This is a genomic window from Frateuria sp. GZRR35 (assembly GCF_051900415.1).
Classification (GTDB): Bacteria; Pseudomonadota; Gammaproteobacteria; order Xanthomonadales; family Rhodanobacteraceae; genus Frateuria_A.
Genome location: NZ_JBHZGL010000012.1, coordinates 70001 through 124439 on the forward strand (window position 1 = coordinate 70001; position 54439 = coordinate 124439).

A 54439-nucleotide genomic window follows, 5' to 3' on the forward strand; every position below is an offset into this window, starting at 1 on the left:
TGACGACGATGCGATCGTCACCCGCGACACGCTGCTGGACGAGGCGCTGGTCGAGAAGCTGGACAAGGCCGGCGTGCAGTCGATCAAGGTCCGCTCGCCGATCACCTGCGAGGCCAGTCACGGCGTGTGTGCGCTGTGCTACGGCCGCGACCTGGCCCGTGGCCACCTGGTCAACATGGGCGAGGCCGTGGGCGTGGTCGCCGCGCAGTCGATCGGCGAGCCCGGCACGCAGCTGACCATGCGTACGTTCCACATCGGTGGCGCGGCTTCCCGTGCTGCCGCCGTGGACAACGTCTCGGTCAAGACCACCGGCACGCTGAAGTTCAACAACCTCAAGACCGTGCAGCACGCTCAGGGCCACCTGGTGGCCGTGTCGCGTTCGGGCGAAGTGTCGGTCATCGACGCCAACGGCCGCGAGCGCGAGCGCTACAAGGTGCCTTACGGCGCCACCATCTCGGTCAAGGACGGCGCGGCGGTCAAGGCCGGCCAGACCGTGGCCAACTGGGATCCGCACACCCATCCGATCGTCTCGGAAGTGGCCGGTACCGTGCGCTTCATCGACTTCATCGATGGCGTCACCGTGCAGAGCCAGACCGACGAGCTGACCGGCCTGGAGTCGGCGGTGGTGACCGATCCGAAGCGTCGCGGTACGGCCGCGAAGGACCTGCGCCCGATCGTGCGCCTGGAAGACGCCAAGGGCCGCGAGCTGAAGCTGCCGGGCACCGACGTACCGGCCCAGTACATGCTCCCGGCCGGCGCGATTGTTTCGATTCAGAACGGCGTGGAAGTGGGCGTGGGCGACGTGGTTGCCCGTATCCCGCAGGAAACCTCCAAGACCCGTGACATCACCGGTGGTCTGCCCCGCGTGGCCGACCTGTTCGAGGCGCGCAAGCCGAAGGAGCCGGCGATCCTGGCCGAGCGCTCGGGCGTGGTCAGCTTCGGCAAGGACACCAAGGGCAAGCAGCGTCTGATCATCAAGGACGCCGACGGAAACGAGCACGAGGAGCTGATCCCGAAGTGGCGTCAGGTCATCGTGTTCGAAGGTGAGCACGTGGAGAAGGGCGAGACCGTCGTCGACGGCGAGCCCAATCCGCATGACATCCTGCGCCTGCTGGGCGTGGAGCCGCTGGCCGCGTACCTGGTCAAGGAAATCCAGGACGTCTATCGCCTGCAGGGCGTGAAGATCAACGACAAGCACATTGAAGCGATCATTCGCCAGATGCTGCGCAAGGTCGAGATCACCGAGCCGGGCGAGAGCCACTACCTGCGCGGCGAGCAGGTCGAGCGCGTGCGCATCAACGAAGAGAACGAGCGCGCCGAGGGCAAGGGCGAGCGTCCGGCCGAGTACCAGTCGGTGCTGCTGGGCATCACCAAGGCGTCGCTGGCCACCGAGTCGTTCATCTCGGCGGCTTCCTTCCAGGAGACCACCCGCGTCCTTACCGAGGCGGCGGTCCGTGGCACCCGCGATACCTTGCGGGGCCTCAAGGAAAATGTTATTGTCGGCCGTCTGATTCCGGCAGGTACGGGTCTGGCGTACCACGCGCAGCGTCGTCGCCAGGGCGGGTTGACCGCCTCGGAACTGGAAACCCTTTCCGGTTCCTCCTCCGCGGTGAGTTTCGCGGAAGCCACTGCCGGTAGCGATGATGGTGCCGAGTAAGCCTTGAGAGGCTTTGCTCGCTGACATACGAAATGAGGTGCACGGATGCACCTCGTGTTCGGGTCATGGAGGACAGGGCGTTTCCTTGCCTGGTGCAAGGCGCCCATGTTAAATTCCCGCTTCTTGGCAGACCGAGTTTCGGTCTGCCTTTATGTTTCTCAGGAAAAGCTTCGCATGACGACAGTCAACCAGCTGGTGCGCAAGAACCGCAGCCCGAAGACCTACAAGAGCGCTTCGCCGGCCCTGCAGAGCAGCCCGCAGCGCCGCGGCGTCTGCACTCGCGTGTACACGACTACCCCGAAGAAGCCGAACTCGGCGTTGCGCAAGGTCGCCAAGGTGCGCCTGACCAACGGCTACGAGGTCATCAGCTACATCGGCGGTGAAGGCCACAACCTGCAGGAGCACTCGGTCGTGCTGATCCGCGGCGGTCGTGTGAAGGACCTGCCGGGCGTGCGCTACCACACCGTGCGCGGCAGCCTCGACTGCGCCGGCGTGACCAAGCGTCGCCAGGCCCGCTCGAAGTACGGCGCCAAGCGCCCGAAGAAGTAATCGCCAGCCGGTCTGGCCGGCGGCTCACATCGAAAGTGCGGCCATGGACGGTTGCTTTGAAGCAGGCCGGACGCCGCAAAGGTAACGAACACATGCGGCCACGATGGCCGCTTTCGCGCGGACAGGATTGCCCGCAAATAAACAACGGACTCCAAACATGTCGCGTAAAGGTTCCCATCCCGCCCGCCTGGTCCTGCCGGACCCCAAGCACGGCAGCCAGCTGATCGCTCGCTTCATCAACATGGTGATGAAGAGTGGCAAGAAGTCGGTCGCCGAAAGCATCGTCTACGGCGCGCTGGACCATCTGGGTGAAAAGAACGCCGAGCCGGTGGCTCTGGTCGAGAAGGCGCTGGGCAACGTCGCTCCGGCCGTCGAGGTGAAGTCTCGCCGCGTCGGTGGCGCCACCTACCAGGTGCCGGTCGAAGTGCGCCCGGGTCGCCGCATGGCGCTGGCGATGCGCTGGGTCATCGATGCCGCCCGCAAGCGTGGCGAGACCTCGATGCCGCGCAAACTGGCCGCCGAACTGCTGGAAGCCTCGGAGAACCGTGGCGGCGCGATCAAGAAGCGCGAAGAAACGCACCGCATGGCGGAAGCCAACAAGGCCTTCTCGCACTACCGCTGGTAAGCGGTTTGCCTTGCCGCCGCTCGCGGCGGCAAGGAACCACTCCGCCGTCTGCGGCGGATTTCTCATAGAAACTGTGGCCCGGACGGCTGCAACGAATCGAGGGCAGGGTTGCCCTGTACAGGTAAACATCCATGGCACGCACCACTCCCATCGAGCGCTACCGCAACTTCGGCATCATGGCTCACATCGATGCCGGCAAGACCACGACCACGGAGCGCATCCTGTTCTACACCGGTGTCAGTCACAAGATTGGCGAGGTGCATGACGGTGCGGCCACCATGGACTGGATGGAGCAGGAGCAGGAGCGCGGCATCACCATCACTTCCGCGGCCACCACGGCCTTCTGGAAGGGCATGGACCGTTCGCTGCCCGAGCACCGCTTCAACATCATCGACACCCCTGGGCACGTCGACTTCACCATCGAAGTCGAGCGTTCGCTGCGCGTGCTCGACGGCGCCGTGTTCGTGCTTTGCGCGGTCGGCGGCGTGCAGCCGCAGTCCGAGACCGTGTGGCGCCAGGCCAACAAGTACAAGGTGCCGCGCCTCGCGTTCGTCAACAAGATGGACCGCACGGGCGCGAACTTCTACAAGGTCGTCGACCAGCTGAAGGCGCGCCTGGGTGCCAACCCGGTGCCGATGCAGGTGCCGATCGGTGCCGAAGACAACTTCGATGGCGTGGTCGACCTGCTCAAGATGAAGGCGATCATCTGGGACATGGAATCCCAGGGCATGAAGTTCGAGTACCAGGACATTCCTGCCAACCTCGCCGACAAGGCCGCCGAGGCGCGAAGCTACATGGTCGAGTCGGCCGCCGAGGCGTCCGAGGAACTGATGAACAAGTACCTCGAGGGCGGTGAGCTCTCCGAGGCCGAGATCATCGAGGGCCTGCGCCAGCGCACCCTGTCCAGCGAAATCATTCCGGTCTACTGCGGTACGGCGTTCAAGAACAAGGGCGTCCAGGCGATGCTCGACGCGGTGGTGAACCTGCTGCCGTCGCCCGCCGATCGCCCGCCCGTGTCCGGCGTGGACGACGACGACAATGACGCGACCCGCACGGCGGACGACAACGCGCCGTTCTCCGCGCTTGCCTTCAAGATCATGACCGACCCCTTTGTCGGCTCGCTGACCTTCTTCCGTGTCTATTCGGGCACGCTGAATGCCGGCGACCAGGTGTACAACCCGGTCAAGTCGAAGAAGGAGCGCATCGGCCGCATCCTGCAGATGCACGCGAACGAGCGTCACGAGCTGAAGGAAGTCCGCGCGGGCGACATCGCTGCCGCGGTCGGCCTGAAGGACGTGACGACCGGCGACACGCTGTGCGCGCAGGATCAGATCATCACCCTGGAGCGTATGACGTTCCCGGAGCCGGTGATCTCGATGGCGGTCGAACCGAAGACCAAGTCTGACCAGGAAAAGATGGGCATCGCCCTCGGCCGCCTGGCTGCGGAGGATCCGTCCTTCCGTGTGCGCACGGACGAGGAGTCGGGCCAGACGATCATCTCGGGCATGGGCGAGCTTCACCTGGACATCCTGGTGGACCGCATGAAGCGCGAGTTCAACGTCGAGGCCAACGTCGGCAAGCCGCAGGTGGCGTACCGTGAGACGATCCGCGCGTCGGATGTCAAGTCGGACTACAAGCACGCCAAGCAGTCGGGCGGCAAGGGCCAGTACGGTCACGTGGTGATCGAGCTGTCGCCGATGACCGAGGAAGAGCGCAAGAGCCCGGACGTCAAGGACGATTTCCTGTTCGTCAACGAGATCACCGGTGGCGTGATTCCGAAGGAATTCATCCCGTCGGTCGAGAAGGGCCTGCGCGAGACCATCACCAGCGGTCCGCTGGCCGGGTTCCCGGTGGTGGGCGTCAAGACCAAGCTGGTCTTTGGTTCCTACCATGATGTCGACTCGTCGGAAATGGCGTTCAAGCTGGCCGCCTCGATGGCGTTCAAGCAAGGCTTCGCCAAGGCGAACCCGGTCCTGCTCGAGCCGATGATGAAGGTCGAGGTAGTCACTCCCGAGGAGTACGTCGGTGACGTGATGGGCGACCTGAGCCGTCGTCGCGGCCTGCTGCAGGGCCAGGACGACACGCCCTCGGGCAAGACCATCAACGCGATGGTGCCGCTGGGCGAGATGTTCGGTTACGCGACCACCATCCGCTCGCTGACCCAGGGCCGCGCGACGTTCACGATGGAGTTCGATCACTACGCGGAAGCGCCGAACAACATCGCCGAACAGGTCATCAAGAAGGCCTGAGGTTTTCGCTTCACTTAATTAGTGCGATCGATCCATGGTCGCGAAGAACGGAAAGCGGCCTCGCGGCCGCACTAATTAACCAGCTCTTTTCAGAGGTTTGAAGTCATGGCAAAGGGTAAATTCGAACGCACCAAGCCGCACGTGAACGTCGGCACGATCGGCCACGTGGACCACGGCAAGACGACGCTGACGGCAGCGCTGACCAAGGTCGGTGCCGAGCGCTTCGGTGGTGAATTCAAGGCCTACGACGCGATCGACGCGGCGCCGGAAGAGAAGGCGCGCGGCATCACGATCTCGACCGCGCACGTGGAATACGAGTCGCCGACCCGTCACTACGCGCACGTCGACTGCCCGGGCCACGCCGACTACGTCAAGAACATGATCACCGGTGCGGCGCAGATGGACGGCGCGATCCTGGTGTGCTCGGCCGCCGACGGCCCGATGCCGCAGACCCGCGAGCACATCCTGCTCTCGCGTCAGGTGGGCGTGCCCTACATCGTCGTGTTCCTGAACAAGGCCGACATGGTTGACGATGCCGAGCTGCTCGAGCTGGTCGAGATGGAAGTGCGCGAGCTGCTGTCCAAGTACGACTTCCCGGGCGACGACACCCCGATCATCAAGGGTTCGGCCCTGAAAGCGCTCGAGGGCGACCAGAGCGAAATCGGCGTGCCGGCGATCATCCAGCTCGTTGACGCGCTGGACAGCTACATCCCCGAGCCGGTGCGTGCGATCGACAAGCCGTTCCTGATGCCGGTCGAAGACGTGTTCTCGATCTCCGGCCGCGGCACCGTGGTGACCGGTCGTATCGAGCGCGGCATCATCAAGGTCGGCGACGAAGTGGAAGTGGTGGGCATCCGTGACACCCAGAAGACCACCGTCACCGGCGTGGAAATGTTCCGCAAGCTGCTCGACCAGGGTCAGGCGGGCGACAACGCCGGTCTGCTGCTGCGCGGCCTGAAGCGTGACGACGTCGAGCGCGGCCAGGTGCTGGCCAAGCCGGGCACGATCACCCCGCACACCGACTTCGAGGCCGAGGTCTACGTGCTCTCCAAGGACGAGGGTGGCCGTCATACCCCGTTCTTCAAGGGCTACCGTCCGCAGTTCTACTTCCGCACCACCGACGTGACCGGTGCGGTCACGCTGCCGGAAGGCGTGGAGATGGTCATGCCGGGCGACAACATCAAGATGGTGGTGAGCCTGATCCATCCGATCGCGATGGACGAGGGCCTGCGCTTCGCCATCCGCGAAGGCGGCCGCACCGTCGGCGCCGGCGTGGTGGCCAAGGTCATCAAGTAAGACACTGGCGGCGATCCTTAGGGGTCGCCGCTTTCGCGTGGGTGCCGGCAAGGCTGGCACACCGCGCGAAATGGCTGCTATACTTGTCAGCTTGACGGCTCCGGTGTTGCCTGGAGCCGCTACCGCGAAATGAGGTACAGGACGTACTTCGAGTTCGCAGGCCGGGATGGCCCTCGCAACGTAATCATCGGTCGCAGACGACGTTCTGTTGACCTTTGTGCGTTGTGCGATTTATAATTTTCTGTCTAGGCGGGCCGTTTGTGCTCGCCTAGCTTTTTAGCCCGGTGCGTCTCAGACGTGCAGGGATGCTCAGAAGGGTTGTGCGAGGCGGTGAGAAGCCACCTCGAGACAAGCATTTGTTCTTTCGATAACAGGACACGGTTTTATGGCGAACCAGAAGATTCGCATCCGCCTCAAGGCGTTCGATCATCGTCTGATCGACCGCTCGGCCAGCGAGATCGTCGAGACGGCCAAGCGCACCGGCGCTACGGTGCTCGGCCCCATCCCGCTCCCGACCAAGATCGAGCGGTACACGATCCTCACCTCGCCGCACGTCGACAAGGACGCGCGCGACCAGTACGAGACCCGCACCCACAAGCGCGTACTCGACATCGTGGACCCCAACGACAAGACCGTGGACGCGCTCATGAAGCTTGACCTCGCCGCTGGCGTGGACGTCCAGATCAAGCTCGGCTGAGCGATAGACAGGATACGAAGATGAGTATCGGACTGGTTGGCCGCAAGTGCGGCATGAGCCGGCTCTTCACTGAAGACGGACGTTCGATTCCGGTGACGCTGATTGAAGCGACCCCGAACCGCGTCACCCAGCTGAAGACCGAAGACAACGATGGTTACACCGCGATCCAGGTCACCGCAGGCGTCAAGCGCGCCTCGCTGTTGACCCAGCCGGTGAAGGGCCACTACGCCAAGGCGAAGGTCGAGCCGGGCCGTGGCCTGTGGGAGTTCCGCGTTGCCGCCGAGGATCTCGGCAAGTACAGCGTCGGCGCCGAGATCAAGGCGGACGAGATCTTCTCGGCCGGCCAGATCGTCGACGTCGCCGGCGTCTCGAAGGGCAAGGGCTTCCAGGGCACGATCAAGCGCCACAACTTCTCGATGGGCGATGCGACGCACGGTAACTCGCTGTCGCACCGCGCGCCGGGTTCGATCGGCCAGCGCCAGACGCCGGGTCGCGTGTTCCCGGGCAAGAAGATGGCCGGCCACATGGGTGCGGTGAACCGCACGCAGCAGGGTCTGGAAGTGGTCAAGGTCGACGCCGAGCGTCATCTGATCGCGGTCAAGGGCGCGGTGCCGGGTGCGACCGGCGGCGACGTCGTGATCCGCCCGACCACCAAGGGTTGAGGAGAGACGCCATGGAACTGAATGTCATTGGCGCCAAGCCGCTCAGCGTGTCCGACGAAGTGTTCGGCGCCGAGCTCAAGCAGGCCCTGATCCACCAGGTGGTGGTTGCGTACCAGGCCGGCGGTCGCGCCGGTACCAAGGCGCAGCTGTCGCGCGGTGAGATGTCGGGTACCACCAAGAAGTTCAAGAAGCAGAAGGGCGGCGGCGCCCGTCACGGCGACTACCGCGCTCCGATCTTTGTCGGCGGCGGTGTCACCTTTGCGGCCAAGCCCCGCAGCTTCGAGCAGAAGGTCAACCGCAAGGCTTACCGCGTGGCGATCCGCTCGATCCTTTCCGAGCTGAACCGCCAGGATCGCCTGAAGGTCGTCGACGGTTTCGGCATCGAGGAAGCCAAGACCAAGGCGATGGTCGCCAAGCTGGTTGAGCTCGAGGTCGGCGGCCGCGTGCTGCTGGTGTCCGAGGATGCCAACGAGGCGCTGTTCCTGGCCGCACGCAACATCCCGTACCTGCACGTGGTCGACGTGATGGCGCTGAACCCGGTCAGCCTGGTCGGCTCCGACTATGTCGTGCTGACCGCCGAGGCCGTGAAGAAGATCGAGGAATGGCTGGCATGAGCAACGAACGCATTCTCAACACGCTGCGTGCGCCGCACATCTCCGAGAAGTCTGCGCGCCTGGCCGAGAACAACCAGTACGTATTCGTGGTCGCCCCCGAGGCGACCAAGGCCGACGTCCGCGCGGCGGTGGAACAGATGTTCGACGTCAAGGTCGAGCAGGTGAACCTCGTCAACGCCAAGGGCAAGGTCAAGTCCTTCCGTTTTCGCACTGGCAACCGCCAGGGCAAGCGCAAGGCCTATGTCCGCCTCGCCGATGGCCAGACCATCGACGTGTCGGCCAAGGCCTGAGCTCAAGGAGTTGAATTGAGATGGCACTGATCACTCACAAGCCGACCTCGCCGGGCCGCCGCGACTCCGTCAGCGTCCGCACCGAGGGCCTGCACAAGGGCGCGCCGTACGCGCCGTTGACCGAATCGCAGTCCAAGACGGGTGGCCGCAACCACTACGGTCGCATCACCACGCGTCACCGCGGTGGTGGCCACAAGCAGGCCTACCGCATCATCGACTTCAAGCGCGACAAGGAAGGCATCGCCGCCAAGGTCGAGCGCATCGAATACGATCCCAACCGCACCGCGCACATCGCGTTGCTGTGTTACGCCGACGGCGAGCGCCGCTACATCATCGCGCCGAAGGGCGTGGCGGTGGGTGACCGCCTGGTGTCCGGTTCCGACGCGCCGATCAAGGCCGGCAACAGCCTGCCGCTGCGCGCCATCCCGGTCGGTTCGACGATCCACTGCATCGAGATGAAGGCAGGCAAGGGTGCGCAGATCGCCCGCAGCGCCGGTGCCTCCGTGCAGCTGGTCGCCCGCGAGTCCGGTTACGCCACCCTGCGTCTTCGCTCCGGTGAAATGCGCCGCGTGCCGGTCGACTGCCGCGCCACCATCGGTGAAGTCGGCAACTCCGAGCACAGCCTGAAGAAGCTGGGCAAGGCCGGCGCCAAGCGCTGGAAGGGCATCCGCCCGACCGTGCGCGGCGTGGTGATGAACCCGGTCGACCATCCGCATGGCGGTGGTGAAGGCCGTACCTCGGGCGGCCGTCATCCGGTCAGCCCGTGGGGTACGCCGACCAAGGGCTACAAGACCCGCAACAACAAGCGCACGCAGCAGTTCATCGTGCGTCGTCGCAAGTAACAGGAAACGATCATGCCGCGCTCCCTAAAGAAAGGTCCGTTCATCGACCTGCACCTCGCAAAGAAGGTGGAAGCCGCCGTTTCCGCCAACAACAAGCGTCCGATCAAGACCTGGTCGCGCCGCTCGATGATCCTGCCCGAAATGGTGGGCCTGACCATCGCCATCCACAACGGTCGCCAGCACGTGCCGGTACTGATCAACGAGAACATGGTCGGGCACAAGCTCGGCGAGTTCGCGGTGACCCGTACTTTCAAGGGCCACGGCGGCGACAAGAAGGGCAAGTAACATGAGCACCGAAGCCAAAGCGATCCTGCGCAGCGCCCGCATCTCGGCGCAGAAGGCACGCCTGGTGGCTGACCTGGTCCGCGGCATGCCCGTGGGCCGCGCCAGCGACGTGCTCCAGTTCACCAACAAGAAGGCCGCCCACCTTGTCCGCAAGGTGCTGCTCTCGGCCGTCGCCAACGCCGAGAACAACCTGGGCGCCGACGTCGACGAGCTGAAGGTCTCGCGCATCTTCGTGGACGAAGGTCCGTCGATGAAGCGCATGTTTGCCCGCGCCAAGGGTCGCGGCTCGCGCATCCTGAAGCGCACCAGCCACATCACCGTGGTCGTCGGCGAGTAAAGAGGAAATAGACGATGGGTCATAAAGTTCATCCCACCGGTATCCGCCTCGGCATCGCCAAGGACTGGAATTCGAAGTGGTACGCCAACAAGGGCGATTACGCGAAGTACCTCGCCGCTGACCTGAAGGTCCGCGAGATGCTGCGCAAGAAGCTGGCGCAGGCCGGTATCTCCAAGATCCAGATCGAGCGTCCGGCCAAGACCGCCCGCGTGACGATCCACACCGCCCGCCCGGGCGTGGTGATCGGGAAGAAGGGCGAGGACATCGAGAAGCTGCGCAAGGAAGTCAGCGACATGATGGGCGTCCCGGCGCACATCAACGTCAACGAAGTGCGCAAGCCCGAGCTCGACGCGCAGCTGGTGGCCGAGTCGATCGCGCAGCAGCTGGAGCGCCGCATCATGTTCCGCCGCGCCATGAAGCGTGCGGTCGGTAACGCGATGCGCCTGGGTGCCCTGGGCATCAAGATCAACGTGTCCGGCCGTCTGAACGGCGCCGAGATCGCCCGCTCCGAGTGGAGCCGCGAGGGCCGCGTGCCGCTGCACACCCTGCGTGCCGACATCGACTACGGTTTTGCCGAGGCGAAGACCACCTACGGCATCATCGGCATCAAGGTGTGGGTCTACAAGGGCGAGATCTTCGACCTGGCGGCAGCGTCGCAGGAGTCGAAGGACGAGCAGTCGCAGCCGCGCCGCGAAGGTGGCGAGGGTCGTCGTGAATCGCGTCGCGAGGGCGGTGAAGGCCGCCGCGAGCGGACGGCGAAGTAAGGAGAGTTGCCATGTTGCAACCTAAGCGAACCAAATACCGCAAGCAGTTCAAGGGCCGCAACGATGGCCTGGCCCAGTGCTCGAACCTCGTCAGCTTTGGCGAGTACGGCCTGAAGGCGACCACCCACGGCGCGCTGACCGCGCGCCAGATCGAGGCGGCCCGTCGTTGCATCACCCGTTTCGTCAAGCGTGGCGGCAAGCTGTGGATCCGCGTGTTCCCGGACAAGCCGATCACCAAGAAGCCCATCGAAGTGCGTATGGGCGCCGGCAAGGGCGGCGTCGAGTTCTGGGTCGCCCCGATCCAGCCGGGCCGCATGCTCTATGAAATCGAGGGTATCGACGAGGCAACGGCACGCGAGGCGTTCCGCCTGGCCGCCGCCAAGCTCTCGGTGCAGACCCAATTCGTGACCCGGGCGGTGATGTGATGGCCACCAACGATCTGAACACCAAGTCGGCCGACGAGCTGAAGCAGCACCTGCTGGACCTGCGCAAGGAGCAGTTCAACCTGCGCATGCAGAAGGGCACCGGCCAGCTCAGCCAGCCGCACCAGCTGCGCCGCGTCCGGCGCGACATCGCCCGCACGAAGTTCGTGCTCGGCACGAAGAAGTAAGGGACCGCCGACATGAGCGACAACCAGAAGCAGGCGCGCACCCTCGAGGGTCGCGTCATCAGCAACAAGATGAACAAGACGGTCACCGTCCTGATCGAGCGCCAGGTGCAGCACGGCCTGCTGGGCAAGATCATCCGCCGGTCGACCAAGCTGCACGCGCAGGACGACCTGGGTGCCAACGAGGGTGACCTCGTGCGCATCACCGAGTGCCGTCCGCTGTCCAAGACCAAGCATCACCGCGTGGTCGAAATCGTCACACGCGCGGCCGTCTGAGGAGGGTGCAGACATGATCCAGATGCAGAGCACGCTTTCCGCGGCCGACAACAGCGGTGCGAAGGAACTGATGTGCATCAAGGTACTCGGCGGCTCGCACCGCCGTTATGCCGCGATCGGTGACGTGATCAAGGTCACCGTCAAGGATGCGATTCCGCGCGGCAAGGTGAAGAAGGGCGAGGTCTACAACGCCGTGGTGGTGCGTACCGCCAAGGGCGTGCGCCGCCCCGATGGCTCGCTGATCCGTTTCGACGGCAATGCAGCGGTGCTCCTCAATAACAAGCTCGAGCCGATCGGCACCCGTATCTTCGGGCCGGTCACGCGTGAGCTGCGCGGCGAGAAGTTCATGAAGATCGTCTCCCTCGCGCCCGAAGTGCTTTGAGCGGAGATAAGAACCATGAACCGTATCCGCAAGGGTGATCAGGTCCTCGTGATCGCCGGCAAGAACAAGGGCCAGCGCGGCGACGTGCTGCGCGTGGACGGCGACCGCGTGTTCGTCTCCAACGTGAACGTCGTCAAGCGCCACACCAAGCCGAATCCGCAGGCTAACCAGGCCGGCGGCATCGTCGAGCGCGAGGCCTCGATCCACATCTCCAATGTGCAGCCGTTCAACCCCGCCACCGGCAAGGGTGAGCGCGTCGGTACCAAGTCGCTCGAAGATGGGCGCAAGGTCCGCGTGTTCCGCTCCAATGGCGAACAGCTGGACGTGTAAGGAACAAATGTCATGACGCGCCTTGAAAGCTTTTACAAAGAACAGGTCGTGCCGAAGCTCACCGAGCGCTTCGGCTACGAGAACGTGATGCAGGTTCCGCGCATCACCAAGATCACCCTGAACATGGGTGTGGGTGAGGCCGCCGGCAACAAGAAGATCCTCGAGAACGCCGTGGCGGACATGACCAAGATCGCCGGTCAGAAGCCGATCACGACCAAGGCGCGCGTGTCCGTGGCCTCGTTCAAGATCCGCGACGGCTGGCCGATCGGCTGCAAGGTCACCCTGCGCCGCGCGAACATGTGGGAATTCCTGGATCGCCTGATCAACATCTCGCTGCCGCGTACCCGCGATTTCCGCGGCGTGTCCGGTCGCGCCTTCGATGGCCGTGGCAACTACAACTTCGGCATCAAGGAACAGATCATCTTCCCGGAAATCGACTTCGACGCGATCGACGCGATGCGTGGCATGGATATCTCCATCACCACCACCGCCAAGACCGACGAAGAAGCCAAGGCGCTGCTGGAAGCCTTCAGCTTCCCGTTCCGCAACTGATTAGCGAGAGAAACGCAATGGCAAAGACCTCGATGGTCAACCGCGACATCAAGCGGACCAAGCTCGTCAAGAAGTACGCCGCCAAGCGCGCCGAACTGAAGGCGATCGTGGTCAACCCGAACGCTTCGTACGACGAGAAGATGGACGCGCAGTCCAAGCTGCAGAAGCTGCCGCGCGACGCGAGCCCGGTGCGCCAGCGCAACCGCTGCGAGCTGTCCGGCCGTCCGCGTGGCGTGTACCGCAAGTTCGGCCTGGGCCGCAACAAGCTGCGCGAAGCGACCATGCGCGGCGACGTTCCGGGCCTGCGCAAGGCCAGCTGGTAAGTCTCCAAGCGGCGGGCGCCAGCGCGTCCGCCGCTTCGCAGGCGACCCAACGGTCGCCCGGTGCATAAATCGCGCCGGCGTTCGCTAAAAGCGGAAATAGCTGCTATAGTCGTCGGTCTGCGCAACGCAGGCTGGCTTCGTTTTGCCAGCTCACAATCTGATTGATTTCCGGTTTTATCGGATATCGGTGCACTCTGAAGGATGTTTTCATGAGCATGACTGATCCCATCGCCGATCTGTTTACGCGCATCCGCAATGCCCAGCTCACGGGCAAGCAGGCCGTAAGCATGCCGTCGTCGAAGCTGAAGTTGGCGATCGCCAACCTCCTCAAGAACGAGGGCTACATCCTCGACGCCAAGTCTTCCGACCAGGAAGGCAAGCCGGTGCTCGAGATCAAGCTCAAGTATTTCGAAGGCCGCCCGGCCATCGAGGCCATTTCCCGTGTTTCCCGCTCCGGTCTGCGCGTCTACCGCGGCAAGGACGAGCTGCCGAAGGTGCTCGGCGGCATGGGTATCTCGATCATCTCGACTTCCGCCGGTCTGATGACCGATGCGCAGGCCCGTGCCAAGGGTCTGGGCGGCGAAGTCATCGGCCAAGTGGCGTAAGGAGTTTCCATGTCCCGCGTTGCCAAACAACCGATCAATCTGCCCAAGGGCGTGGAACTGAAGTCCGACGCCAACGGCATCTCCGTCAAGGGCCCGAAGGGCACGCTGTCGGTGCATGCTCTGCCGGGCGTTTCCGTGGCCGTGAATGAAGGCGTCGCCAGCATTGCGTTGGCCGATGGTGCCGACGACAAGTTCGGCGGCACGGCGCGTGCGCTGCTGGCCAACATGGTCAAGGGTGTGTCCGAAGGTTATGAGCGCAAGCTGGAACTTGTCGGCGTGGGTTACCGCGCGTCGATGGCCGGCAAGGCGCTGAACCTGAGCCTCGGCTTCTCGCACCCGGTCGTGTTCAACGCGCCGGAAGGCATCACGCTCGAAACTCCGACGCAGACCGAGATCCTGATCAAGGGCTCGGACAAGCAGCGCGTTGGCGAAGTTGCCGCGAAGATCCGCGCGTTCCGTCCGCCGGAGCCCTACAAGGGCAAGGGCGTGCGCTATGCCGGCGAGAAGATCACCCTGAAGGAAGCCAAGAAGGCCTGAGTGCGCTTTCCCTGCGTGTGGAAGCGGCCATCCATGGCCGCACTACTCACAAGAGCACTGCGTAACTACCGCCGATCCGCTTTCGAGGAACAGACAGATGAACAAGAACGAATCCCGCCTGCGCCGCGCCAAATCTACGCGCGCCCACATCCGCAAGCTTGCGGTGGCCCGCCTGTCGGTGCACCGCACCGGCCAGCATCTCTACGCCCAGGTGTTCGATGCCTCCGGCGAGAAGGTGGTGGCTGCGGCCTCCACCGTGCAGAAGTCGGTGGCCGAGGGTCTGAAGGGCACCAAGAACCTGACGGCCGCCGCGGCGGTTGGCAAGGCGGTTGCGGAGCGTGCGCTCGCTGCGGGCGTCGAGTCGGTCGCTTTCGACCGTTCGGGCTTCCGCTACCACGGTCGCATCAAGGCTCTGGCCGACGCGGCGCGTGAGGCTGGCCTGAAGTTCTAAGGAACCGGAGGCGCCTGCCTCCGGTCCTCGCAAGACACACAACAACAAGCGGCCAAGCCGCAAGCAAAAGTCCCGGATGGTCCGGGCACACGGAATAGAGAAATGTCCTCCAACGATCGCGAAAATTCGGACGGCCTGCTCGAGAAGCTGATTGCCGTCAACCGCGTGGCCAAGACCGTCAAGGGTGGCCGCCAGATGAGCTTTACCGCGCTGACCGTGGTCGGCGACGGTGAGGGCAAGGTCGGCTTCGGCTATGGCAAGGCGCGCGAAGTGCCGGTCGCCATCTCCAAGGCCATGGACCGCGCCCGCCGCAACATGGTGAGCATCGACCTGAACAACGGCACCCTGTGGTACGCCATCAAGGCCAACCACGGTGCGGCGCGCGTGTTCATGCAGCCGGCCGCCGAGGGTACCGGCGTGATCGCCGGCGGCGCCATGCGTGCGGTGCTGGAAGTGGTCGGCGTCAAGAACGTGCTGGCCAAGGCGGTCGGTTCGCGTAACCCGATCAACCTGGTGCGCGCAACCATCAAGGGTCTGCAGGCGATCGCCTCGCCGAAGCGCATCGCCGCCAAGCGTGGCAAGACCGTGGAAGAGGTGATGGGCAATGGCTAAGAACAACGACACCGCGGCCACCGTGCGCGTGCGCCTGGTCAAGGGCCTGCGCGGTGTGCAGGGCCGCCACCGTCTCAGCGTCAAGGCGCTGGGTCTGAACAAGCTCAACGATGTCCGTGAACTGAAGGACAGCCCGCAGGTGCGTGGCCTGATCAACACGGTCTACTACCTGGTCCGGGTCGAGGAGTAATCATCATGCGTCTCAACGACATCAAGCCGGCTGCCGGTGCGCGCAAGACGCGCCTGCGCGTCGGTCGTGGCATCGGTTCGGGCCTGGGCAAGACTGCCGGCCGCGGCCACAAGGGTCAGCACGCCCGCGCCGGCGGCACCCACAAGTTCGGCTTCGAGGGCGGCCAGATGCCGCTGCAGCGTCGCCTGCCCAAGGTCGGCTTCCGCTCCAAGAAGAAGGCGGAGAGCCAGGAGGTGTTCCTGTACCAGCTTGCCAACCTGAAGGCGGACGTGATCGACCCGATCGCGCTGCATCAGGCCGGCCTGGTCGACAGCAAGGCGAAGAAGATCAAGGTCGTCGCCAAGGGCGAAATCGGCCGCGCGGTCAAGCTCTCCGGCGTGCTCGCCACGGCCGGCGCCAAGGCGGCCATCGAGGCTGCCGGCGGCAGCGTGGAGTAAGACGGTGGCGCAAGCCCAGGGCAACGCGCTCGGCGCGCTCGGCAAGCTGACGGAACTCCGCCAGCGCATCTTCTTCGTGATCGGTGCGCTGGTCGTCTTTCGTCTCGGCTCGTTCATTCCTGTGCCGGGTGTCAACCCGGAGGCGATGACGCGCCTGATCCAGGGTGGTGGCGGCCTGCTGAACATGTTCAACATGTTCAGCGGCGGCTCGCTGGAGCGCTTCTCGGTGTTCGCGCTTGGCGTGGTGCCGTACATCTCTGCCTCGATCGTGGTGCAGATGATGGGCTCGGTGATCCCGAGCCTGCAGGCGCTGCGCAAGGAGGGTGAGGCCGGTCGTCGCACGATGACCATGTACACCCGCTTCGGTACGGTGGGCCTATCCGCGTTCCAGGCGTTCGGCATCGCCGCTGCGCTGCAGACGCAGACGGCTGCCGGCGGTGCGCCGGTGGTTTATACGCCGGGACTTGGCTTCATCCTGTCCTCGGTGGTCGGCCTGACGGCCGGTTCGATGTTCCTGATGTGGCTGGGCGAACAGATCACCGAGCGTGGCATCGGCAACGGCATCTCGCTGCTGATCTTCGCCGGCATCGTGGCGGGCCTGCCTGGCGCAGTGTCCAGCACCCTGGGGATGGCCAGCAACGGCGAACTGTCGGTGCTGCGCCTGATCATGGTGGTGGGCCTGGTGCTCGCGGTGACGGCCTTCGTGGTGTTCATGGAGCGCGCCCAGCGGCGCATTACCGTGAACTACGCACGGCGATCCGGCGGCCAGCGGGCGTACATGAACCAGACGTCGCATCTGCCGCTGAAGATCAATATGTCGGGCGTGATCCCGCCGATCTTCGCCTCGAGCCTGCTGATGTTCCCGGCCACTGCGGTGAGCTGGTTCGGCGCAGGGCACCAGTCGCGCTGGCTGCAGGGCCTGACCCAGGCGATCGCGCCGGGCCAGCCGCTGTACGAGATCATCTATGCGGTGCTGGTGATCGTGTTCGCCTTCTTCTACACGGCGATCGTCTTCAACTCGCAGGAAACGGCCGACAACCTCAAGCGGTCGGGCGCGCTGATCCCGGGCATCCGTCCGGGCCGGGCCACCGGTGAGTACATCGACGGCGTGATGACCAGGCTGACGGGCGTGGGTGCAATCTATCTGGTGCTGGTGTGCCTGGTGCCGACGTTCATGCAGAACTACTGGCACGTGCCGTTCTACTTCGGCGGCACCTCGCTGCTGATCATCGTGGTGGTGGTGATGGACTTTACCGCCCAGGTGCAGGCGCACCTGGTCAGCCACCAGTACGAAAGTCTGCTCAAGAAGGCCAACCTCCGCCGCAACTAGTGGCTGCTGGGGCGAACGGGGTTGGTCACGTTGGAAGGCAGGCGGCACGGTGCCGCGGGGCTTTCCTGTTAGGGTAATTCAGGTTAAAATTGCGCGTTTACCGCGCAAGAAACGCATCGGAGAAAGTACATCATGGCGCGCATCGCGGGTGTCAATTTGCCGGTCCAGAAGCATGTCTGGGTTGGCCTGCAGAGCATCTACGGCATCGGCCGCAGCCGGGCCAAGAAGGTCTGTGCGGATGCCGGGGTGGTTCCGACCACGCCGATCAAGTCCCTCAGTGAGGGCGAGGTGGAGAAGCTCCGCCACGAAATCGGCAAGTACGTCGTCGAAGGCGACCTTCGCCGCGAGGTAGGCATCGCGATCAAGCGCCTGATGGATCTGGGTTGCTACCGCGGCCTGCGCCACCGTCGTGGCCTGCCGGTGCGCGGTCAGCGCACGCGTACCAATGCACGCACCCGCAAGGGTCCGCGTCGCGCGATCAAGAAGTAACGGACACCAATTATGGCCAAGCCTGTCAAGACCAAGAAGAAGATCAAGCGCGTTGTCACGGATGCCGTGGCCCACGTGCAGGCCTCCTTCAACAACACCATCGTCACCATCACCGACCGCCAGGGCAACGCGCTGTCGTGGGCGACTGCCGGCGGCGCGGGTTTCCGCGGTTCGCGCAAGTCCACCCCGTTCGCTGCCCAGGTCGCTGCCGAGAAGGCTGGCCGCGCGGCCGGCGACTACGGCGTGAAGACCGTGGAAGTGCGTATCAAGGGCCCCGGCCCGGGCCGCGAGTCGGCCGTGCGTTCGCTGAACGCGCTGGGCTACAAGGTCCTGAACATTATTGACGTCACGCCGATTCCGCATAACGGCTGCCGTCCCCCCAAGAAGCGTCGAGTCTAAGGAGTAACCCATGGCCCGTTATCGTGGAGCTACCTGCAAGCTCGCCCGCCGCGAGGGTGCGGATCTCAGCCTGAAGAGCCCGGCGCGCGCGCTGGACTCCAAGTGCAAGCTGGAAAACAAGCCCGGCCAGCATGGCGCCAACAAGCGCATGCGCATGTCCGACTACGCTGTCCAGCTGCGTGAAAAGCAGAAGGTCAAGCGCATCTACGGTGTGCTCGAGCGCCAGTTCAGCAACTACTACACCAAGGCGTCGACCCTCAAGGGCAACACCGGCGAGAACCTGCTGCGCCTGCTCGAGAGCCGTCTGGACAACGTCGTCTATCGCATGGGCTTCGCGGTCACCCGCGCCCAGGCCCGCCAGCTGGTCGCCCACAAGGCGGTGCTGGTCAACGGCAAGAAGGTCAATATCCCCTCGTACCAGGTCAAGCCGGGCGACGAGGTCGCGCTGACCGAGCGCGCGCGCAACCAGCTGCGCGTGCAGGAAGCGGCGACCGTGTTCGACACCATGGACCTGCGTCCGATCTGGCTCGAAGTGGACTCCAAGAAGTTCACTGGCACCTTCAAGGCGGTGCCTGACCGCGGCGACCTGCCGTCGGACATCAACGAAGCCCTGATCGTCGAGCTGTATTCGAAGTAATTACCGGAGCCCTGCATGGCAGTTTCGTCAACTAGTGTGCTGCGGCCTCGTGGCCTCAGCGTCGAGCAGCTCGGAGCCAACCGCGCCAAGGTGGTGGTGGAGCCGCTCGAGCGTGGCTTCGGCCACACCCTGGGCAACGCGCTGCGCCGCGTGCTGCTCTCGTCGATCCCGGGCAGCGCCATCATCGAAGTCGAAATCGATGGCGTGCTGCACGAGTACACCACCCTCGAGGGTCTGCAGGAGGACGTGATCGAAGTCCTGCTCAACCTCAAGGACGTGGCCATTCGCCAGCATTCCGGCGACGAAGTCACCCTGACCCTGTCCAAGAAGGGCAAGGGCGTGGTCACGGCCGGCGACATCGTCGTCGACCACTCGGTGGAAATCGTCAACCCCGAGCACGTGATCTGCCACCTGACCAAGGACATCGCGCTCAACATGCGCCTGAAGGTGCGTCGTGGCGTCGGCTACCAGCCGGCCAGCGCGCGCCAGCATCCGGACGATGAAGCGCGTCCGATCGGCCGCCTGCAGCTGGATGCTTCCTTCGCGCCGGTGCTGCGCGTGGCCTACGAGGTCGACGCGGCCCGTGTGGAGCAGCGCACCAACCTCGACAAGCTCGTGCTCGACATCGAGACCAACGGAACCATCGGTGCGGAAGACGCGGTCCGCAAGGCCGCCGAGATCCTCAACGACCAGCTGTCGGTGTTCGGCGATTTCTCGCGTCGCGAGAGCTCGGCCGACAAGGCGGAGAAGGGCGGGTTCGATCCGCTGCTGCTGCGCCCGATCGACGACCTGGAGCTGACGGTGCGTTCGGCCAACTGCCTGAAGGCCGAGAGCATCTACTACATCGGCGACCTGGTGCAGAAGACCGAGGTCGAGTTGCTCAAGACCCCGAACCTGGGCAAGAAGTCGCTCACCGAGATCAAGGACGTCCTTGGCTCGCGCGGCCTGGCCTTGGGCATGAAGCTGGAGAACTGGCCGCCGCCGGGCCTTTCGCACGGCATGCAGCTGGGTTGATGTTTGCGGCGGCGATCGCGAGATCGCCGTCGAAGTTTCAGGCTGGCGGGTAACTAGCGTTCCTGCCGGCCGTCTTCTTGGAGCGGTCGTTTTGGCTGCCCGTCGAAGGGCCGGTTTGGCCCATGCGGTCCTCGTGATCGCCATAGCAATAGACGGCCACCCATGGCCGCACTCCTCACGAGAGCCTGTTCTTAAAAGGCTCGAAACAGCGGGCAACCGCGGAAAACCGGACACAACCGCCGGTTTTTCATAACAACAGACCGAAGAGAGTTCACCATGCGCCACCAGAAATCGGGCCGCAAGCTCAACCGCACCAGCTCGCACCGCGAAGCGATGTTCAAGAACATGGCCGCCTCGCTGATCAAGCACGAGCTGATCCGTACCACCCTGCCCAAGGCCAAGGAGCTGCGCCGCGTCGCCGAGCCGCTCATCACGCTGGCCAAGGCTGATGGCGTCGCCAACCGCCGCCTCGCCTTCTCGCGCCTGCGCGACAAGGAAGCGGTGGGCAAGCTGTTCGTCGAACTGGGCCCGCGCTACCGCGAGCGTCCCGGCGGCTATCTGCGCATCCTGAAGTGCGGTTTCCGCCCGGGTGACAACGCGCCGATGGCCTACGTCGAGCTGGTGGATCGTCCGCAGACGGCTGTTGCCGCCGACGCGGAGTAAGCCTCGAACGTACGGGCGTCCAGACGTCCAAACGACAAACCCCGGCCGGGCGACCTGCCGGGGTTTTTCTTTTTCCGGCCGGCTTGCTGACAGCGGACCAGCAAGCGGGTAATGTCGACTTTCCGCAACGCAACATGCCGCCATGAATCCTCTGCACTGGTCTTATCGCGTCAGCTTCCTCCTGGGTTTCCTGATCTGCGTGGCCCTGCTCGGCTTCGCGCTGTACACAGAGCACGCGTGGGGGTTGATTCCGTGTCCGCTGTGCATCTTCCAGCGCATCGGCTTCCTGGTGATGGCGGTCTTTTTCCTGGTCGGCGCGCTGCATGCGCCCCGGCGTGGGCTGCGCTGGGTCTACACCGGGGGCGTGCTGCTGGGGGCGCTGTGGGGTATGGCCGTGGCGGGGCGCCATCTATGGATCCAGTCGCTGCCGGCCGACCAGGTTCCCTCGTGTGGCCCCCCGCTTGATTACATGTTTGACGCCTTCCCGTTCGCCCAGGTGCTGCGCATGGTCTTCACCGGTTCGGGCGAATGCGCCAAGGTCGAGCCGGTGCTGGGTCTGCCGATGCCGGCCTGGACGCTGCTGTGGTTCGTGCTGCTGGCAGTGCTCGCCCTTGTCGCCACTGTGCGTCGCATTCCCGACCGGACAATGCCGTGAACGATCGACCCAACCGTATGGCCGAGGCGCCTGCCGACTGGGCGCCGGCTTCCTGGCAGCGGTGCGTTGCCCTGCAGCAACCACACTACGAGGATGCGGCGGAGCTGGCGCGTGCCACCACGCAACTGGCGGCCTTGCCGCCGCTGGTGACCTCCTGGGAGGTGTTGGCGCTCAAGCAGGCACTGGCCGAGGCGCAGGAGGGCGAGCGTTTCCTGCTGCAGGGCGGCGACTGCGCCGAGAGTTTCGCCGACTGCACCAGTCCGGTGATCTCCAACCGGTTGAAGGTGCTGCTGCAGATGAGCCTGGTTCTGGTGCACGGGCTCAAGAAGCCGGTATTGCGCGTGGGTCGGTTCGCCGGCCAGTATGCCAAACCGCGTTCGGCCGACACCGAAACCCGGGATGGCTTGACGCTGCCAAGCTTCCGCGGTGACGTGGTCAACGGACCTGCCTTCACTGCCGGGGCGCGCCGTGCCGATCCGCAGCGCCTGATCCAGGCGCATGCGCATTCGGCACTGACCATGAACTTCGTGCGCGCGCTGATCGACGGCGGGTTCGCCGACCTGCATCACCCGGAATACTGGGACCTGGCCTGGGTCGAGCATTCGCCGCTGGCGGCCGAGTATCGCCGCATGGTCGCCGCTATCGGCGATTCGCTGCGCTTCATGGAAACACTGGCCGGCCCCATTGCCAGCTTCTCGCGGGTCGACTTCTTCACCTCGCATGAGGCGCTTTTGCTGCATTACGAGGAAGCGCTGACCCGGCAAGTGCCGCGCAACCCCGGCTGGTTCAACCTGTCTACGCACTTCCCCTGGATCGGCATGCGCACGGCGGCGCTGGAAGGCGCGCACGTGGAGTATTTCCGCGGCATTCGTAACCCTGTCGCGGTGAAGGTAGGACCGTCGGTGACCGCGGAGCAGTTGCTCCCGCTGATCGACGCTCTCAATCCACACGACGAGCCCGGACGGCTGACCCTGATCCACCGCATGGGCAACGCGTCCATCGCCCATGCACTGCCGCCACTGCTGGAGGCGGTCCGGCGCGAGGGACGGCGCGTGTTGTGGGTCGCCGATCCGATGCACGGCAACACCGAAAGCACATCCAACGGCTACAAGACCCGCCGCTTCGACAACATCCGGGGCGAGCTTGACCAGGCGTTCGACATCCACGCGGCTGCGGGGACGCGGCTGGGTGGCGTGCACCTCGAACTGACTGGCGAGGACGTGACCGAATGCATGGGTGGCGCCCGCGATCTGTCCGAGACGGATCTCAAGCGGGCCTACAAGTCCATGGTCGATCCGCGGCTCAATTATGAGCAGTCGCTGGAGCTGGCCATGTTGATCGTGCGCAAGTCCGAGGGTGTTGCGGGGTGAGGTCGGGCGTGCGCCGGAAAGTGCACGGGCGGAAACCGCATTGCTTGGTCAGCGCATAAATGACAGACGTCACCGGCAGTAGCTGGCAGTAAGTACTGGGCTCACCCGGCGTGCCGGGCCACGCTTGAATGCAGGCACATAGGAGAGACGGACCATGGCAAGGCAAGCCCCGCGCGCTGACTCGCGCGTCGACGTTTGGACCGTGGTTGGGCTGGCATTGTTGCTGCTACCGCTGCTGACGATGGCGCACGAGCTGATGGGGCATGCTCTCGCTTGCGTGGCGACCGGGCACCAGCCCAGCCAACTGGGTGCGTACTACGTCGAATGCAGCGGCACTGGCGGCTGGAGCCGGCGCCTGGTGGCGATGGCCGGCACCTCGATGGACGTGCTGCTCGCCTGCGTCGGCTTCCTTTTCTGGCATTTGGCGAACCGTCCGCTGGCGCGGCTGGCGTGGTGGATCGTGTTTACCGTCAAGGGCATGGTGGCTGCCGGATACTGGATGTTTTCCGGCCTGACCAATCTGGGTGACTGGGGGCCGGCCGACGGTGGCGGCATCGGTCCGTTACCCTGGCCTTGGGCATGGCGCCTGCTGCTTTTTGGGGTGGGGCTGGTCGCCTATATCGCGGTAACGCGCAAGGCCATCGCCATGATGGCCGTCATGCTGGGGGGCGGACCGGCTGCGCAGCGTACGCAACGGACGGTGGCGATGACGCTCTACATTGTCGGAGGCATCGCGGCCGTGCTGGTCAGCCTGTTCAACCCGCTGGGGATATTCATCACGCTGGTATCCGCCGTCGCATCTTCCTTCGGCGGAACGGCGGGCCTGTTCAATGTCGCTTATGCCCGGTCACGGGAGCGGCCGCCGACCGATTTTGCGGTAGGGCGCCATCGGTCGCTGGTGGTGGCCGGCATGGCCATGACTATCGCCTTCGCTGCCATCCTGGGGCCGACCATCACGCTGGGTTGAGCGCGCCGCGGTAGCTGACCCCATCCGCCGTTGCACGACAGGCGTTAGTGCAGCGCCAGCCCCCAACGGTTGGCGCGCGGCATGCCATGTCTTGCCGGGTCGAGCGACAGTGCCACGAAACGCGCACGTCCCACGATTTCCTCACGCGGCACGAAACCAAAGAATCGCGAGTCATAGCTGTCGTCGCGGTTGTCGCCCATGGCCAGATAATGACCCGCGGTGATTGTGACGGGGCCATAGTTGCTGGCAGGGCTCGGTAGGTAGCGCGATAGCCGGATGAAATGCTCGGATCCGCCACCCAGCGATTCCATCGCATAACTTGCCGGCAGGGCCCGGTCCGCCGCGATATCCACCACCTGCGCGGGCCGATAATGCGCGGTATGGCCGTTGATGTAGAGCACGTTGCTGCGCAGCGCGACGGTATCGCCCGGCAGCCCGATCACGCGCTTGACCAGCCGCTCGCCCGTCGCGGCCGAGTCGATGATCACGATGTCTCCCCGCCGGGGATCCGCCCGGTGCCACAGCGAGACGTGCGTGAAAGGCAGGCGCAGGTCGTAGGCCATGCGGTCGACCACGATGCGGTCACCGATGTGGATGGTCGGCTGCATGGAGCCGGTCGGAACGGTGTTCCAGTCCGCCAGCGCGCTGCGGAAGACCAGCATGCCGAGCAGAAACAGGAAGAAACCGCGGTTGCGGAGCAGGAAGCGTGCGAAGGCGTGCATGGACAGGTCCTTTGCCGGGAGTGCCTGTCTTAAGACCGCCAAGCCGCTCGCCGGTTCCGCTACCGGCAACATCCTCCTTGCCCTGCACCGGCGGACAAAGCACATCGCCCCAAGGAGCAACACGCGGCAATCGCCAGCTTCGGCTTGAGCAGTGCACCGCAGCCGGGCAGTCGTTGAAGAACAGGCAGGCATCGGTCGGCATGGTTTCCACCGACCGATGCCCGCGGTGCGGGCACGTCAGGGCGCTTTGCAGGCCCGGGCTACGGTGCTCAGCGCGAACCCGCAACCGGCTTGCCGCCGACGGTGTCCAGGAAGCGCGGAGGCTGCCAGGCCTGGGCCTGCTGCTCGAAGCCGTAGGCGATCGAGATCAGCGTGGGCTCGCTCCACTTCGCGCCGAACAGCACGATGCCCACCGGCAGGTCATGCGCGAAGCCGGCCGGCACGGTGATGGACGGATAGCCGGCCACTGCCGCCGGTTGCGATGCGCCGCCAACCGTCGGATCGCCGCTCACGATGTGGTCGCCGAGCACCAGGTCGGTGACGAAGGCCGGACCCCACGACGGCGCCAGCAAGGCGTCCAGGTGATTCTTGGCCAGCGCCGCGTCGATGCCCTCGGGGCCGGCCAGCCGCTTGGCCTTGGCCAGCGCGTCGGTGTAGTTCCTGTCGGTCAGCGGACCTTTGCCCTGCGCCTCCTCGAACAGCTCCTGGCCGAACCAGGGCATTTCCTGTTCCGCGTGCGCCTTGTCGAAGGCGATGAGGTCAGTGAGCGTCCTCATCTTGAGGTTCGGCCGGCTGGCCAGATACGCGTTGATGTCGTGCTTGAACTCATACAGCAACACGGTCATCTCCGGTCCGCCGAGGTCGGCCAGGTGCGGCACGGTCACCGGGTCGACGATGATCGCGCCTTGGGACTTCATCAACGCGATGGCCTGCTCCAGCACGCGGTCGGCGTTGGGTTCGGCGCCGGCGAGCTGGCGCACCACGCCGATGCGCTTGCCCTTGAGTCCATTGGGGTCGAGGAAACGCGTGTAGTCGGTGGCGTGCTTGTCCGCTTCGGCGGTCGCCGGATCGCGCGGATCGCTGCCGGCGATCACGCTGAGCAGGGCCGCGGCATCAGCCACGCTGCGTGCCATCGGGCCGGCGGTGTCCTGGCTGTGTGCGATCGGCACGATGCCGCTCCGGCTGACCAGACCCAGCGTGGGCTTGATGCCGACGATGCCGTTGCTGGCGGCAGGGCAGATGATCGAGCCATCCGTTTCCGTGCCGATCGCCACGGTCACCAGGCCGGCGGCCACCGCCGCGCCGGAACCGGCACTCGAACCACAGGGATTGCGGTCGAGCACATAGGGATTCTTCGTCTGCCCGCCACGACCGCTCCAGCCGCTGCTGGCGTGGCTGGAACGGAAGTTGGCCCACTCACTCAGATTGGTTTTGCCCAGCACCAGCGCGCCGGCCTTGCGCAACCGTTCGACCAGTCCGGCGTCGCGCGGTGCCGGCGCGTCGGCCAGCGCCAGCGAACCGGCGGTGGTGAGCATGCGGTCGCCGGTGTCGATGTTGTCCTTGAGCAGCACCGGCACGCCGTAGAGCGGGCCACGCTTGGCGCTGGCGCGACCGGCGTCGAGCGCGGCGGCGAGCTTCAGCGCGTCGGGGTTGGTTTCGATCACCGAGCGCAGGGTCGGTCCGGCCTGGTCGATCTGCGCGATGCGGTCGAGGAACTGCCGCGCCAGCGTGCGACTGTCCAGCGTGCCGGCGTCCATCTGCTGCTGCAGCTGGTCGATCGAGGCCCAGGCGAGCGGCTGGGGCGGTTGCGCCGCCATCGCTGGACCGGCGAGCAGCAGGGAGATGAGCAGGGCAAGGCGGGCGGGCGAGGGTTTCACGGCGGCCTCCGATGGGTCGGTGTGCAATGGCGCATGACGGTGCGGCATGGTGTCGCGCCGGCGCAGCATATCCCTCCCGCGCGCCTGCCGCGCATCCAGCCGCTACCTATAATCCCACGCATGAGCCTGCTTTCCTCCGTGTGCCTGGCGCCGGCCCTCCTGGTCGTCGCGCTGTCCGCCACCGCCGTCCGGGCCGCAGACGCGCCCAACGTGCCCGATACCCTCAAGCAGCGCATCGCCGCCTGCACGGCCTGTCACGGCGAGCACGGCGAAGGCACGCCCGAGACCGGTTTCTTCCCGCGCCTCGCCGGCAAGCCGGCCGGCTATCTCGCGCGCCAGATCCGCAACTTCCAGGACGGCCTGCGCAAGTACGCGCCGATGGAATACACGGTGCGCGGCCTGACGCCCGAGTACATGCACGAGATCGCCGGTTACTTTGCCGCGCAGCAGGTGCCCTACCAGCGCTCGCCGTTGCCGCGTGTCACGGACGCGGCCCTCAAGCGCGGTGAAGTGCTCGCCACCCAGGGCGATCCCTCGCGCAAGGTTCCCGCCTGCGCGGCCTGTCACGGCGAGCATCTGACCGGCGTGGAACCGGACATCCCCGGCCTGGTCGGCTTGCCCTACGACTACATCAGTGCGCAGCTGGGCGCATGGCGTACGCATACGCGCGCGATGGTCGCTCCCGACTGCATGGCAACCATCGCCGGCCGCCTGAGCGAGGCCGACATCACCGCGGTCTCCGCCTGGCTTGCCGCCCGCGACGTGCCCGCGGACGTTCACGCCCAGCCGGCCGGGTCGGTGACGCCGCCACTGGCCTGTGGCGTCCTGCAGGCGAAGGAGGGCGCGCGATGAAGTGGCTCCTGCGCGGTTTCCTAGCCCTGCTGGTGGTGGCGATCGCCGTCGTCGCCTGGTGGCTGCTCGCCCGGCACCACGCAGCGTTGCCGCCCGCACAGACCACCGCCGCCAAGCTGCAGGACCCGGCCCTGATCGCCCGCGGCGCCTACCTCGCCACGATCGGCGACTGCGCGGCCTGCCATACCGCGCAGGGCGGCAAGCCCTACGCCGGCGGGCGCGCGCTGCCCACGCCGTTCGGCGAGGTGCCCGCGCCCAACCTCACGCCGGACGACGCCACGGGCCTGGGGCAATGGTCGTTCGATGCGTTCTGGCGCGCGTTGCACGAAGGCGTCGGACGCGATGGCCATGCGCTCTACCCGGCCTTCCCGTACACCTCCTACACGAAGGTCAGCCGCGAAGATGCGTTCGCGCTGTTCGCCTACCTCAAGACCCTGCCACCGGTGCGCAACCAGACGGGCGCCCCGTCGTTGCGCTTCCCCTACGACCTGCGGGCCGGCCTGGCCACCTGGCGCACGCTCTACTTCCGCCCCGGCGAATTCGTGCCCGACCCGAAGCAATCGGCGCAGTGGAATCGCGGCGCCTATCTGGTGCAGGGCCTGGGCCACTGCAACGAATGCCACGTCGCGCGCGACAACCTCGGTGGCCTGCCCAGCAACGAAACGCTCACCGGCGGCCAGATTCCCGCGCAGAACTGGTACGCCCCCGACCTCAGCACGCACGCCCACGGCGGCCTGGAAGGCTGGAGCACAGACGACATCGTGACGCTGCTTCGCACCGGCCAGTCGCGCAAGGGCGCCGCGTTCGGGCCGATGGCCGACGTCGTCATGCAGAGCACGCAGCACATGCGCCAGGACGACCTGCGCGCCATCGCCATCTACCTGCAGTCGCTGCCGCCGCGCCCCGCGCCGGCGCAGGGCGGCAGCCGGGTGGACGCCACCGCGCTGCTCGACCGCGGCGCCGACCTGTACGACCGGCAGTGCAGCAGTTGCCACGGCAAGGACGGCCGGGGCGTCGCGGGCGTCTACCCGCCGCTGGCCGGCAACTCGTCAGTGACCGAGCCGACCGGCATCAATGCCATCCGCATCGTCCTGCTCGGCGGTTTCGCACCCACCACCGCCGCCCACCCGCGCCCCTACTCGATGCCGCCGTTCGCGCAGCAGCTGAGCGATGGCGACGTCGCCGCGGTGGTGACCTACATTCGCCACGCCTGGTCGAACAACGCCGCGCCAGTGATGGAGCGCGACGTCGCCGCCTATCGGCACACGCCTGTCGAATAGCCAGCGGACAGGCGCAGCGTTCGCCATGCATCGCGTCGCGCGAGGGGCGAGCGGCTAGTCGAGCCGGGCCTGCCTCGCCAGCACGCGCCAGGGCTCGATGTCCCAGTGGCGGCGGGCCTGGCCCGAGGGCGAGGGCAGGGCGAAGACACGGGTGGTGCCGATGCGCTCGGGCTGCGGTCCGTAGGCCTCGATCGGCCGGCCCAGCGCCGCCCGTGCGGCCGCCTTGCTGGTGAAGGCGAGCAGGCGCGGCTGGAAGCGTTCGATCTTGGCCATCATCGCCGGGACGTTGAAAGCATCGCGCGGCAGGTCGGCGTCGTTGCCGCTGTGTCGCTTGGCGAGGTCGGTCAGGCCGATGCCCAGTTCAAGCAGGTCCGGATACTCGGCCGGCGTGAAGCGGCGCGGCGTGATGCCCGCCTCGTGCAGCGCGCGCCAGAACAGGTTGCCCGGGTGTGCGTAGTAGGCGCCTTCGCGCGCCGAGCGTTCCCCTGCGGCCGTCCCGCAGAACACCAGCGCCAGGCCCGGGCGCAGCAGGTCGGGCAGGATGTGCTCAGCCGGTCGGTTCATCGAGCAGGAAGTCGGTGAACTGGAAGCGCTCGTCGCGCAGCACCGACTCGCCGCGGCGCAGGCGCAGTTCGCGGGCGAACAACGGGCCGCCGCAGCTCAGCGTGTGGAACTCGCCGTGCTCGCCGCACGGGTCGACGCCTGCCGGCAGGCTGTCGAGCAGCGCACCGTCGTAGGGGCGGCCGCAGTAGTCCGCCGCCAGCTGTTGCGTGTCCACGCAACACAGCAGCGCGCGATGCCCCTCGCCCACGAAGCGGCGCGACAGGGCCTGGGTGTCCTCGCCCCAGATGGGAAACACGGCGCGCCATTGCGCGCGGCCGAGCTGGCGCACGCGGTAGTCGCGCACGTCCTGCAGGAACAGGTCACCGAAGGCGCAGTGGCGGATGCCCGGCCAGCGCATCCGTGCCTGGGCCAGCGCACGCTCGTGCGCCGCTTCGTAGGCCTCGTTGCTGCCGGGCCAGTCCATCTCGACTTCCAGCAGCGGCAGGCCCAGCGCATCGGCCTGCGCGAGCAGGATGTCGCGCCGCACGCCATGCATGGCGATCCTTCCATAGGTGCGGTTGACGGTCGTCAGCAGCGCGACCACCTGCCACTGCGGATCGGCGCGCAGCCGCTGCAGGGCCATCAGGCAGTCCTTGCCGCCGCTCCAGGCGAGGAGGATGGGTGTGGCGCTCATCGGCCTACTTTACGGCAAGGCGGATGGCCGTCTGAACATTGCGACCATGACCCGCCCACGCGACGTGGACGCGCGAACCGGCACGGTAGGCCGATGACGGAAAACCTGCTGGAGATCTGGAACGGCCAGCCCTGGATCCGCCTGGGCGTCACGGTGATCGTGGCGTTGCTGGTCGCGATCGTCGTCCACCGGCTGGTGCGCGCGCTGCTTTGGCGTGTCAGCGACGGGCATCCGATGGCGCGCGAGATGCTCAGGCAGGCGCGCTCGCCGATGGGCTGGCTGGTGCCGCTGCTGGTGCTGGTGGTGGCGCTGCATACACGCCCCGAGGCGGACGAACTGCACATCACCGCGTCGGCCGAGCAGATCCTGGTGATCGCCCTGATCGCGGTTGCCACGTGGCTGGGCGTGCGCTGCATCAACGCAGTCGAGTTCTTCTTCTGCCGCCGCTTCCCGGTCAACACCGAGAACAACCTGCGCGCACGGCGGGTGCTCACGCAGGCGCGCGTACTGGGGCGCACGGGTTCCGTGCTGCTGATCCTGATCGGCCTGGCCGCGTGCCTGATGATGATTCCCGGCGTGCGTCAGATCGGCGCCAGCCTGCTTGCCTCGGCGGGCCTGGCCGGCCTGGCCGTGGGCCTGGCGGCCAAGCCGGTGCTGAGCAACCTGATCGCCGGCCTGCAGATTGCCATCACCCAGCCGATCCGGCTGGACGACGTGGTGATCATCGAGGGCGAGTGGGGTCGCATCGAGGAGATCACCGGCACCTACGTGGTGGTGCGCATCTGGGACGAACGACGGCTGGTGGTGCCGTTGAACTGGTTCATCGAGAACCCGTTCCAGAACTGGACGCGTACCAGCTCGCAGCTGATCGGCACCGTCTACCTGTGGCTGGACTACCGCGTGCCGCTGGAGCCGCTGCGCGAGGAGGTCAAGCGCCTGTGCAAGGAGGCGCCGCAGTGGGACGGGCGAGTCTGCGTGCTGCAGGTGACCGATACCACCGACCGCACGCTGCAGATCCGCATCCTGGCCAGTTCGGCCGACTCGGGCAGCAACTTCGACCTGCGCTGCCACGTGCGCGAAGGGATGATCGCGTTCGTGCAACAGCACTATCCGGACAGCCTGCCGCGGGTTCGTGCCGAGGTGCGCGATCCGGCCGGCTGATGCCGATTGCGCTCAAGGGCGCCCGCCCGTCGACACCTTCCCCCGCGTTCGCGGAGGAAGGCTCGAAAGTGCAGCGGCTCGTGTTTGAGCCCCCGCGTTCGCTGAGGGGGTCGGAAATGCAGCGCCGCGCCTCTGATCCTTCCCCCGTTTGACGGGGGGGTGCCCGAAGGGCGGATGGGGGGAGTCGTGCCTCAGCCCCACCGCAGCACGGCCGACAACCGCCCATCCTCCAGTTCGAAGCGAAGGTCCATGCCAAGCGCCTCGGCCGCTGCGTGGGCCAGCGCCAACCCGAGGCCCGCATGGCCGGCATGGGGCGGTTGCTTGCGCCAGAAGCGCTGGCCGAAACGCGCAAGGTCCGCGGGCTCCAGCCCGGGCGCGGCGTTGCTGATGCGCAGGCCGTCCGTATCCAGCCCGACCCTCACGGTGTCGCCGTCCGGCGCGTAGGCACAGGCGTTGCCGAGCAGGTTGCCCAGCACGACCTCAAGCAACGCGGGGTCGGTATGCAGGTGCGCCGGCGGCCTGCCGTCGACCACCAGCGCCAGGCCACGCGAGGCGGCGTGCGCGCGGTGGCGGGGCAGCTGGCGCTCGAGCCACGGGGCCAGTTCCAGCGGCTGGCGCTGCGGTTGTTCCAGGCCCGACTGCAGGCGGGTGAGCAGCAGCAATGCAGAAACGGTCGCTTCCAGCTCAGCCCCGATCTGCCCGATCTCGCCGAGGATCTGGTCGAGTTCCCGGCCGCTCGGGTAACGCGCCTCCACTTCCGCCAGCGCGCGCAGTTCGGCCAACCGCGTACGAGTCTCGTGCGCCAGGCCGCTGGCGAACTGGCGTTCGCGCGCGAGGCCCTCGTCCATCCTGGCCAGCACGTCGTTGAAGCGGGCGACCAGCGGGTCGAGCTCGCGCGTACCGCTGGCGGGCAGGCGCTGGCCGGGCGCGTGCGGGCCGATGTCGCGCATGCGCTCGACCAGCGCGCGCACCGGTTTCAGGCCGCGCCGCACGATCAGCGGCACCGCCACCAGCGCGACCAGCAGCGCCAGTGCCGGGCCCAGCACGAGTATCCAGTCCAGCGTGGTCAGCAGGCGGTCGAACGCGCGACGGTCCTGCATGAACAGCAGCGCGCAGCGGCGCGTGGGCGGGCGGGTGGCGGAGGGCTCCTGGAAGGCGAACATCACCGCGCCCAGCCGTCCGGACCCGTTGCGCAGATTGAGGAAGCGCGGTGTGGCTCCCGCCGCCGCCGGCCAGCCGGCGGGCGCGACCGGTGGCGGCGGTGTGCTGCGCTGGGGCGCCAGGCCCTCGCAGCGCAGCTCGTACCAGGCGTGTCCGCTTTCGCCGAGCAGTCCCGCGGCCGCTTGTGGCTCGCCGGCCGCCTGCTCGATCTCCACCACCGTGGTCAGCGCCTGGGCCTGGGTCAGCAGGTTTTCCCGATACCGGCTCTCCATCGCCTGGTCGATGCGCCAGTCCATCAGCAATCCGCCCCCGCCGAGCAGGGCCAGGCTGGTGCCCACCAGCAGCAGGGTGATGCGCGCGGCGAGCGAGGGCGGTTTCACGGGATCAGGTAGCCGGCGCCGCGGCGGGTCTCGATCAGGCCGGCCAGGCCGGCCGCGTCGAGCTTGCGGCGCAGACCGAAGACCAGCACCTCGACGCTGCGGTCGGAAACGTCGGTGTCGCTGCCGGCGGTGCGCTCGAGGATTTCCTGGCGCGTGAAGGCGCGGCCGCGGTGGCGCAGCAGCAGCCCCAGCACGGCGAACTCGCGCGGCGTAAGCGGCAGCGGCTGGCCATCCACGCTGGCTTGCTGGGCCAGCGGGTCCCACGCCAGCGTACCCAGGGTCAGCACCACCGGCTGTGCCTGCAGCGGGCGGCGCGCCAGGGCGTGCAGGCGGGCGACAAGCTCGTCGAAGGCGAAGGGCTTGACCAGGTAGTCGTCGGCGCCGGCGTTGAGCGACTCGATGCGGTCGCCCACCTGGTCGCGGGCGGACAGCACCAGCACGCGCGGGCGACGGCCGCCCGGGGGCAGGCTGCGCAGCACGCCCAGGCCGTCCAGCCGTGGCAGCATCAGGTCCAGCACCACCAGGTCGTAGTCGTAGCCGGCGAGGAAACCCTTGGCCTCGACGCCGTCCGCCGCCGCGTCGACGGTGAAGCCGGCGCCCCGCAGGCCGTGCTGCAGGGTGGTGCGCAGGCGTTCGGAATCTTCCACCAGCAGCAGTTTCATGGTGGCGGAGTCTACCCAGTGGGTGGCCGTCGTGCCCGTCGCGGCGGTGGCGCCGCCGGGTTGCCGGCTTCCCGTGCGCTGGCGCATCGACAGTTTCATCGCCCACCCGCTATAAAGAGACAGATCAACGGGGGTGGGTGTGAGTGAAGAGATCCTGATCAACGTGACGCCCCGTGAGACCCGCGTAGGCGTGGTCGAGAACGGCATGCTGCAGGAGGTGCACGTCGAGCGTGCCTCCAAGCGCGGCTACGTGGGCAACGTCTACAAGGGCCGCGTGCAGCGGGTGATGCCCGGCATGCAGGCCGTGTTCGTGGAAATCGGGCTGGAGCGTGCGGCGTTCCTGCACGCCTCGGACATCGTGCGCCCGCCGCTGCCCGAGGGCGCGGAGGTGCACGGCAACGGCCACACGCCCTCGATCAGCGAGCTGGTCCATGAAGGGCAGGACATCGTGGTGCAGGTGGTGAAGGACCCGATCGGGACCAAGGGCGCACGGCTGTCCACCCACCTGTCGATCCCCTCGCGTTACCTGGTGCTGCTGCCGCACGCGCGTACGCTGGGCATCTCCGCACGCATCGAGGACGAGGCCGAGCGCGGACGCCTGAAGGACGTGCTCGGCGGCCTGATCGGCGAGGACGGTGCCGGAACGAACCGGCTCGGCTACATCGTGCGCACCAACGCCGAAGGCCAGTCGGCCGAGTCGCTCGCCTTCGACGTGACCTACCTGAGCAAGGTCTGGCGCGTGGTGCAGGAGAACATCGCCAAAGCCAAGGTCGGCGAGCGCGTCTACGAGGAGCTCTCGCTGCCGCTGCGCAGCCTGCGCGACATGCTCACCGACGACATCGAGAAGGTACGCGTCGATTCGCGCGAGACGCACGAGAAGGTCGTCAAGTTCGTGCACAAGTTCATGCCCAGCCTGGACGATCGCATCGAGCACTACACCGGCGAGCGGCCGATCTTCGACCTCTACGGCGTGGAGGACGAGATCCAGCGCGCGATGAAGAAGGAGGTGCCGCTCAAATCCGGCGGTTATCTGATCGTCGACCAGACCGAGGCGATGACGACGATCGACGTCAACACCGGCGGCTACCTGGGCACGCGCAACCTGGAGGAAACGGTCTACCGCACCAACCTGGAAGCCGCGCAGGCGGCGGCGAGGCAACTGCGGCTGCGCAACCTCGGCGGCATCATCATCATCGACTTCATCGACATGAACGATGACGAGCACAAGCGACAGGTCATCCGCATGCTCGAGAAGGGCCTGGCGCGCGACCACGCCAAGACCACGGTCTACCCGATGTCCGCGCTCGGGCTGGTGGAGATGACGCGCAAGCGCACTACCGAAAGCCTGGAACGCCAGCTCTGCGAACCGTGCCCGGACTGCGGCGGGCGCGGCACGATCAAGACCGCCGAGACGGTCACCTATGAGATCTTCCGCGAGATCACCCGCGCGGTGCGCCAGTTCAACGCCGAAAAGCTGCTCGTGATGGCCAGTCCCAAGGTCGTCTCGCGCATCCTCGAAGAGGAGTCGGCGGCGGTGGCCGAACTGGAGGAGTTCATCTCCAAGAGCATACGCTTCCAGCCGGAAGAGCATTACTCGCAGGAACAATTCGATGTGGTCTTGCTGTAAGCGAAGGATTGCCCGCAACGCCGGCCGGGACGGAACGAGGTGAACGCGCGCTGGCGACAGCGCCTGCACGTGGCACTGCGCGCCCTCGGCTGGGGCGCCGGCATCATGGTGGTCACGCTGGCCGTGCTGGTGGCGCTGGCGCAATTGCTGCTGCCGCTGCTGGCGCGCCATCCGCAGTGGGTGGCCGCGCAGCTTTCCGAACGCCTGCACCGGCCGGTGAGTTTCGCCTCGATGGAGGGCCACTGGCGAGGCTCCGGCCCGCTGTTCGTGATGCGCGACGTCACCGTGGGCCCCGGGCCAGGGGGCGGCAGTCCGCTGCACCTGCCCGAGTCGGAACTGAAGATCGATTTCGGCGCCTGGCTGCTGCCCTCGCGGCACATGCTCGACCTGCGCGCGCGCGGGCTGGAACTGGACCTGAGCCACGACGCGCAGGGCCGTTGGCACGTCAACGGCATCGGTGGGCCCGAGGGCGGGGCGCGGCAGGACTTCTCGATGGGCCCTGTCTCGCTGGGGATCTGGCTGCGCGACCTGCGACTGATCGTCACCGACGAGGTCAGCGGTCGTCGCTACGCCGTGCGCGCCGACCAGCTGCGGCTGAGCCGGCAGGGCAGCCGCGTGCGCTTCGGTGTGCTGCTGCAGCGCGAAGGCGCCAGCGGCCAGTGGCATGGCGCCGGCAGCTTCCGCGAAGACGGCAGCGAAGGCCGGCTGTGGCTGGCCGGTGACCGGCTCGACCTGCGCGCGATGCTCGGCGACGTGGCGATGGACGGCTATGCGGCCAAACGCGGTACCGGCAACATTGCCGCCTGGCTGGACTGGAAGGACCGCAAGGTCGTGCGCGCCACCGTGCGTTTCGAGCTCGCCGATCTCGCCATAGCAGGCCCTGCGGGAACCGCCAGCGTGCCGCACCTGCGTGGTCTGGCCGGCGTCAGCCGCAGCGCCGACGGTTACGAGGTCCGCTATGCCGACGACCGGGGCGGCGCGCTGGCGCTGGCGTTGCACGAGCCGGACGGCGCGTTGCGCGTGGGCATGGCGGCGCGCAACCTCGATCTCGCGCCGCTGCTGCCTTGGCTTGCGCTCAAACCCGGCCTTGCCCCGTCGCTGGGCGCCTGGCTCGGCAGTGGGCATCCGCGCGCCCTGTTGAAGCAGGCCACGTTCCAGTGGTCGCGCGCCGAGGGCGTGCAGGGTTTGCAGGCATCCTTCTCCAATGCCGGCATCGCGGCGGCCGGGAAGCTGCCGGGCGTCAGCCGGCTCGCCGGCACGCTGCGCGGCGACGCGCAGGGCTTCTCGCTGGAACTGCCGGCGCAGGCCACCGTGGTCGACTTCACGCCGGAGTACCGCAAACCCTTCGTGTTACCGCGGCTCGGTGGCACCCTCGCGGCGTGGCACGCCGGTGGGGCCTGGCAGTTGGGCATGGATCCGCTCGCGTTCCAGGGCGAAGGCTTCGCCGGCAGCGCACGTGGCACCATCGCGCTGCCGGATGACGGCGGGCGTCCTTTCCTGGATCTGTACGCGCACGTCGACCACGCGCAGGTGCCGGCAGCCAAGCTGTTCTGGTCGCCCCATACGATGTCGCCCCATGCCGTCGAGTGGCTCGACCGCGCGCTCGTCGCAGGCACGGTGGACGAGGGCGACCTGGTAGTGCGCGGCAGCCTGGCCGACTGGCCGTTCCGCCACAACGAGGGCCGCTTCGAGGCGCATGCCCGCATCAGCGGCCTGACCCTGGACTACGGCGAGGAATGGCCGCAGGCCACGGGGTTATCGGTCGAGGCGAGCTTCGTCGACAACGGCATGCTGGCCGAAGCCCGCGGCGGCGAGTCGCTCGGCATCAAGCTCGAACGCGCGGTCGCGCTGATCCCGGACTTTTCCGACACCACGATCGATCTGAACGTGCAGGGCAACGGCAGCGGCGCCAGCCTGATGAATTTCCTGCGCCAGAGCCCGATCGCACGCGAGCAGGCCGGCACGTTGGCCAAGCTGCGCCTGGGCGGCAGCGCCGCGTTCGGCTTCCACCTGTCGCTGCCGGTGAAGGACCTCAGCGCCATGCGGCTGGAAGGCAGTGCCCAGCTCGCGGATGCGGACGTGGATGCGCCCGAGTGGAAGCTGAGACTGGACAAGCTCGCCGGGCCGGTCAGCTTCGACGCCCACGGCGTGCACGCCGGACCGCTCGCCGGCAGCTTCCGTGGCCAGCCCTCGACGCTGGACCTGGCGATCGCCGATGCCACCGGCCAACCCGGAACCGTACTTTCAGCGCGACTGCAGGGGCGTTTCGCCATCGCCGAACTGGTGCAGGCTCTTCCGGAACTCGAGTGGCTGGGCGAGGCAGCCGAGGGCCGCAGCGATTACACGCTTGGTTTCGACATCACTCGCGGCAGCGGCGACGCGTCGGTGCAGACGCTCAGCGCCGACAGCACGCTCGCCGGCACGGCGTTGAAGTTGCCGGTTCCCTTGTCCAAGCCGGCCGATGCCGTGCTGCCTCTGCACCTGACCCTGGGCGTGCCGGTGGAGAATGCGCGCCTGGACGTGGCACTGGGCGAGGTGATGCGCGCGCGCTTCCGTCTTCCGGCCGGGGACACCCAGCCGTTGGCCGCGGCGATCGCGTTCGGTACGGCGATGCCCGACAACCTGCCGGACCAAGGTCTGCGCATCCGCGGGCACGCGGCAGCACTGGACGTGTCCGGTTGGGTGCAGCATGCGGTGGCCGGCAGCAGCAGCGACGGTCCAGGGCTCGAAAGTATCGACGCCCAGGCCGACCGCGCACTGGTGTTCGAACACGACTTCCCCGACATGCACATCAAGGCGGTGCCGGGCACCGGCGGTCTGGCAATCGACGTGGACAGCCCCGCGATGGCCGGCCACGTGGACGTGCCGGCAGCCGATCTGCGCAAGCGCGGCATCACCGCTCGCCTGCAGCGGCTTTACTGGCCGCAGGCGGCGCCAGCGTCGGACGGCAAGCCCTCCGCGGAGCCGGCCAAGGCCGTCGCACCGGCTGCACCGGGGACGGTGGTGCAGAGGCCGGCCGAGCCCGTGGCGAACCCCGCCGCTACGGGTATCGATCCGGCATCACTGCCTCCCTTCCACCTGTGGATCGGCGATCTGCGACTGGGCACCGCCCGGCTCGGCGAGGCGCGGCTGGAAACCTGGCCGACCGGCCAGGGCATGCACATCGACCAGTTGCGCGCGCTGTCCAAGAGCGTGCAGCTCAATGCCAGCGGCGACTGGAACGGCACGGCGCAGGCGAGTCAGACGCATATGCGTATCGACTTCGCCGCGCAGAACCTCGGCAGCATGCTGACCGCCTTCGGCTACGAGGGCCTGTTCAGCGGCGGCAAGACGCATGCGGTGCTGGATGCGAGCTGGCCTGGTGCGCCCACGTCCTTCGCGCTGGCAAACATGACCGGCACGTTGGCCGTGGACGTCAGCCATGGCCGCATCCCCGAGGTGGCCCCCGGCGTGGGGCGCCTGTTCGGCCTGGTTTCCGTGGCCGAGCTGCCCCGACGGCTGACGCTCGACTTCGGCGACGTGTTCGGCAAGGGGCTGGCCTTCGATTCGATCAAGGGCGACTTCCGCTTTGCCGACGGCGACGCCTCCACCGACAACCTGAAGATCCGCGGGCCGGCCGCCGACATCGATATCCACGGCCGCACCGGCCTGCGCGCGCGCGACTACGACCAGCAGGTCTATGTCGTGCCGCACGTGGGCAACAGCCTGCCGGTGGTTGGTGCGGTGGTCGCCGGGCCGGTCGGGGCTGCCGCGGGTTTTGCCGTGCAGGGGCTGCTCGGCAAGGGGCTGAACAAGGCGGCGAGCGCGCGTTACCACGTCACCGGGAGTTGGGACCAACCGGTGTTCACGCTGGTGGAAAGGCACGAGCTGCCTGCCAAGCCTGCGTCGCCGGCTTCGACCCGGCCGCCGCCGGCCGATCATCCCGCTGCCGCCTCCTCCTCGCCGCGCTGACAGGCGTTCGGCGCCGGGCGCGCCGGGGCGGGCTCATTGTGGGTGAGTCCGCCTCGACGTTGGCGCCGCGATCGTTCAACGGATGCGGAAGAGGGCGGTCGTTCCCGCGGGCAGGTAACTGGTCTGGCCGACCCGGCGGACGTGGGCGAGCAGGCTGGCTTCGGCGTGGCGGGCCTGCTGCCAGTCCGCGCGGGTGAAGGTGAACTGCCCGACCGGGCAACCGCGCCATTCGGCTTCGATCGCCCGCAGGCGGCAGTAGTCCAGATAACTGTCCACTTCGCCACCGAGCTGCGGCCAGGCCGCGTCGACCACGATCGCATCGTCCAGGCGTCGGGCCCGTGCGGCCTGGCGTGGGATCAGCTCATGCTTGCCGTGGATGTAACTCACGACCACGCGGGCGGGTGCGATGGCCTCATTGGCGGCCTGCCAGGTCGCGTCGCGGATCATCCGCTCGACCGCCACGGCCAGCTGCAGGCGTTGCTCGATGCCTGCCGTGCAGTGCTCGCGCGATGACCGGTCCAACAGCTCACGCCAGGCCGCGACCAGTTGTTCACGCTCCAGGGGCACATGCTGCAACCGGCCCAGCAAGCGGTTGAAACGGGCCAGGGCTTTGGCGTGAATGGCAAAGCCGCCGCCCGGGCGGCGCCGGGCCGGGTGGCGGGGCCCCGGCAATGAAGCCGATTGCAGTGCGGCCGGCAAGGGAAGGAGGGTGGTGGCGAACTGGGCATTCATGGCGTCTCTCCGATGAGTGTGCGCGCCGCGGCTGGCGGCGTGGCGCAGAATCCACCGGCAGAACGTTTCAGTCATGATGGACATGCGAGGCTTGCAGGAGCGAACACCGAGGTTTGTGTGATCGCCTGAGGGTTTCCCGATGAACCGGATGGAATCGGGCGCACGCGACGGGGGAGCTACGCCTTATCGTTTTGGCGATGTCGTGGTCGATCCGGCCGCGCATACCTTGTCGCGTGCGGGCGTGCCGCAGCCGGTGGAACCGAAGGCGTTCGCCGTGCTGCTGGCGCTGCTGCGCCACCCCGGCGAGCTGATCGGGCGCGACGACCTGATCGACCAGGTCTGGGGGCATCGCCACGTCACGCCCGGCGTGTTGACCCGCGCCATCGCGCAACTGCGCCATGCCCTGGGCGAAGATCCCCAGCAACCGCGCTACATCCAGACGCGGCATGCACTGGGCTACCGCTTCATCGGGCAGTTGCAGGCTCCCGCCGCGCCGCCCGCACCGGACGCGACCGCCCCGGAGCCGCACGAGGCCATGCCGGCGGCCATCGAGCCGGCGGCGCCCAGGCCGACCGAAGTGCCGCCGCCAGGCGCCGTCGTGCCCGCATGGGGCACGGTCGATCCACCAGCGCTCCATCATCGCCCCGGTGCCTGGCGCTGGTCATCGCTGGCAGGCGTGGTGCTGCTGGGCGTGCTGGCGGCCTGGGGCGTGCTCCAGTGGCGGGCGACAACGCGCACGCCGATGGCAACGTCGGTGGCGGTGCTGCCGTTTGCCAACCTCAGCGGCAACGCCCAGGACGACTACTTCGCCGAAGGGCTGGCCGAGGAAATGCGCGACGCGCTGGCTGGCGTGCAAGGCCTGAAGGTGGTCGCCTCGGTACCGTCCACGCCGGACAGCCAGGCGGTCGACGCCCAGGCACTGGGCCAGCGCCTGGGCGTGGCCTCGATACTGGGTGCCAGCGTGCGCCGCGAAGGCTCGCGCGTGCGCATCACCGCGCGGCTGACCGACACCTCGACCGGCTTCACCCTGTGGAGCCACACCTACGACCGCCAACTGGCCGGCATCTTCGACACCCAGAGCGACATTGCCCGGGAAGTGGTACGCGCGTTGCTGGGTGCGATTCCCGAGGGGGGCGAGCGGTTGGCCAGGCGCCTGGCGCCCACCCATAACGCGGCGGCGTTCGACACCTACCTGGCCGGCCTGCAGCTGCTCAACCATGCCACCAAGCCGGAAGCCGCCGACCAGGCGATCGCCCATTTCGGCCAGGCGCTGCAACAGGACAGCCAGTTCGCGCGGGCCCAGGCAGGCATCTGCCGCGCCGAGATCTGGCGGTTCCAGAGCAGCCACAATCCCTCGGCATTCGACAACGCCAAGGCGGCCTGCCAGCGCGCCGCGCAGATGGATCCGTCCATGCCGGAAACGGACCAGGCGCTGGGCGACCTCTACCGTGCGAGCGGCGACAGCGAGCGCGCGCTGCAGCACTACCGCAAGAGCGCGCAGTCACCCGTATTGGCCGCCGCCTCGCACGTGGGCATGGCCAAGGTCTACGCGGCGCAGGGGCGCGGCGACCAGGCGCTGGCGCAGTTCCAGCGGGCGCTGGAGCTGGCCCCCGACGACGCCGGCGTGCATGCCGAACTCGGCTACCAGCAGTACCTGGACGGCAAGGTGCCGCAGGCTGTGTCCTCCTATCGCCGTGCCGTGGAACTGCAGCCGGACAGGGAGGATCTGTGGGAAACGCTGGGCGCGCTGTATCTCGATGCGGGCGACGATGCGGCCGCGCAGACGGCGCTCGAACGGGCGATCGGCATCGAGCCGACGGTTGGCGCGGTGACCAACCTGGGCCTGCTCAAGTACCAGCATGGCGACTATCCCGCCGCGGTGGCGCTGCAGCGGCAGGCGACGACGCTGGGTCCGGACGATTTCATGGTCTGGGGCAACCTGGGCGAGGCGCTGCGGGTGGATCCGGCCTCGAGTAAAGCCGACATGCGCAAGGCTTTCGATGAGGCCTCGGTGCGCGCCCAGCGCTACCTGGCAGTCGAGCCCGAGGACGCCCGCGCGGTGGCCGCTCTCGCTTTCTACCGGGTCATGCTGGGCGACCGGGCTCGCGCGCGCCAACTGGTCGCCCGCGCCGAAGCGCTGCACGCGCAACCGGGCGAAGTGGCGCTGCTCAACGCCGAGACGCTGGCGCTGCTGGGTGATCTCGATGGTGCACGCCAGCGACTGGCGGCCGCACGCGCCGCAGGCATCGCCGAGACGCTGATCGCCAGCAACCATACCTTCCGGCATCTGGGCCTGCTGTCGCCGCCGGCGACAGCCAGGCCCGGCGGTCGGGAGCCACCCGCCCCGCACTCCAGTGCCGGGGCCTCAGCCGGAGAATGACCATGGCTACCAAGCTCAAGCGCGTACAGGCGCTCGCCGCGCAGACTCCCTCCATCGGCCGCGTGGGCGCTGCGGCGCGGCGAGGCGGCAGCGAGGATTCGAGGCGAAGGCCGCCACGGCCCGCACCTGAAACGCACGGCTACATGTTCAACCTCGCCGACGTTATCAGGAACACGCGGATCGGCATCGTCTCCAAGGGCGTGGTGGTGACGCCGCCGAAGCCGAAGAGCCTGGTAATCGAGATCACCCTCGAGCTGCCCCTCGATACGCTCGGGCATTGAGCCGGCTGCGGGCCGGGAAACCGGGCCTCCGCGTCCTGGGCGAAACCCGGCTCCGTGCCGGGTTCTCTAGCGCGCCGATACGTTGAATCGGCGCGGCGTGCCACCATTGTCTTCCTTTACCGCACTGCCATGGCTCACTGATGGATTCCCTGATCGCGCAAGTCGAGAACAAGCTGTTGGCCCCCGGCGGCCTGGCCACCCGTGACCTGGAGCGCGTCTTCAGTCAGCTGATGGGGCCGTCGATCGACGCGGCCGATCTTTATTTCCAGCACTCGCGCAGCGAGTCGTGGCTGCTGGAGGAAGGCATCGTCAAGGACGGCAGCCATTCGATCGAGCAGGGCGTGGGCGTGCGCGCCATCAGCGGCGAAAAGACCGGGTTTGCCTACTCCGACGAGATCGTGCTGCCGCAATTGCTGGATGCCTCCAGAGCCGCGCGCGCTATCGCCCAGGACGGGCAGGGCGCAGGCAAGCCGCTGGCGCTCAATGGTGCGCGGCAGTTGTATCCGGCGCTCGACCCGGTCGAGAGCCTGCCCAACGCGGACAAGATCGCGCTGCTGCGCGAAGTGGATGCGTACGCGCGCTCGCGCGATCCCCGCGTCAAACAGGTGATCGTGAGCCTGGCCGCGACCATGGACACCGTGCTGGTGGCCGGCGCGGACGGCACCCTGGCGGCGGACGTGCGCCCGCTGGTGCGCCTGAACGTGCAGGTGATCGCCGAATCCAGCGGCCGGCGCGAGCAGGGCAGCGCCGGCGGTGGCGGCCGCTACGGCTACCGCGAACTGATCGAGAACGGGCGCGCCATGGCGTTCGCCGAGGAGGCGGTGCGCCAGGCGCTGGTCAACCTCGATTCGGTCGATGCGCCGGCCGGACAGATGACGGTCGTGCTCGGCCCCGGCTGGCCCGGCGTATTGCTGCACGAAGCGATCGGCCATGGCCTGGAAGGCGACTTCAACCGCAAGGGCAGCTCCGCCTTCGCCGGCCGCATGGGCCAGCGCGTGGCGGCCCCGGGCGTCACCGTGGTCGACGACGGCACGCTGCCCAACCGCCGCGGCTCGCTGAGCGTGGACGATGAGGGCACGCCGACCGAGTGCACCACGCTGATCGAGGACGGCATCCTGGTCGGCTACATGCAGGATAAGTTGAACGCGCGCCTGATGGGCATGAAGCCCACCGGCAACGGCCGCCGCGAATCGTTCGCGCAGTTGCCGATGCCCCGGATGACCAACACGTACATGCGGGCCGGCTCGCACGATCCGGCCGAGATCATCGCCTCGGTCAAGCGCGGCCTCTACGCGGTCAATTTCGGCGGCGGCCAGGTGGACATCACCAGTGGCAAGTTCGTGTTCTCCGCCAGCGAGGCCTACCTGATCGAGGACGGCAAGCTCACCGCGCCGGTCAAGGGTGCCACTCTGATCGGCGCCGGGCCTGAGGTGCTCACGCGCGTGTCCATGATCGGCAACGACCTCAAGCTCGACGAAGGCATTGGCGTGTGCGGCAAGGACGGTCAGAGCGTGCCGGTCGGCGTGGGCCAGCCGACGCTGAAGATCGACGGCATGACCGTGGGTGGCACCGCAGCCTGACGCCCTGGCCGCGCGTCTTCAGAAGCGGGCACGAAAGGCGGCGTAGGGCTCGGATGGCCCCGGCGGGACGAAACCCTCATCGCAACTCCTCTCCCCGAGGGGAGCTTGCCTCCGGGCATAGACGAGCTTCATGGATACCCTTCGACTTCGCTTCACTCGGGGTGAGCGGTTCTTCGTGTCGTTTGCGCTGCGCGCAGGCGTAGCGCCGAAGTCGAATGCGCTGCCGCCCACCCCGTCCATTCGAGTTCTTCTCCCTCCGAGAGGAGGTCGCCAGGCGGGCGAGGGTTCGGGCAGGGTCGGGGCGTTCGGCGCTACCGGGACGTCATCCCAGCCCACGCCTCGGGGATGAAAGCCAGAAACGAAACAAAAAAACACCGGCGCGAGGCCGGTGCTTTTTTCATTACATGGCAACGAGGAATCAGATCGCGAGATCCTTTTCCTTCTTGCCGGCCTTCAGCGCGTCGTTGAACCAGCGCGGGCGCTTGCCGCGGCCAGACCAGGTCTGCTCCGGGTTGGCCGGATTGCGGTACTTCGGGGCCACCGTGCCGGTGCTGCGGCGGGCCTTGCGGGCGCCACCGAAAATGTCCTCCATGGAGTAGCCCTCGGCCTTGACCATGGCATGGACTTTCTCGCGCAGCTTGGCGACCTTCTCTTTGCGCAGCTCGCCCTGGCGCGCCTGCGCCTTGGTGATCAGTTCATTGAGCTGGTTGTGATTGAGGTTCTTGATGTCGACTGCCATGCGTGGGCTCCCGGATAAGTCATCGATTATGTGTTTTTGCCTCTCGTCATTGAGAGCGGTGCTTCCTGTCGGGAAGCATTCTCGCCCAATGGCGGGGGCAATTGCAAAACGGCCGATTATCCCGCGCGGGGAATAATGCGATCCACCGCATAAACCGGCCTGGTGCATTGCCAAACTCGACTGCATCGAAATTAGCGCTTAACGGCAACAGCCCACTTACTTTCACGCCAGCAGTGTGAACAATTCGTCCTCGGTAATGGCCCGGTTTTCCGATTCGGAGCGCCGACGGTATTCGAGGGTGCCGGCAGCCAGACCACGCTCGCTGACGACCACGCGATGTGGAACGCCGATCAATTCCAGATCCGCAAACATCTGGCCGGGGCGCAGGCCGCGGTCATCCAGTACCGTTTCGATACCGCGTTCCTCGAGCTTGCGATACAGGCTTTCGGCCGCGTCGCGCACGTCCGGCAGGTTCTTGGGATTGATGACACAAACCGCCACGCGCCAGGGCGCCATGGTTTCAGGCCAGATAATCCCCGCCTCGTCGTGGGACTGTTCGATTGCCGCGGCCACGATGCGACTCACGCCGATGCCGTAGCAGCCCATCATCATCACCTGGGCCTTGCCCTGGTCGTCCAGTACCGTGGCGCCGAGTGCCTGGGCGTATTTCTGACCCAACTGGAAAATGTGGCCGACCTCGATGCCGCGGGCCAGCCGTAGCGTGCCGTGCCCATCGGGCGAGGGGTCGCCCTCGACGACCTGGCGGATGTCATCCACGCGGGTCATGCGCGCATCGCGTTCCCAGTTGGCGCCGGTGTAATGGGTACCGTCGGTATTGCCGCCGCAGACGAAATCGGCCAGCACCGCGGCACTGCGGTCGACGATGACCGGGATGGCATCCGGTAGGCCGACCGGGCCGATGAATCCCGGACGCGCGCCGGTCGCAGCGAGAATCTCTTCTTCCGTAGCCAGCACCGGTTCGTCGGTCAATTCGCCCAGCTTGCCGGCCTTGACCTCGTTGAGTTCGTGATCGCCACGCAGGCACAGCGCGACCAACCCCTCGCGCCCGCGCAAGAGCAGCGTCTTGATGCACTGCTGCGGCGAAACACCGAGGAAGGTGCTGACTTCCGCGATGGTCTTCTGCGTGGGCGTATCCACGCGCTGGAGCGGCGCCTGCGGAGCCGGGCGCTGGATGGCTGGCGCGAGCGCTTCGGCCTTTTCGATATTGGCGGCGTAATCGGAATCGTCGGAAAACGCGATCGCGTCCTCGCCCGAATCGGCGAGCACCTGGAATTCGTGGCTGGCGTTGCCGCCGATCGCGCCAGTGTCTGCCTGCACCGCGCGGAATTTCAGCCCGAGCCGCTCGAAAATGCGCGAATAGGCCTGGTACATCGCGTCATAGGTGCCGCCCAGCGATTCGGGCGAGAGATGGAACGAGTACGCATCCTTCATCAGGAACTCGCGCGCGCGCATCACGCCGAAGCGCGGACGTATCTCGTCGCGGAACTTGGTCTGGATCTGATAGAAGTTGACCGGCAGTTGCTTGTAGCTCTTCAGCTCGTTGCGCGCGAAGTCGGTAATGACTTCCTCATGGGTCGGACCGAAACAGAATTCCTGCTCCTTGCGATCCCTGATCTTGAGCAATTGGCCACCGAACTTTTCCCAGCGGCCGGTCTCTTCCCAAAGCTCTTTGGGCTGCACCGCGGGCATCAGCAATTCGATCGCGCCGGCGCGGTTCATTTCCTCGCGCACCACGTTTTCGACCTTGCGCAGGACGCGCAGGCCCAGCGGCGTCCAGGTATAGAGGCCGGAGGCGAGCTTGCGGATCATGCCGGCGCGCAGCATCAGCCGATGGCTGGCGATTTCGGCGTCGGCGGGAACTTCCTTGACGGTGGCCAGGTGGAATTGGCTGAGGCGCATGGCGGGTAATCCGGGGGTAAAGAGGCCGATTATACGTGGCCTACCTCCGGCTTACGCGTCAAGGACGCCGCCGCAAAGCCCTTACTGGCTGCAGAACTGCTGGTACTGCTTTTCGGCCAGCGCGATCTGCTGGCTGCGCTGGGTCTCGTCCAGCGGCACCGACTTGCCGCCCTGTTCGAGCACCACACCCTCCTTGCCCTTGAGCAGGTCCAGATTGGCCTTCAGCGACGTGCAGAGCTTGGCGCGATTCTCGGGAGTGTTGGGAAGGCCGCCCGTGCTTGCGGACGCCGGCTTGGCCGCGGTGGCGTCCGATTTGGCCGCAGGTGCCGGTGAGGGCGCGACCGGCTGTTCCATGCCATTGGCATTGATGCGCTTGAACTGGGTGCCCTGCGGGGGCGGCGTTTCGGAGTAGTGCACGGTGCCGTGGGCATCGGTCCACTTGTATACCTGTGCGGCGACCGCGGGCGCGAGCAGCAGCAACACGAGGACGAGGGGCAAGCGGCGCATGGAATTCTCCGAGGGCATGGGGCCCCGGCACTAGTTAACACTCTGCACGGCCGGACTCAAGCGTGGCGGGGCCGTTGACGGGCGATGGTTTACACTCTCGCGCATTCCGTCACGGATCGTTGCATGAGCGAGAACACGCCAGTCCGCACGCCCCGCCACCGGGGCATCTACCTGCTGCCGAACCTGTTCACCACGGCGGCGATGTTCGCCGGCTATTACGCGGTGGTGGCGAGCATCGGACACCGTTTCACCGAGGCCGCGATCGCGGTCTTCGTGGCGGCACTGCTGGATGGCATGGATGGGCGCGTGGCGCGCCTGACCGGTACGCAGAGCGAATTCGGCGTGCAGTACGACTCGCTGTCGGACCTGGTCAGCTTCGGTCTGGCGCCCTCGCTGGTGATGTACAACTGGTCGCTGTCCTCGCTGCGCGACTACGGGCCGGTGTGGGGCAAGATCGGTTGGGCCGCGGCCTTCCTCTACGCCGCCTGCGGCGCGCTGCGCCTGGCCCGCTTCAATACCCAGGTCGGGGTGATCGACAAGCGCTACTTCCAGGGCCTGGCCAGCCCGGCGGCGGCGGCGGTCTGCATGTCGTTCGTGTGGAGCATGGAGAAGTTCCGCGCCGAGGGATGGGCCATCACCGGGCCGCAGCTGTGCTTCGTCACGTTGGTGGTGGCGGTGGTGGTCGGCCTGCTGATGGTCAGCCGTTTCCGTTATTACAGCTTCAAGTCGCTGCCGATGGGCGAGCGCGACCGGGTGCCGTTCCTGTGGGTGCTGGTCGCGGTGCTGATCCTTGTCCCGTTCCTGATCGACCCGCCGCGGGTGTTGTTCGTGGTGTTCACGCTGTACCTCCTGTCCGGCCCGGCGGTGACCCTGTGGGGTCGCGCCGCGCATCGTCGGCGGACCCGCCGCGCCAAGCCATGAGTCCGGCGTCGGCCAGCCGCGGACCTGTTTCGCGTCGTGCGCGGGTATTGCGCGTACTGGGCGTGACGCCCCAGGTGCGCCGCGCGGCCGCTGCGCTTCAGGCGTCCGACAACGTGGCCGAGCCGTCTGTCGTCTCGCCGGTACCGGCCGCTTCCTGCGTGGTGCTGTTGCCGGGCGGTTGCGGCGCGCGCGAACTGGACCTGCTTGGGCGCGCGCTGGCCACCTACGGTCCCGAACTGGCGCGCGCAGGGCGCATCCCGGTCAAGGACGGACGCCCCGCTACCCCCGTGCCGCCGGTGCGCGCCTACCTGGTATTCGGCCAGGCGCAGGCGCACGCACTGGGGCGCGAGCTGCCCGCGGCGGTGATGAACCAGGCGCAGATCGTGCTGGCCGACGAGCCGGGCGAGGTGCTCGCGAGCGGCTCCGGCAAGCGCCGGCTCTGGACCGCGCTGCGCCAGTTGCGGCGTGCGCTGGCGGAAAGTGCGTAATGGTCGCGGTGGCGCGCCCGCGCATCGAGATACGCGCGATGCGGCGCGAGGACGTTGCCGCAGTCAGTGCTCTGGAAAGCGCGTCCTACGAATTTCCCTGGTCGTCCGGGATCTTCAGCGACTGCCTGAAGGCCGGACACCCGTGCTGGGTCCTCTGTTGCGAGGGCGACGTGGCCGGTTACGGCATCCTTTCGGTAGCGGCCGGCGAGGCGCACGTGCTCAACCTGTGCATCGGCCCGGACTGGCGCGGCCGCGGCCTGGGTCGGCACCTGCTCGGCCGGCTGCTCGACGTGGCGCGCTGGAGCGGCGCCGAGCGCGTGTTCCTGGAAGTGCGCCCGTCCAACCCGGTCGCGCAGGAGCTCTACGCCTCGGTCGGTTTCAAGGAAATTGGCCGACGCCCGCGTTACTACCCGGCCAAGGGCGGCCGCGAGGATGCGATCGTGATGGCGCTGGATCGCGAGCCTACCCAGCGCTGAGAGCTGACGTCGCGCTTCGCCCGTTGAGCCCGGTCGCCGTGGTGAGTACGAGCGCGGGCGCTTCCATGACGCCGGCGTAGGGTGGGCTTCAGCCCACCGGCTCCGCACGCCAGTGGTGGGCTTAAGCCCACCCTACGAAATCACGGTGCGGCCTCAACCGAGTTTGCGTGCCTGCTCCCGCAACGCTTCGAGCTGAGTGCCCCAGTCCACGATGCGCTGGCGTTCCTGCGCGACCACCTCGGCCGGCGCGTTGGCCACGAAGTTGGCGTTGCCCAGCTTGCCCTGGCACTTCTTGATCTCGCCCTCGATGCGCGCGATTTCCTTGGCCAGGCGCGCCTTCTCCGCGGTCAGGTCGATCAACCCGTCCAGCGGAATCAACACGCGCAGACTGCCGACCACCGCCGCCGCCGCCGCCGGCTCCCCGGCGCCCGGCTCGATCCACTGCGGTGCGTCGGTGCGCGCGAGGAAGGCGATCTGCGCGGCGAACTTGGCCACGCGCGAACGATCGCCCGCATCGCCATCGGCGAACAGCAGCGGGATGGTCTTGCCGGGCGTGATGTTCATCTCCGAGCGGATGCGGCGGATGCCCGAAAGCACCGACTTGGCCCACTCGATCTCGGCGCTTGCGGCCTCGTCCGCCGGCAGTTCGGCGGCCTTCGGCCACGGCCGCTCCATGATGCTGGACGCGCCGATGCCCAGCCGCGGCGCTACCGCCTGCCAGATCTCTTCGGTGATGAACGGAATGACCGGATGCAGCGCGCGCAGCACGATCTCAAGCACCACCAGCAACGTGTGGCGCGTGGACGCGGCGGCCTGCGCTTCCTCGCCGTTGAGCGCCGGCTTGGACAGCTCAAGGAACCAGTCGCAGTATTCATTCCAGACGAATTCGTAGACCGCCTGCGCCAGCAGGTCGAAGCGGTAGGTGGCGAAGTGTTCCTCGACTTCGGTCAGCGTCTGCTTGAGGCGGGTGAGGATCCAGCGCTCGGCCTCGGTGGCCGGCCATCCCGAGGGCGCCGGAACCTCGCCTTCGGGCAGGTTCATCAACACGAAGCGCGCGGCATTCCACAGCTTGTTGCAGAACGCCTTGTAGCCCTCGGCGCGCTTGATGTCGAAGTTGATCGTGCGGCTGTAGCTGGCCAGCGCCGCGAACGTGAAGCGCAGCGCGTCGGTACCGATCGAGGGAATGCCCTGCGGATAGTCCTTGCGGATGCGCTTCTCGACCTTCTCGCGCACCTGCGGGATCAGCAGCGAGCGGGTGGATTTCTCCACCAGTGGCTCCAGCGCGATGCCGTCGATCAGATCCAGCGGGTCCAGCGTGTTGCCCTTGGACTTGGACATCTTCTGGCCTTCGGCGTCGCGCACGATGGCGTTGATGTAGACCTCGCGGAAGGGCACCTGCCTGGTGAAGTACAAGGTCGCCATCACCATGCGCGCGACCCAGAAGAAGATGATGTCGAAGCCGGTGACCAGCACCGCGCTGGGCAGGAACAGCTTGTCTTGGCTCCAGTCGGCGACCACCTCGCCGCGCTCGTTCTTCACCGGTCCCTGCATCGGCCAGCCCAGCGTGGAGAAGGGCCACAGGGCGGAGGAGAACCAGGTGTCGAGCACGTCCTCGTCCTGGCGCAAGGCGCCGACCGGCTCGGTGGTGGCGTGGCGGCGGGCGTCCTGCTCGTCCTCGCCGACAAAGATGTTGCCGGCCTCGTCGTACCACGCCGGGATGCGGTGGCCCCACCAGAGCTGGCGGCTGATGCACCAGTCCTGGATGTTCTCCAGCCATTGCGTGTAGGTGGTGGTCCAGTTCTCCGGCACGAAGCGGATCGCGCCCGAACGCACGGCCTCGAGCGCCGGTTCGGTGATCGCGGTGCGGCCACCGGGGCGACCGTCGGCGAGGACCTCGGAGGTAAGGTCGACGAACCACTGGTCGGTGAGCATCGGCTCGATCACCGCATCCGAACGCTGGCTCACCGGCACCTGCAGCTTGTGCGGCTTGGCCTCGACCAGCAGGCCGGCGGCTTCCAGGTCGGCCAGCACCGCCTTGCGCGCTTCGTAGCGGTCCAGCCCGCGGTATTTCTCCGGCGCGTTGTCGTTGACCTTCGCGTCCAGCGTGAAGATGTTGATCGGCTCGAGCTTGTGGCGCTGGCCGATGGCGTAATCATTGAAATCGTGCGCCGGGGTGATCTTCACGCAGCCGGTGCCGAATTCGCGATCGACATATTCGTCGGCGATGACCGGAATCTCGCGACCGCTCAGCGGCAGGTGCAGCTTCGTGCCGATCAGGTGCGCGTAGCGCTCGTCCTCCGGATGCACCGCGACCGCCACGTCGCCCAGCATGGTTTCAGGACGCGTGGTGGCGACCACCACCGAGCCCGCACCATCGGCCGTCATGTAGCGGATCGACCACATGTGGCCGTCACGCTCGACGTTGTTGACCTCCAGATCCGACACCGCCGTGCCCAGCGCGGGGTCCCAGTTCACCAGCCGGTTGCCGCGGTAGATCAGCCCGTCGCGGTACCACTGGACGAAGACCTTGCGCACCGCGGCCGAAAGCCCCTCGTCCATGGTGAAGCGCTCGCGCGACCAGTCGGCCGCCACGCCCAGTCGGCGCATCTGGTTGGTAATGGTGGAACCGGATTCTTCCTTCCACTGCCACACGCGCTCGACGAACGGCTCGCGGCCCAGGTCGTGGCGCGACTTGCCCCCGGCAGCGAGCTGGTTCTCGACGATCTTCTGCGTGGCGATGCCGGCATGGTCGGTACCGACCTGCCACAGCGTGTTCATGCCGCGCATGCGCTGGTAGCGGATCAGCATGTCCATCACGGTCTGCTGGAACGCATGGCCCATGTGCAGCGTGCCGGTCACGTTCGGCGGCGGCAGCAGGATGCAGTAGGGCTCGCCCTGGCCGCTGGGCCGGAACGCGCCGCGCTTCTCCCAGTGCGCGTACCACTTCGATTCGATCTGGCCCGGTTCGAAACTCTTGTCCATCGGAGGCTCGCGATGGCGCGCCGTGCGGCGCGCGCGTTCATGGAAGGTGAGCCGGTGATTGTACGGGGCGCGCGTGATCGCCCCAAGCGCGCTCGCCCGCGGCAGTCTCTTGCAGACAGCCGAAAGGCCCCGGCTCGCTACAAGCCGGGGGCCTGGATGGGCCGGATAGTGGTGGAATTACGCCACGAACGCGTCAGCGAGCGACGAGGCGTGTACCGCGGGCATCGCTTGCTGCTGCTCGTGCTGCTCCGCCTGCATGCGGGTCAGGCGCGTTACCACCAGCAGGAACAGGGCTGCCGCGCACAGGTTCAGGCCCTGTCCGCAGAGCAACAACACCTGCTGGGTATGCAACCCCTCGAACGTGTGCTCGGGCCGCAGATACTGGGTAACGAACCAGTAGGAAAAGTTGCCCGCGATCCAGAACACCCACCAGACGCGCAGCAACGACGGTGTGCCCAGCTTCTGCCAGCGCGCCGGTGCTTCCGAACCCAGCCAGATCTGCGTCATCGCGCGCAGCGGCCGCACCAGGTTCATGACCGGCACCGCATACCAGCCGACCGCCCAGGCGGGTGAATCATCCAGGCCCCGGGCTCCCAGCGCCCGCACGTTGCAGGCCACCCGGTACACCCAGCAACCGGCCCAGATGAAGCAGGCCAGCATGAGCACCAGTTGCAGGCGGAACAGGTTCAACTGCAGCCAGCCGGCCCCCGCCAGCTTGTCCTGCAGCGCCGCGGTGATCCCGCTGTCGATGCCCTGCTGGAGCAGTTGCAGCCCGTAGGCCATCACGCCCAGGACCGCCAGCGTAAGCAGGACGAAGGCCCCGATCACGCCCCGGACCCCATTGCCGAGCGAGTTCGGAGAGCGGAAAACGTATTGCCCCGATGAGGCCGAAGATTCGCTCGTGACCGAGCCCGGCGCACTGAAAGGATTGACTCGCGACATAACGGCACCCCCATGCCTTTTTGCCGACCGGCCAGTCGCCGGCGGCCCCACTATGCGCCTGAGGTATGGACAGGGCAAGCGGGGGTGTGGTAGCCGGAAAGCCGGAGGGTTAGAGCAGTTCGATCCCGAACCGGCGCACCGCCAGCGCAAACAGGCCGAAGCACGCCACCGTGATGAGGGCGCAGGCCAGCAGGGTGAACCAGAAGCCCAGCCGGGGCAGCAGGGCGGGGAAGACCAGGAACATCGGCAGCGTGGGCAGCACGTACCAGAAGGTGTACCACGCATGGTTGGCGATTTTCTGCGCCGGCTGGTGCTCCAGGTAGAGCCAGATCAGCGCCAGCAGCGTCACCATCGGCAGCGCACCGAGCAGGCCGCCCAGCCGGTCGCTGCGCTTGGCCGCCTCGGAGACGAGCACCACCACCGCGGCGGTGACCAGGTACTTGGTAATCAGCCAGGCCATCGCTAGCCCGCGCGCAACTGGCGGCCGTAGGCGTGCACCTCGTCCACAAGCACCTTGACGTACTCCGGTTCGACTTCCGGCGTGATGCCGTGGCCGAGGTTGAAGACATGGCCGGGGTGGTTGCCGTAGCTGTTCATCACGGCGCGAGCCTCGCGGCGGATGACCTCCGGGTTCGAGCGCAGTACGGCCGGGTCGAGGTTGCCCTGCAGGGCTACCTTGCCAGCCACCGCACGCCGCGCATCGCCGAGGTCGATGGTCCAGTCCACGCCCAGTGCGTCGCAACCGGAACCGGCCATCTCGGCCAGGTGCAGGTGCGCGCCCTTGGAGAACAGGATCACCGGCAGCTCGCGGGCGACCGGATCCGCCTTCAGCGCGGCCACCACCTGGCTCATGTAGCGCAGCGAAAACTCGCGGAACGGGGCCGGGCCGAGCAGGCCGCCCCAGGTGTCGAAGACCATCAAGGCCTGCGCGCCGGCGGCAGCCTGCGCCAGGAGGTAGGCCGCGACCGAGCGCGCCAGCGTGCCGAGCAACTGGTGGGCGAGCTTCGGCTCGTTCCAGCACATCGCCTTGAGCGTGGCGAAGTCGCGCGAGCCGTGGCCTTCGACCATGTAGCAGGCGAGCGTCCACGGGCTGCCGGAGAAACCGATCAGCGGCACGCGCCCATCGAGCTCGCGGCGGATCAGTTGCACCGCGTCCATCACGTAGCGCAGCTCGCCGTCCATGTCGGGCACCGCCAGCGCCGCAATGTCGGCGGCAGTGCGCACGGGTCGGGCGAGCTGCGGACCCTCGCCCTGCGCGAAGGACAGGCCGAGGCCCATCGCGTCCGGAATGGTTAGGATGTCCGAAAAGAGGATGGCCGCGTCGAGATCGAAGCGCTCCAGCGGCTGCAGCGTCACCTCGCAGGCGAACTCGGGGTTCTGCGCCAGGCCCATGAAGCTGCCGGCGCGCTCGCGCGTGGCGCGGTACTCGGGCAGGTAGCGGCCGGCCTGGCGCATCACCCAGATCGGCGTGGTGTCGGTGGGTTCCTGGCGCAGGGCGCGCAGGAAGCGGTCGTTCTTCAGCGGAGCGGTCATGTCAGCGTCCGTGCGGGCCGTCCAGGCCCTGGGCGAACATCACGCGGAAGCCGCGCTTCAACTGCGCATCGCGGGTCTTCTCGAACGCCGCGATGGCCGCGTCGCGTTCGAGGAACTGCTCGCGCTTGAGCGTGGCCTTGCCACCCTGCGTGCCGCTCTCGCGGTACAGCGTCCAGCCGCCGAGCAGATCCTGCTCGAGCACGATCTGCACGTAGCGCGGCGCCTCGGCGGAGGCGGGCATGGTTTGCAGGTAGAGGCGCATGGTGTCCGTGATGGTGCGGCAAGGGCGCCGCAAGCGCGACATTCTAGAAGGCTGCGGCCATGCTGGCGAGCTTCCACGCCTTGCAGGAGCCCG

The 54439-nt window shown here is 67.0% G+C and carries 61 protein-coding genes (1 of these 61 only partly in view); 46 read left to right on the forward strand and 15 right to left on the reverse strand.

Features of this window, described 5'->3' with window-relative positions:
- The 35 genes from rpoC to ACFWZ3_RS14035 form a co-directional block, all read left to right on the forward strand.
- Nucleotides 1-1657: the 3' end of a DNA-directed RNA polymerase subunit beta' gene (gene rpoC / locus ACFWZ3_RS13865; RefSeq protein WP_439708290.1), read on the forward strand. It extends 2558 nt beyond the left edge of the window; 1657 of the gene's 4215 nt are visible here — the last part of the coding sequence; the start codon falls outside the window, past its left edge; its stop codon occupies nt 1655-1657.
- 174 nt (nt 1658-1831) lie between these two features.
- A complete protein-coding gene (gene rpsL / locus ACFWZ3_RS13870; protein ID WP_209620135.1) occupies nt 1832-2206 on the forward strand; it encodes a 30S ribosomal protein S12 in 375 nt (124 codons plus the stop codon).
- A gap of 157 nt (nt 2207-2363) precedes the next feature.
- Nucleotides 2364-2831, forward strand: a complete 468-nt coding sequence (gene rpsG / locus ACFWZ3_RS13875) for a 30S ribosomal protein S7 (protein WP_424684107.1) — start codon at nt 2364-2366, stop codon at nt 2829-2831.
- 131 nt (nt 2832-2962) lie between these two features.
- Nucleotides 2963-5080 carry an elongation factor G gene (fusA, locus tag ACFWZ3_RS13880; protein ID WP_439708291.1) on the forward strand — a complete coding sequence of 706 codons (2118 nt, stop codon included), beginning with the start codon at nt 2963-2965 and terminating at the stop codon, nt 5078-5080.
- A 105-nt stretch (nt 5081-5185) separates the two neighbouring features.
- Entirely contained in the window at nt 5186-6376 is a 1191-nt protein-coding gene (gene tuf, locus ACFWZ3_RS13885) for an elongation factor Tu (protein WP_231324151.1), read from the forward strand.
- A 385-nt stretch (nt 6377-6761) separates the two neighbouring features.
- Entirely contained in the window at nt 6762-7073 is a 312-nt protein-coding gene (rpsJ, locus tag ACFWZ3_RS13890) for a 30S ribosomal protein S10 (protein ID WP_008209947.1), read from the forward strand.
- A 20-nt stretch (nt 7074-7093) separates the two neighbouring features.
- A complete protein-coding gene (rplC, locus tag ACFWZ3_RS13895) occupies nt 7094-7735 on the forward strand; it encodes a 50S ribosomal protein L3 (RefSeq protein WP_091340490.1) in 642 nt (213 codons plus the stop codon).
- Nucleotides 7736-7746: 11 nt separating this feature from the next.
- Nucleotides 7747-8349 carry a 50S ribosomal protein L4 gene (rplD, locus tag ACFWZ3_RS13900; protein ID WP_439708292.1) on the forward strand — a complete coding sequence of 201 codons (603 nt, stop codon included), beginning with the start codon at nt 7747-7749 and terminating at the stop codon, nt 8347-8349.
- Entirely contained in the window at nt 8346-8639 is a 294-nt protein-coding gene (gene rplW / locus ACFWZ3_RS13905) for a 50S ribosomal protein L23 (protein ID WP_439702201.1), read from the forward strand. The genes rplD and rplW overlap by 4 nt, the downstream gene beginning before the upstream one ends.
- 20 nt (nt 8640-8659) lie before the next feature.
- The gene (gene rplB / locus ACFWZ3_RS13910; RefSeq protein WP_231324163.1) at nt 8660-9481 is read left to right on the forward strand and encodes a 50S ribosomal protein L2; all 822 of its coding nucleotides are present in this window, start codon (nt 8660-8662) and stop codon (nt 9479-9481) included.
- Between the two features lie 12 nt (nt 9482-9493).
- The gene (gene rpsS, locus ACFWZ3_RS13915; RefSeq protein ID WP_091340502.1) at nt 9494-9766 is read left to right on the forward strand and encodes a 30S ribosomal protein S19; all 273 of its coding nucleotides are present in this window, start codon (nt 9494-9496) and stop codon (nt 9764-9766) included.
- 1 nt (nt 9767) lies between these two features.
- Nucleotides 9768-10103 (forward strand): 50S ribosomal protein L22, encoded by a 336-nt coding sequence (gene rplV / locus ACFWZ3_RS13920; RefSeq protein WP_209619580.1) that lies wholly within the window; start codon nt 9768-9770, stop codon nt 10101-10103.
- 14 nt (nt 10104-10117) lie between these two features.
- On the forward strand, nt 10118-10867 hold the full coding sequence (rpsC, locus tag ACFWZ3_RS13925) for a 30S ribosomal protein S3 (protein ID WP_231324164.1): 750 nt from the start codon (nt 10118-10120) through the stop codon (nt 10865-10867).
- An 11-nt stretch (nt 10868-10878) separates the two neighbouring features.
- Nucleotides 10879-11292, forward strand: coding sequence for a 50S ribosomal protein L16 (gene rplP, locus ACFWZ3_RS13930; RefSeq protein ID WP_091340510.1), 414 nt, complete (start codon nt 10879-10881; stop codon nt 11290-11292).
- Complete coding sequence (gene rpmC / locus ACFWZ3_RS13935; RefSeq protein WP_091340512.1) at nt 11292-11477, forward strand: 50S ribosomal protein L29; 186 nt, start codon at nt 11292-11294, stop codon at nt 11475-11477. Before rplP ends, rpmC begins: the two co-directional genes overlap by 1 nt.
- 12 nt (nt 11478-11489) lie before the next feature.
- Nucleotides 11490-11750 carry a 30S ribosomal protein S17 gene (rpsQ, locus tag ACFWZ3_RS13940; RefSeq protein WP_209619583.1) on the forward strand — a complete coding sequence of 87 codons (261 nt, stop codon included), beginning with the start codon at nt 11490-11492 and terminating at the stop codon, nt 11748-11750.
- A gap of 13 nt (nt 11751-11763) precedes the next feature.
- On the forward strand, nt 11764-12132 hold the full coding sequence (gene rplN / locus ACFWZ3_RS13945) for a 50S ribosomal protein L14 (RefSeq protein WP_014402147.1): 369 nt from the start codon (nt 11764-11766) through the stop codon (nt 12130-12132).
- A 15-nt stretch (nt 12133-12147) separates the two neighbouring features.
- Nucleotides 12148-12462, forward strand: coding sequence for a 50S ribosomal protein L24 (gene rplX, locus ACFWZ3_RS13950; protein WP_439708293.1), 315 nt, complete (start codon nt 12148-12150; stop codon nt 12460-12462).
- 12 nt (nt 12463-12474) lie between these two features.
- Complete coding sequence (gene rplE, locus ACFWZ3_RS13955; RefSeq protein ID WP_091340520.1) at nt 12475-13014, forward strand: 50S ribosomal protein L5; 540 nt, start codon at nt 12475-12477, stop codon at nt 13012-13014.
- A gap of 17 nt (nt 13015-13031) precedes the next feature.
- Nucleotides 13032-13337, forward strand: a complete 306-nt coding sequence (gene rpsN, locus ACFWZ3_RS13960) for a 30S ribosomal protein S14 (protein WP_231324168.1) — start codon at nt 13032-13034, stop codon at nt 13335-13337.
- A gap of 209 nt (nt 13338-13546) precedes the next feature.
- Nucleotides 13547-13942: a 30S ribosomal protein S8 gene (gene rpsH, locus ACFWZ3_RS13965; protein WP_439708294.1), complete on the forward strand. Its 396-nt coding sequence runs from the start codon at nt 13547-13549 to the stop codon at nt 13940-13942.
- Nucleotides 13943-13951: 9 nt separating this feature from the next.
- Entirely contained in the window at nt 13952-14479 is a 528-nt protein-coding gene (gene rplF / locus ACFWZ3_RS13970) for a 50S ribosomal protein L6 (RefSeq protein WP_439708295.1), read from the forward strand.
- A 97-nt stretch (nt 14480-14576) separates the two neighbouring features.
- Nucleotides 14577-14930, forward strand: coding sequence for a 50S ribosomal protein L18 (gene rplR, locus ACFWZ3_RS13975; RefSeq protein WP_209619600.1), 354 nt, complete (start codon nt 14577-14579; stop codon nt 14928-14930).
- Between the two features lie 102 nt (nt 14931-15032).
- Complete coding sequence (gene rpsE, locus ACFWZ3_RS13980) at nt 15033-15542, forward strand: 30S ribosomal protein S5 (protein WP_209619603.1); 510 nt, start codon at nt 15033-15035, stop codon at nt 15540-15542.
- Complete coding sequence (rpmD, locus tag ACFWZ3_RS13985; protein ID WP_209619607.1) at nt 15535-15732, forward strand: 50S ribosomal protein L30; 198 nt, start codon at nt 15535-15537, stop codon at nt 15730-15732. Before rpsE ends, rpmD begins: the two co-directional genes overlap by 8 nt.
- Nucleotides 15732-16169, forward strand: coding sequence for a 50S ribosomal protein L15 (gene rplO / locus ACFWZ3_RS13990; RefSeq protein ID WP_175483825.1), 438 nt, complete (start codon nt 15732-15734; stop codon nt 16167-16169). Before rpmD ends, rplO begins: the two co-directional genes overlap by 1 nt.
- A gap of 4 nt (nt 16170-16173) precedes the next feature.
- Complete coding sequence (gene secY / locus ACFWZ3_RS13995; protein WP_439708296.1) at nt 16174-17499, forward strand: preprotein translocase subunit SecY; 1326 nt, start codon at nt 16174-16176, stop codon at nt 17497-17499.
- Nucleotides 17500-17631: 132 nt separating this feature from the next.
- A complete protein-coding gene (rpsM, locus tag ACFWZ3_RS14000; protein WP_017461853.1) occupies nt 17632-17988 on the forward strand; it encodes a 30S ribosomal protein S13 in 357 nt (118 codons plus the stop codon).
- Nucleotides 17989-18000: 12 nt separating this feature from the next.
- Nucleotides 18001-18387 carry a 30S ribosomal protein S11 gene (gene rpsK / locus ACFWZ3_RS14005; RefSeq protein WP_007513384.1) on the forward strand — a complete coding sequence of 129 codons (387 nt, stop codon included), beginning with the start codon at nt 18001-18003 and terminating at the stop codon, nt 18385-18387.
- A gap of 10 nt (nt 18388-18397) precedes the next feature.
- Entirely contained in the window at nt 18398-19024 is a 627-nt protein-coding gene (gene rpsD / locus ACFWZ3_RS14010) for a 30S ribosomal protein S4 (protein WP_439708297.1), read from the forward strand.
- Nucleotides 19025-19039: 15 nt separating this feature from the next.
- Entirely contained in the window at nt 19040-20038 is a 999-nt protein-coding gene (locus ACFWZ3_RS14015) for a DNA-directed RNA polymerase subunit alpha (RefSeq protein ID WP_209619618.1), read from the forward strand.
- Nucleotides 20039-20314: 276 nt separating this feature from the next.
- Entirely contained in the window at nt 20315-20701 is a 387-nt protein-coding gene (rplQ, locus tag ACFWZ3_RS14020) for a 50S ribosomal protein L17 (RefSeq protein ID WP_439708298.1), read from the forward strand.
- 142 nt (nt 20702-20843) lie between these two features.
- Complete coding sequence (locus ACFWZ3_RS14025; RefSeq protein WP_439708299.1) at nt 20844-21356, forward strand: disulfide bond formation protein B; 513 nt, start codon at nt 20844-20846, stop codon at nt 21354-21356.
- Between the two features lie 17 nt (nt 21357-21373).
- Nucleotides 21374-22726 carry a class II 3-deoxy-7-phosphoheptulonate synthase gene (locus ACFWZ3_RS14030; protein WP_439708329.1) on the forward strand — a complete coding sequence of 451 codons (1353 nt, stop codon included), beginning with the start codon at nt 21374-21376 and terminating at the stop codon, nt 22724-22726.
- A gap of 154 nt (nt 22727-22880) precedes the next feature.
- Complete coding sequence (locus tag ACFWZ3_RS14035) at nt 22881-23693, forward strand: hypothetical protein (protein ID WP_439708300.1); 813 nt, start codon at nt 22881-22883, stop codon at nt 23691-23693.
- Nucleotides 23694-23737: 44 nt separating this feature from the next.
- On the opposite strand, the gene lepB is transcribed toward ACFWZ3_RS14035, so the two are convergent.
- Nucleotides 23738-24415, reverse strand: coding sequence for a signal peptidase I (lepB, locus tag ACFWZ3_RS14040; protein WP_439708301.1), 678 nt, complete (start codon nt 24413-24415; stop codon nt 23738-23740).
- A 269-nt stretch (nt 24416-24684) separates the two neighbouring features.
- Nucleotides 24685-26232 (reverse strand): amidase, encoded by a 1548-nt coding sequence (locus ACFWZ3_RS14045; protein ID WP_439708330.1) that lies wholly within the window; start codon nt 26230-26232, stop codon nt 24685-24687.
- A gap of 180 nt (nt 26233-26412) precedes the next feature.
- On the opposite strand from ACFWZ3_RS14045, the gene ACFWZ3_RS14050 reads away from it, so the two are divergent.
- Nucleotides 26413-27144, forward strand: coding sequence for a c-type cytochrome (locus ACFWZ3_RS14050; protein WP_439708302.1), 732 nt, complete (start codon nt 26413-26415; stop codon nt 27142-27144).
- Nucleotides 27141-28424: a c-type cytochrome gene (locus ACFWZ3_RS14055; RefSeq protein ID WP_439708303.1), complete on the forward strand. Its 1284-nt coding sequence runs from the start codon at nt 27141-27143 to the stop codon at nt 28422-28424. The genes ACFWZ3_RS14050 and ACFWZ3_RS14055 overlap by 4 nt, the downstream gene beginning before the upstream one ends.
- A gap of 54 nt (nt 28425-28478) precedes the next feature.
- On the opposite strand, the gene ACFWZ3_RS14060 is transcribed toward ACFWZ3_RS14055, so the two are convergent.
- The gene (locus tag ACFWZ3_RS14060; protein WP_439708304.1) at nt 28479-28988 is read right to left on the reverse strand and encodes a mismatch-specific DNA-glycosylase; all 510 of its coding nucleotides are present in this window, start codon (nt 28986-28988) and stop codon (nt 28479-28481) included.
- Complete coding sequence (locus ACFWZ3_RS14065) at nt 28972-29661, reverse strand: ATP-binding protein (RefSeq protein ID WP_439708305.1); 690 nt, start codon at nt 29659-29661, stop codon at nt 28972-28974. Before ACFWZ3_RS14065 ends, ACFWZ3_RS14060 begins: the two co-directional genes overlap by 17 nt.
- A 93-nt stretch (nt 29662-29754) precedes the next feature.
- Here ACFWZ3_RS14065 and ACFWZ3_RS14070 point away from each other — a divergent pair, with 93 nt between their 5' ends.
- Nucleotides 29755-30822, forward strand: a complete 1068-nt coding sequence (locus tag ACFWZ3_RS14070; protein WP_439708306.1) for a mechanosensitive ion channel family protein — start codon at nt 29755-29757, stop codon at nt 30820-30822.
- 191 nt (nt 30823-31013) lie between these two features.
- Here the strand turns inward: ACFWZ3_RS14070 and ACFWZ3_RS14075 are convergent, their stop codons facing one another.
- Complete coding sequence (locus ACFWZ3_RS14075; RefSeq protein WP_439708307.1) at nt 31014-32363, reverse strand: sensor histidine kinase; 1350 nt, start codon at nt 32361-32363, stop codon at nt 31014-31016.
- Nucleotides 32360-33124, reverse strand: coding sequence for a response regulator transcription factor (locus tag ACFWZ3_RS14080; protein ID WP_439708308.1), 765 nt, complete (start codon nt 33122-33124; stop codon nt 32360-32362). Before ACFWZ3_RS14080 ends, ACFWZ3_RS14075 begins: the two co-directional genes overlap by 4 nt.
- 40 nt (nt 33125-33164) lie before the next feature.
- Here ACFWZ3_RS14080 and rng point away from each other — a divergent pair, with 40 nt between their 5' ends.
- Nucleotides 33165-34652 carry a ribonuclease G gene (gene rng / locus ACFWZ3_RS14085; RefSeq protein WP_439708309.1) on the forward strand — a complete coding sequence of 496 codons (1488 nt, stop codon included), beginning with the start codon at nt 33165-33167 and terminating at the stop codon, nt 34650-34652.
- Between the two features lie 39 nt (nt 34653-34691).
- The gene (locus tag ACFWZ3_RS14090; RefSeq protein WP_439708310.1) at nt 34692-38603 is read left to right on the forward strand and encodes a YhdP family protein; all 3912 of its coding nucleotides are present in this window, start codon (nt 34692-34694) and stop codon (nt 38601-38603) included.
- 75 nt (nt 38604-38678) lie between these two features.
- Here ACFWZ3_RS14090 and ACFWZ3_RS14095 read toward each other — a convergent pair whose 3' ends face one another.
- Entirely contained in the window at nt 38679-39335 is a 657-nt protein-coding gene (locus tag ACFWZ3_RS14095) for a hypothetical protein (protein ID WP_439708311.1), read from the reverse strand.
- 139 nt (nt 39336-39474) lie between these two features.
- On the opposite strand from ACFWZ3_RS14095, the gene ACFWZ3_RS14100 reads away from it, so the two are divergent.
- From ACFWZ3_RS14100 to tldD, 3 genes are all read left to right on the forward strand, one after another.
- Nucleotides 39475-41715: a tetratricopeptide repeat protein gene (locus ACFWZ3_RS14100; protein ID WP_439708312.1), complete on the forward strand. Its 2241-nt coding sequence runs from the start codon at nt 39475-39477 to the stop codon at nt 41713-41715.
- Between the two features lie 2 nt (nt 41716-41717).
- On the forward strand, nt 41718-41996 hold the full coding sequence (locus ACFWZ3_RS14105) for a hypothetical protein (RefSeq protein WP_439708313.1): 279 nt from the start codon (nt 41718-41720) through the stop codon (nt 41994-41996).
- 140 nt (nt 41997-42136) lie between these two features.
- Nucleotides 42137-43576: a metalloprotease TldD gene (gene tldD / locus ACFWZ3_RS14110; RefSeq protein ID WP_439708314.1), complete on the forward strand. Its 1440-nt coding sequence runs from the start codon at nt 42137-42139 to the stop codon at nt 43574-43576.
- A gap of 418 nt (nt 43577-43994) precedes the next feature.
- Here the strand turns inward: tldD and ACFWZ3_RS14115 are convergent, their stop codons facing one another.
- The 3 genes from ACFWZ3_RS14115 to ACFWZ3_RS14125 all read right to left on the reverse strand — a co-directional run bounded on the left by ACFWZ3_RS14115 (nt 43995) and on the right by ACFWZ3_RS14125 (nt 46742).
- The gene (locus ACFWZ3_RS14115; protein ID WP_439708315.1) at nt 43995-44315 is read right to left on the reverse strand and encodes an H-NS histone family protein; all 321 of its coding nucleotides are present in this window, start codon (nt 44313-44315) and stop codon (nt 43995-43997) included.
- Between the two features lie 222 nt (nt 44316-44537).
- Complete coding sequence (locus ACFWZ3_RS14120; RefSeq protein WP_439708316.1) at nt 44538-46235, reverse strand: proline--tRNA ligase; 1698 nt, start codon at nt 46233-46235, stop codon at nt 44538-44540.
- Between the two features lie 81 nt (nt 46236-46316).
- Nucleotides 46317-46742: a DUF4124 domain-containing protein gene (locus ACFWZ3_RS14125; protein WP_439708317.1), complete on the reverse strand. Its 426-nt coding sequence runs from the start codon at nt 46740-46742 to the stop codon at nt 46317-46319.
- A gap of 123 nt (nt 46743-46865) precedes the next feature.
- On the opposite strand from ACFWZ3_RS14125, the gene pssA reads away from it, so the two are divergent.
- From pssA to rimI, 3 genes are read left to right on the forward strand one after another with little or no spacing between them, the layout of a single operon-like run.
- Nucleotides 46866-47663, forward strand: coding sequence for a CDP-diacylglycerol--serine O-phosphatidyltransferase (gene pssA, locus ACFWZ3_RS14130; protein ID WP_439708318.1), 798 nt, complete (start codon nt 46866-46868; stop codon nt 47661-47663).
- Entirely contained in the window at nt 47660-48151 is a 492-nt protein-coding gene (locus ACFWZ3_RS14135; RefSeq protein WP_439708319.1) for a hypothetical protein, read from the forward strand. The genes pssA and ACFWZ3_RS14135 overlap by 4 nt, the downstream gene beginning before the upstream one ends.
- Nucleotides 48151-48627, forward strand: coding sequence for a ribosomal protein S18-alanine N-acetyltransferase (gene rimI, locus ACFWZ3_RS14140; protein WP_439708320.1), 477 nt, complete (start codon nt 48151-48153; stop codon nt 48625-48627). The genes ACFWZ3_RS14135 and rimI overlap by 1 nt, the downstream gene beginning before the upstream one ends.
- A gap of 153 nt (nt 48628-48780) precedes the next feature.
- On the opposite strand, the gene ACFWZ3_RS14145 is transcribed toward rimI, so the two are convergent.
- From ACFWZ3_RS14145 to ACFWZ3_RS14165, 5 genes are all read right to left on the reverse strand, one after another.
- On the reverse strand, nt 48781-51609 hold the full coding sequence (locus tag ACFWZ3_RS14145; RefSeq protein ID WP_439708321.1) for a valine--tRNA ligase: 2829 nt from the start codon (nt 51607-51609) through the stop codon (nt 48781-48783).
- A 177-nt stretch (nt 51610-51786) separates the two neighbouring features.
- A complete protein-coding gene (locus tag ACFWZ3_RS14150) occupies nt 51787-52437 on the reverse strand; it encodes a DUF4328 domain-containing protein (protein WP_439708322.1) in 651 nt (216 codons plus the stop codon).
- Between the two features lie 223 nt (nt 52438-52660).
- A complete protein-coding gene (locus ACFWZ3_RS14155) occupies nt 52661-53011 on the reverse strand; it encodes a DUF3147 family protein (protein WP_439702165.1) in 351 nt (116 codons plus the stop codon).
- 2 nt (nt 53012-53013) lie between these two features.
- Nucleotides 53014-54084, reverse strand: a complete 1071-nt coding sequence (hemE, locus tag ACFWZ3_RS14160; protein WP_439708323.1) for a uroporphyrinogen decarboxylase — start codon at nt 54082-54084, stop codon at nt 53014-53016.
- A gap of 1 nt (nt 54085) precedes the next feature.
- Nucleotides 54086-54346 (reverse strand): WGR domain-containing protein, encoded by a 261-nt coding sequence (locus tag ACFWZ3_RS14165; RefSeq protein WP_209619713.1) that lies wholly within the window; start codon nt 54344-54346, stop codon nt 54086-54088.
- Nucleotides 54347-54439: the final 93 nt, after the last annotated feature.

Excerpts from the sequence above, each read along its gene's own strand:
- rpsL (WP_209620135.1), top strand. The coding sequence starts at position 1,832 with ATGACGACAGTCAACCAGCTGGTGCGCAAGAACCGCAGCCCGAAGACC.
- rpsG (WP_424684107.1), top strand. The coding sequence starts at position 2,364 with ATGTCGCGTAAAGGTTCCCATCCCGCCCGCCTGGTCCTGCCGGACCCC.
- fusA (WP_439708291.1), top strand. The coding sequence starts at position 2,963 with ATGGCACGCACCACTCCCATCGAGCGCTACCGCAACTTCGGCATCATG.
- tuf (WP_231324151.1), top strand. The coding sequence starts at position 5,186 with ATGGCAAAGGGTAAATTCGAACGCACCAAGCCGCACGTGAACGTCGGC.
- rpsJ (WP_008209947.1), top strand. The coding sequence starts at position 6,762 with ATGGCGAACCAGAAGATTCGCATCCGCCTCAAGGCGTTCGATCATCGT.
- rplC (WP_091340490.1), top strand. The coding sequence starts at position 7,094 with ATGAGTATCGGACTGGTTGGCCGCAAGTGCGGCATGAGCCGGCTCTTC.
- rplD (WP_439708292.1), top strand. The coding sequence starts at position 7,747 with ATGGAACTGAATGTCATTGGCGCCAAGCCGCTCAGCGTGTCCGACGAA.
- rplW (WP_439702201.1), top strand. The coding sequence starts at position 8,346 with ATGAGCAACGAACGCATTCTCAACACGCTGCGTGCGCCGCACATCTCC.
- rplB (WP_231324163.1), top strand. The coding sequence starts at position 8,660 with ATGGCACTGATCACTCACAAGCCGACCTCGCCGGGCCGCCGCGACTCC.
- rpsS (WP_091340502.1), top strand. The coding sequence starts at position 9,494 with ATGCCGCGCTCCCTAAAGAAAGGTCCGTTCATCGACCTGCACCTCGCA.
- rplV (WP_209619580.1), top strand. The coding sequence starts at position 9,768 with ATGAGCACCGAAGCCAAAGCGATCCTGCGCAGCGCCCGCATCTCGGCG.
- rpsC (WP_231324164.1), top strand. The coding sequence starts at position 10,118 with ATGGGTCATAAAGTTCATCCCACCGGTATCCGCCTCGGCATCGCCAAG.
- rplP (WP_091340510.1), top strand. The coding sequence starts at position 10,879 with ATGTTGCAACCTAAGCGAACCAAATACCGCAAGCAGTTCAAGGGCCGC.
- rpmC (WP_091340512.1), top strand. The coding sequence starts at position 11,292 with ATGGCCACCAACGATCTGAACACCAAGTCGGCCGACGAGCTGAAGCAG.
- rpsQ (WP_209619583.1), top strand. The coding sequence starts at position 11,490 with ATGAGCGACAACCAGAAGCAGGCGCGCACCCTCGAGGGTCGCGTCATC.
- rplN (WP_014402147.1), top strand. The coding sequence starts at position 11,764 with ATGATCCAGATGCAGAGCACGCTTTCCGCGGCCGACAACAGCGGTGCG.
- rplX (WP_439708293.1), top strand. The coding sequence starts at position 12,148 with ATGAACCGTATCCGCAAGGGTGATCAGGTCCTCGTGATCGCCGGCAAG.
- rplE (WP_091340520.1), top strand. The coding sequence starts at position 12,475 with ATGACGCGCCTTGAAAGCTTTTACAAAGAACAGGTCGTGCCGAAGCTC.
- rpsN (WP_231324168.1), top strand. The coding sequence starts at position 13,032 with ATGGCAAAGACCTCGATGGTCAACCGCGACATCAAGCGGACCAAGCTC.
- rpsH (WP_439708294.1), top strand. The coding sequence starts at position 13,547 with ATGAGCATGACTGATCCCATCGCCGATCTGTTTACGCGCATCCGCAAT.
- rplF (WP_439708295.1), top strand. The coding sequence starts at position 13,952 with ATGTCCCGCGTTGCCAAACAACCGATCAATCTGCCCAAGGGCGTGGAA.
- rplR (WP_209619600.1), top strand. The coding sequence starts at position 14,577 with ATGAACAAGAACGAATCCCGCCTGCGCCGCGCCAAATCTACGCGCGCC.
- rpsE (WP_209619603.1), top strand. The coding sequence starts at position 15,033 with ATGTCCTCCAACGATCGCGAAAATTCGGACGGCCTGCTCGAGAAGCTG.
- rpmD (WP_209619607.1), top strand. The coding sequence starts at position 15,535 with ATGGCTAAGAACAACGACACCGCGGCCACCGTGCGCGTGCGCCTGGTC.
- rpsM (WP_017461853.1), top strand. The coding sequence starts at position 17,632 with ATGGCGCGCATCGCGGGTGTCAATTTGCCGGTCCAGAAGCATGTCTGG.
- rpsK (WP_007513384.1), top strand. The coding sequence starts at position 18,001 with ATGGCCAAGCCTGTCAAGACCAAGAAGAAGATCAAGCGCGTTGTCACG.
- rpsD (WP_439708297.1), top strand. The coding sequence starts at position 18,398 with ATGGCCCGTTATCGTGGAGCTACCTGCAAGCTCGCCCGCCGCGAGGGT.
- ACFWZ3_RS14015 (WP_209619618.1), top strand. The coding sequence starts at position 19,040 with ATGGCAGTTTCGTCAACTAGTGTGCTGCGGCCTCGTGGCCTCAGCGTC.
- rplQ (WP_439708298.1), top strand. The coding sequence starts at position 20,315 with ATGCGCCACCAGAAATCGGGCCGCAAGCTCAACCGCACCAGCTCGCAC.
- ACFWZ3_RS14025 (WP_439708299.1), top strand. The coding sequence starts at position 20,844 with ATGAATCCTCTGCACTGGTCTTATCGCGTCAGCTTCCTCCTGGGTTTC.
- ACFWZ3_RS14030 (WP_439708329.1), top strand. The coding sequence starts at position 21,374 with ATGGCCGAGGCGCCTGCCGACTGGGCGCCGGCTTCCTGGCAGCGGTGC.
- ACFWZ3_RS14035 (WP_439708300.1), top strand. The coding sequence starts at position 22,881 with ATGGCAAGGCAAGCCCCGCGCGCTGACTCGCGCGTCGACGTTTGGACC.
- lepB (WP_439708301.1), bottom strand. The coding sequence starts at position 24,415 with ATGCACGCCTTCGCACGCTTCCTGCTCCGCAACCGCGGTTTCTTCCTG.
- ACFWZ3_RS14045 (WP_439708330.1), bottom strand. The coding sequence starts at position 26,232 with ATGGCGGCGCAACCGCCCCAGCCGCTCGCCTGGGCCTCGATCGACCAG.
- ACFWZ3_RS14050 (WP_439708302.1), top strand. The coding sequence starts at position 26,413 with ATGAGCCTGCTTTCCTCCGTGTGCCTGGCGCCGGCCCTCCTGGTCGTC.
- ACFWZ3_RS14055 (WP_439708303.1), top strand. The coding sequence starts at position 27,141 with ATGAAGTGGCTCCTGCGCGGTTTCCTAGCCCTGCTGGTGGTGGCGATC.
- ACFWZ3_RS14060 (WP_439708304.1), bottom strand. The coding sequence starts at position 28,988 with ATGAACCGACCGGCTGAGCACATCCTGCCCGACCTGCTGCGCCCGGGC.
- ACFWZ3_RS14065 (WP_439708305.1), bottom strand. The coding sequence starts at position 29,661 with ATGAGCGCCACACCCATCCTCCTCGCCTGGAGCGGCGGCAAGGACTGC.
- ACFWZ3_RS14070 (WP_439708306.1), top strand. The coding sequence starts at position 29,755 with ATGACGGAAAACCTGCTGGAGATCTGGAACGGCCAGCCCTGGATCCGC.
- ACFWZ3_RS14080 (WP_439708308.1), bottom strand. The coding sequence starts at position 33,124 with ATGAAACTGTCGATGCGCCAGCGCACGGGAAGCCGGCAACCCGGCGGC.
- ACFWZ3_RS14095 (WP_439708311.1), bottom strand. The coding sequence starts at position 39,335 with ATGAATGCCCAGTTCGCCACCACCCTCCTTCCCTTGCCGGCCGCACTG.
- ACFWZ3_RS14100 (WP_439708312.1), top strand. The coding sequence starts at position 39,475 with ATGAACCGGATGGAATCGGGCGCACGCGACGGGGGAGCTACGCCTTAT.
- ACFWZ3_RS14105 (WP_439708313.1), top strand. The coding sequence starts at position 41,718 with ATGGCTACCAAGCTCAAGCGCGTACAGGCGCTCGCCGCGCAGACTCCC.
- tldD (WP_439708314.1), top strand. The coding sequence starts at position 42,137 with ATGGATTCCCTGATCGCGCAAGTCGAGAACAAGCTGTTGGCCCCCGGC.
- ACFWZ3_RS14115 (WP_439708315.1), bottom strand. The coding sequence starts at position 44,315 with ATGGCAGTCGACATCAAGAACCTCAATCACAACCAGCTCAATGAACTG.
- ACFWZ3_RS14120 (WP_439708316.1), bottom strand. The coding sequence starts at position 46,235 with ATGCGCCTCAGCCAATTCCACCTGGCCACCGTCAAGGAAGTTCCCGCC.
- ACFWZ3_RS14125 (WP_439708317.1), bottom strand. The coding sequence starts at position 46,742 with ATGCGCCGCTTGCCCCTCGTCCTCGTGTTGCTGCTGCTCGCGCCCGCG.
- pssA (WP_439708318.1), top strand. The coding sequence starts at position 46,866 with ATGAGCGAGAACACGCCAGTCCGCACGCCCCGCCACCGGGGCATCTAC.
- ACFWZ3_RS14135 (WP_439708319.1), top strand. The coding sequence starts at position 47,660 with ATGAGTCCGGCGTCGGCCAGCCGCGGACCTGTTTCGCGTCGTGCGCGG.
- rimI (WP_439708320.1), top strand. The coding sequence starts at position 48,151 with ATGGTCGCGGTGGCGCGCCCGCGCATCGAGATACGCGCGATGCGGCGC.
- ACFWZ3_RS14145 (WP_439708321.1), bottom strand. The coding sequence starts at position 51,609 with ATGGACAAGAGTTTCGAACCGGGCCAGATCGAATCGAAGTGGTACGCG.
- ACFWZ3_RS14155 (WP_439702165.1), bottom strand. The coding sequence starts at position 53,011 with ATGGCCTGGCTGATTACCAAGTACCTGGTCACCGCCGCGGTGGTGGTG.
- hemE (WP_439708323.1), bottom strand. The coding sequence starts at position 54,084 with ATGACCGCTCCGCTGAAGAACGACCGCTTCCTGCGCGCCCTGCGCCAG.
- ACFWZ3_RS14165 (WP_209619713.1), bottom strand. The coding sequence starts at position 54,346 with ATGCGCCTCTACCTGCAAACCATGCCCGCCTCCGCCGAGGCGCCGCGC.